At 62.1% G+C, this 57,671-nt stretch carries 49 protein-coding genes (1 of these 49 running past the window's edge); 16 read left to right on the top strand and 33 right to left on the bottom strand.

Annotated elements, in window-relative coordinates:
* Together JO015_05335 and JO015_05330 are read right to left on the bottom strand one after the other, a co-directional pair.
* Positions 1–93: the start of a sugar ABC transporter ATP-binding protein gene (locus JO015_05335; GenBank protein MBV9998522.1), read on the bottom strand. Its footprint begins 654 nt before the window's first position; only the first 93 of its 747 coding nucleotides appear in the window; the start codon lies at positions 91–93; the stop codon falls past the left edge of the window.
* Positions 94–116: 23 nt separating this feature from the next.
* Entirely contained in the window at positions 117–1,166 is a 1,050-nt protein-coding gene (locus JO015_05330) for an ABC transporter permease (GenBank protein MBV9998521.1), read from the bottom strand.
* Between the two features lie 460 nt (positions 1,167–1,626).
* Here JO015_05330 and JO015_05325 point away from each other — a divergent pair, with 460 nt between their 5' ends.
* The gene (locus JO015_05325) at positions 1,627–2,685 is read left to right on the top strand and encodes an ABC transporter substrate-binding protein (GenBank protein MBV9998520.1); all 1,059 of its coding nucleotides are present in this window, start codon (positions 1,627–1,629) and stop codon (positions 2,683–2,685) included.
* Positions 2,686–3,058: 373 nt separating this feature from the next.
* On the opposite strand, the gene JO015_05320 is transcribed toward JO015_05325, so the two are convergent.
* Positions 3,059–3,496, bottom strand: a complete 438-nt coding sequence (locus JO015_05320; GenBank protein MBV9998519.1) for a hypothetical protein — start codon at positions 3,494–3,496, stop codon at positions 3,059–3,061.
* A 619-nt stretch (positions 3,497–4,115) separates the two neighbouring features.
* Between JO015_05320 and JO015_05315 the strand changes: the two genes are divergently transcribed.
* The gene (locus tag JO015_05315; protein MBV9998518.1) at positions 4,116–4,931 is read left to right on the top strand and encodes an alpha/beta hydrolase; all 816 of its coding nucleotides are present in this window, start codon (positions 4,116–4,118) and stop codon (positions 4,929–4,931) included.
* A 359-nt stretch (positions 4,932–5,290) separates the two neighbouring features.
* On the opposite strand, the gene JO015_05310 is transcribed toward JO015_05315, so the two are convergent.
* From JO015_05310 to JO015_05300, 3 genes are all read right to left on the bottom strand, one after another.
* Positions 5,291–6,757, bottom strand: a complete 1,467-nt coding sequence (locus JO015_05310) for a beta-propeller fold lactonase family protein (GenBank protein ID MBV9998517.1) — start codon at positions 6,755–6,757, stop codon at positions 5,291–5,293.
* Positions 6,754–7,128, bottom strand: coding sequence for a DUF305 domain-containing protein (locus JO015_05305; protein MBV9998516.1), 375 nt, complete (start codon positions 7,126–7,128; stop codon positions 6,754–6,756). The genes JO015_05310 and JO015_05305 overlap by 4 nt, the downstream gene beginning before the upstream one ends.
* An 817-nt stretch (positions 7,129–7,945) precedes the next feature.
* Positions 7,946–9,013, bottom strand: coding sequence for an MBL fold metallo-hydrolase (locus JO015_05300; GenBank protein ID MBV9998515.1), 1,068 nt, complete (start codon positions 9,011–9,013; stop codon positions 7,946–7,948).
* 434 nt (positions 9,014–9,447) lie between these two features.
* On the opposite strand from JO015_05300, the gene JO015_05295 reads away from it, so the two are divergent.
* A complete protein-coding gene (locus tag JO015_05295) occupies positions 9,448–10,035 on the top strand; it encodes a PadR family transcriptional regulator (GenBank protein ID MBV9998514.1) in 588 nt (195 codons plus the stop codon).
* A gap of 78 nt (positions 10,036–10,113) precedes the next feature.
* Here the strand turns inward: JO015_05295 and JO015_05290 are convergent, their stop codons facing one another.
* The 12 genes from JO015_05290 to JO015_05235 all read right to left on the bottom strand — a co-directional run bounded on the left by JO015_05290 (position 10,114) and on the right by JO015_05235 (position 22,413).
* Positions 10,114–10,785 (bottom strand): hypothetical protein, encoded by a 672-nt coding sequence (locus JO015_05290; protein MBV9998513.1) that lies wholly within the window; start codon positions 10,783–10,785, stop codon positions 10,114–10,116.
* Positions 10,766–10,987: a DUF2188 domain-containing protein gene (locus tag JO015_05285; protein ID MBV9998512.1), complete on the bottom strand. Its 222-nt coding sequence runs from the start codon at positions 10,985–10,987 to the stop codon at positions 10,766–10,768. Before JO015_05285 ends, JO015_05290 begins: the two co-directional genes overlap by 20 nt.
* 251 nt (positions 10,988–11,238) lie before the next feature.
* The gene (locus tag JO015_05280; GenBank protein ID MBV9998511.1) at positions 11,239–12,075 is read right to left on the bottom strand and encodes an amidohydrolase family protein; all 837 of its coding nucleotides are present in this window, start codon (positions 12,073–12,075) and stop codon (positions 11,239–11,241) included.
* A gap of 145 nt (positions 12,076–12,220) precedes the next feature.
* Positions 12,221–13,249 (bottom strand): zinc-binding alcohol dehydrogenase family protein, encoded by a 1,029-nt coding sequence (locus JO015_05275; protein ID MBV9998510.1) that lies wholly within the window; start codon positions 13,247–13,249, stop codon positions 12,221–12,223.
* A gap of 2 nt (positions 13,250–13,251) precedes the next feature.
* Positions 13,252–13,641 carry a D-ribose pyranase gene (gene rbsD, locus JO015_05270; GenBank protein MBV9998509.1) on the bottom strand — a complete coding sequence of 130 codons (390 nt, stop codon included), beginning with the start codon at positions 13,639–13,641 and terminating at the stop codon, positions 13,252–13,254.
* Between the two features lie 71 nt (positions 13,642–13,712).
* Complete coding sequence (locus JO015_05265; protein ID MBV9998508.1) at positions 13,713–14,675, bottom strand: aldo/keto reductase; 963 nt, start codon at positions 14,673–14,675, stop codon at positions 13,713–13,715.
* Between the two features lie 102 nt (positions 14,676–14,777).
* Positions 14,778–16,817 (bottom strand): beta-galactosidase trimerization domain-containing protein, encoded by a 2,040-nt coding sequence (locus JO015_05260; protein ID MBV9998507.1) that lies wholly within the window; start codon positions 16,815–16,817, stop codon positions 14,778–14,780.
* Between the two features lie 56 nt (positions 16,818–16,873).
* On the bottom strand, positions 16,874–17,716 hold the full coding sequence (locus JO015_05255) for a carbohydrate ABC transporter permease (protein ID MBV9998506.1): 843 nt from the start codon (positions 17,714–17,716) through the stop codon (positions 16,874–16,876).
* Complete coding sequence (locus JO015_05250; GenBank protein MBV9998505.1) at positions 17,706–18,668, bottom strand: sugar ABC transporter permease; 963 nt, start codon at positions 18,666–18,668, stop codon at positions 17,706–17,708. The genes JO015_05255 and JO015_05250 overlap by 11 nt, the downstream gene beginning before the upstream one ends.
* A 14-nt stretch (positions 18,669–18,682) precedes the next feature.
* A complete protein-coding gene (locus tag JO015_05245; protein ID MBV9998504.1) occupies positions 18,683–19,801 on the bottom strand; it encodes a sugar ABC transporter substrate-binding protein in 1,119 nt (372 codons plus the stop codon).
* Between the two features lie 660 nt (positions 19,802–20,461).
* Positions 20,462–21,499, bottom strand: coding sequence for an aldo/keto reductase (locus tag JO015_05240; GenBank protein MBV9998503.1), 1,038 nt, complete (start codon positions 21,497–21,499; stop codon positions 20,462–20,464).
* Between the two features lie 446 nt (positions 21,500–21,945).
* Positions 21,946–22,413 carry a GNAT family N-acetyltransferase gene (locus JO015_05235; protein MBV9998502.1) on the bottom strand — a complete coding sequence of 156 codons (468 nt, stop codon included), beginning with the start codon at positions 22,411–22,413 and terminating at the stop codon, positions 21,946–21,948.
* A gap of 240 nt (positions 22,414–22,653) precedes the next feature.
* Here JO015_05235 and JO015_05230 point away from each other — a divergent pair, with 240 nt between their 5' ends.
* From JO015_05230 to JO015_05210, 5 genes are all read left to right on the top strand, one after another.
* Positions 22,654–24,060 (top strand): sugar ABC transporter substrate-binding protein, encoded by a 1,407-nt coding sequence (locus tag JO015_05230; GenBank protein ID MBV9998501.1) that lies wholly within the window; start codon positions 22,654–22,656, stop codon positions 24,058–24,060.
* Positions 24,061–24,105: 45 nt separating this feature from the next.
* On the top strand, positions 24,106–24,969 hold the full coding sequence (locus tag JO015_05225; GenBank protein MBV9998500.1) for a sugar ABC transporter permease: 864 nt from the start codon (positions 24,106–24,108) through the stop codon (positions 24,967–24,969).
* Between the two features lie 19 nt (positions 24,970–24,988).
* A complete protein-coding gene (locus JO015_05220) occupies positions 24,989–25,951 on the top strand; it encodes a carbohydrate ABC transporter permease (GenBank protein ID MBV9998499.1) in 963 nt (320 codons plus the stop codon).
* Positions 25,952–26,145: 194 nt separating this feature from the next.
* On the top strand, positions 26,146–28,212 hold the full coding sequence (locus JO015_05215; protein ID MBV9998498.1) for a beta-galactosidase: 2,067 nt from the start codon (positions 26,146–26,148) through the stop codon (positions 28,210–28,212).
* Between the two features lie 63 nt (positions 28,213–28,275).
* A complete protein-coding gene (locus tag JO015_05210) occupies positions 28,276–30,246 on the top strand; it encodes a beta-galactosidase (GenBank protein MBV9998497.1) in 1,971 nt (656 codons plus the stop codon).
* 139 nt (positions 30,247–30,385) lie between these two features.
* On the opposite strand, the gene JO015_05205 is transcribed toward JO015_05210, so the two are convergent.
* The 3 genes from JO015_05205 to JO015_05195 all read right to left on the bottom strand — a co-directional run bounded on the left by JO015_05205 (position 30,386) and on the right by JO015_05195 (position 36,534).
* Positions 30,386–30,574, bottom strand: coding sequence for a hypothetical protein (locus tag JO015_05205; GenBank protein MBV9998496.1), 189 nt, complete (start codon positions 30,572–30,574; stop codon positions 30,386–30,388).
* Between the two features lie 934 nt (positions 30,575–31,508).
* Positions 31,509–32,984 (bottom strand): carbohydrate porin, encoded by a 1,476-nt coding sequence (locus tag JO015_05200; protein ID MBV9998495.1) that lies wholly within the window; start codon positions 32,982–32,984, stop codon positions 31,509–31,511.
* Positions 32,911–36,534, bottom strand: a complete 3,624-nt coding sequence (locus JO015_05195) for a protein kinase (GenBank protein ID MBV9998494.1) — start codon at positions 36,532–36,534, stop codon at positions 32,911–32,913. The genes JO015_05200 and JO015_05195 overlap by 74 nt, the downstream gene beginning before the upstream one ends.
* Positions 36,535–37,119: 585 nt before the next feature.
* Here JO015_05195 and JO015_05190 point away from each other — a divergent pair.
* Together JO015_05190 and JO015_05185 are read left to right on the top strand one after the other, a co-directional pair.
* Positions 37,120–37,998, top strand: coding sequence for an EamA family transporter (locus tag JO015_05190; GenBank protein MBV9998493.1), 879 nt, complete (start codon positions 37,120–37,122; stop codon positions 37,996–37,998).
* Between the two features lie 69 nt (positions 37,999–38,067).
* Positions 38,068–39,486, top strand: a complete 1,419-nt coding sequence (locus JO015_05185; protein MBV9998492.1) for a glycosyltransferase — start codon at positions 38,068–38,070, stop codon at positions 39,484–39,486.
* Positions 39,487–39,786: 300 nt separating this feature from the next.
* Here the strand turns inward: JO015_05185 and JO015_05180 are convergent, their stop codons facing one another.
* The 10 genes from JO015_05180 to cbiM form a co-directional block, all read right to left on the bottom strand.
* Entirely contained in the window at positions 39,787–40,005 is a 219-nt protein-coding gene (locus JO015_05180) for a hypothetical protein (protein ID MBV9998491.1), read from the bottom strand.
* Between the two features lie 147 nt (positions 40,006–40,152).
* Complete coding sequence (locus JO015_05175; GenBank protein ID MBV9998490.1) at positions 40,153–40,575, bottom strand: GNAT family N-acetyltransferase; 423 nt, start codon at positions 40,573–40,575, stop codon at positions 40,153–40,155.
* Positions 40,576–40,787: 212 nt separating this feature from the next.
* Positions 40,788–41,090: a hypothetical protein gene (locus tag JO015_05170; protein MBV9998489.1), complete on the bottom strand. Its 303-nt coding sequence runs from the start codon at positions 41,088–41,090 to the stop codon at positions 40,788–40,790.
* Positions 41,091–41,434: 344 nt separating this feature from the next.
* Positions 41,435–41,761: a hypothetical protein gene (locus tag JO015_05165; GenBank protein ID MBV9998488.1), complete on the bottom strand. Its 327-nt coding sequence runs from the start codon at positions 41,759–41,761 to the stop codon at positions 41,435–41,437.
* Positions 41,762–41,939: 178 nt separating this feature from the next.
* Positions 41,940–42,317: a type II toxin-antitoxin system death-on-curing family toxin gene (locus tag JO015_05160; GenBank protein MBV9998487.1), complete on the bottom strand. Its 378-nt coding sequence runs from the start codon at positions 42,315–42,317 to the stop codon at positions 41,940–41,942.
* Complete coding sequence (locus tag JO015_05155) at positions 42,314–42,535, bottom strand: hypothetical protein (protein ID MBV9998486.1); 222 nt, start codon at positions 42,533–42,535, stop codon at positions 42,314–42,316. Before JO015_05155 ends, JO015_05160 begins: the two co-directional genes overlap by 4 nt.
* Positions 42,536–42,932: 397 nt before the next feature.
* Complete coding sequence (locus JO015_05150; protein ID MBV9998485.1) at positions 42,933–43,262, bottom strand: cupin domain-containing protein; 330 nt, start codon at positions 43,260–43,262, stop codon at positions 42,933–42,935.
* Positions 43,263–43,351: 89 nt separating this feature from the next.
* Positions 43,352–44,167, bottom strand: coding sequence for an energy-coupling factor ABC transporter ATP-binding protein (locus JO015_05145; GenBank protein MBV9998484.1), 816 nt, complete (start codon positions 44,165–44,167; stop codon positions 43,352–43,354).
* Positions 44,168–44,172: 5 nt separating this feature from the next.
* Positions 44,173–45,006, bottom strand: coding sequence for a cobalt ECF transporter T component CbiQ (cbiQ, locus tag JO015_05140; protein ID MBV9998483.1), 834 nt, complete (start codon positions 45,004–45,006; stop codon positions 44,173–44,175).
* The gene (cbiM, locus tag JO015_05135) at positions 45,003–46,076 is read right to left on the bottom strand and encodes a cobalt transporter CbiM (GenBank protein MBV9998482.1); all 1,074 of its coding nucleotides are present in this window, start codon (positions 46,074–46,076) and stop codon (positions 45,003–45,005) included. Before cbiM ends, cbiQ begins: the two co-directional genes overlap by 4 nt.
* Positions 46,077–46,384: 308 nt before the next feature.
* Here cbiM and nikR point away from each other — a divergent pair, with 308 nt between their 5' ends.
* Together nikR and JO015_05125 are read left to right on the top strand one after the other, a co-directional pair.
* The gene (gene nikR / locus JO015_05130) at positions 46,385–46,798 is read left to right on the top strand and encodes a nickel-responsive transcriptional regulator NikR (GenBank protein ID MBV9998481.1); all 414 of its coding nucleotides are present in this window, start codon (positions 46,385–46,387) and stop codon (positions 46,796–46,798) included.
* A 317-nt stretch (positions 46,799–47,115) separates the two neighbouring features.
* Positions 47,116–49,071, top strand: a complete 1,956-nt coding sequence (locus JO015_05125) for a PAS domain S-box protein (protein ID MBV9998480.1) — start codon at positions 47,116–47,118, stop codon at positions 49,069–49,071.
* A 188-nt stretch (positions 49,072–49,259) separates the two neighbouring features.
* Here JO015_05125 and JO015_05120 read toward each other — a convergent pair whose 3' ends face one another.
* Entirely contained in the window at positions 49,260–50,999 is a 1,740-nt protein-coding gene (locus JO015_05120) for a hypothetical protein (GenBank protein MBV9998479.1), read from the bottom strand.
* 870 nt (positions 51,000–51,869) lie between these two features.
* The gene (locus tag JO015_05115) at positions 51,870–52,652 is read right to left on the bottom strand and encodes a hypothetical protein (GenBank protein ID MBV9998478.1); all 783 of its coding nucleotides are present in this window, start codon (positions 52,650–52,652) and stop codon (positions 51,870–51,872) included.
* A 312-nt stretch (positions 52,653–52,964) separates the two neighbouring features.
* On the opposite strand from JO015_05115, the gene JO015_05110 reads away from it, so the two are divergent.
* From JO015_05110 to JO015_05095, 4 genes are all read left to right on the top strand, one after another.
* Positions 52,965–53,639, top strand: coding sequence for a response regulator transcription factor (locus tag JO015_05110; GenBank protein ID MBV9998477.1), 675 nt, complete (start codon positions 52,965–52,967; stop codon positions 53,637–53,639).
* On the top strand, positions 53,636–54,775 hold the full coding sequence (locus JO015_05105) for a HAMP domain-containing protein (GenBank protein MBV9998476.1): 1,140 nt from the start codon (positions 53,636–53,638) through the stop codon (positions 54,773–54,775). Before JO015_05110 ends, JO015_05105 begins: the two co-directional genes overlap by 4 nt.
* Before the next feature lie 135 nt (positions 54,776–54,910).
* On the top strand, positions 54,911–56,035 hold the full coding sequence (locus tag JO015_05100; GenBank protein MBV9998475.1) for an FAD-binding oxidoreductase: 1,125 nt from the start codon (positions 54,911–54,913) through the stop codon (positions 56,033–56,035).
* A gap of 367 nt (positions 56,036–56,402) precedes the next feature.
* A complete protein-coding gene (locus tag JO015_05095) occupies positions 56,403–57,671 on the top strand; it encodes an MFS transporter (protein ID MBV9998474.1) in 1,269 nt (422 codons plus the stop codon).

The raw sequence follows: 57,671 nt of genomic DNA, 5'->3' as shown, positions 1-57,671 counted from the left end.
CCCGCGATTCACCTCTAAACTGACATCGTCCAGGGCTACGATGGCTCCGAACCGCTTCGATAGATTCCTGACCACCAGTTCAGGAGAACGCAGTTCGTGCTTTATCGGGGGGCCGGTCACTGATTTACCCTCAACGATTGTATCATACGGAACCGCTCTTCGAGTCTTCCACGCAGGACATCCGCTTCAACCGCCAGGACGATGATTATACCGATGGCGATCAGCTGAAAAAAGATGTCCACGTTTAGAAGGTTGAGAGCGTTTCGGATAACTCCAATCATCAACGCTCCGGTCAGCGCGTTTCCGATATGACCGCGACCCCCGAGGAAACTCGCTCCTCCGATGATAACCGCCGCAATCGAATCGAGTTCAGCCAGGTTGCCAAAAAGAGGAGATCCGGCCGCTGTCCGCCCCGAGGTTAGGACTGCACCGATTCCCGCGGTGATGCCGCAGATCATGTAAACGGACAACAGAACGCCCCTCATCGGTATCCCAACCCGCCGTGCCGCATCCGGGTTCCCGCCAACCGAGTAGATCCATCGACCCCACACGAGCCACCGGGCCATACCGGCCAGGACAAGCGCCACGCCTCCGGCGACCAATGCCGACGTCGGCACGCCGCCGATTGAGCCGCCGCCCAGGAAGAGAATCGTGGCGGGCATCCCCGGAATGGCCGCGCCTCCAGCCAGTTCAAGGGCGAGCCCTCTCGCAATGCTAAGGGTCGCCAGGGTGACGATGAACGGGTGCGGAAGGCGCCCCCATACATAGACGAATCCGTTGATAAAACCCGCGGCCAAGCCGGTTCCTAGCATCGACGCGATGACGACCGCGCTCGAGTGCACCTCCCTGTAGACCAGTGCGCCGGCAACCGATGAAAGGGCCAAGACCGATCCGACGGATAGATCAATCCCGCGGGTCAAAATGACGAGGTGTTGGCCCATCGCCAGAACCGCTATGGTCGCGGTTTGCGCGAGGACGTTTCCAAGATTTCGCGCCGTAAAGAAATACGGTGAGCTGAGGCCCAGGGTTAGCACGAGCGCCGCAAGAATGAAGCCAGGGCCGAATCGCAGGCCTGCAAGAGCCAGGCCGATGAGGTGGTGGCCTGCCGCTTCGTTTCCGCCGGGAACAGAGGCCTTGTCATGAGAACAGGCGAGGTTCGTCTTCATTTCGCAAGCGATATTCCAGGCAGTGCCAAAGCAGGCGGTCCAACCATTACCGAGTTTCTGCCAAACGCAAAAAACCGGCCGGCCCGCGTCCAAAACACTCTGAAAAGGGGGACGGCTTTGTCGCGAGCTCAGCGGTGCAATTAGCCGTTTTTGGGACAAAAGGTCAAGCAAATAATTGGTCAGGCCAACGGACAGCCAGTCCAGTCGTCGTTTGCAGCCAAATTAAAGTTGCTTAACCGGCGTTCCGATGTAAACTAGCCGGTCAGCGCCGCGCTCGAAGCATTCCTGCGGGTCGAGGTAGCTTCCCCCCAAGTGTTCCCGAACTTCCTTTTATCGCATCACAAGCCGAAGCATGCGCCGTTCCCCGTGCCAGGCGGGAAAGCCTCTACCACGCGTCTGCTGCGGCCCGCGGCAGTAGCGAACCACGGTTTAAGCATCTATTCGACAAGGTAAGAAACACATGAAGACACGTACCTGCAGCAGGCTTCTACTGGCGGCTGTAATGGGAGTTGCGTTGGCTGACGCGAGCCACGCAGACACCAGTAAAATGCGCATCGCGTTCTCCAACAACTATGCCGGTAATTCCTGGCGGCAAGCCATGTTGAAGAGTTGGGACATCGTCACCAGAAAAGCGGTGGCAGACGGTATCGTTGCCGCGGCCGACGTGTTCACCACGGCCGACAAGGAGGTACCGACCCAGGCAGCCCAGATTCAGAATCTGATCCTGCAGGGTTACAACGCGATCGTCATTAACGCGTCCTCACCCGATGCCTTGAACGGCGCTATCAAGCAGGCCTGTGACGCCGGCATCGTGGTCGTGTCATTCGATGGGATCGTCACCGAGCCTTGCGCCTGGCGCGTGGTGGTCAACTTCAAGGATTATGGCGAGCAGGAAGTCGAGCACCTGGCCAAATCGCTGCCCAAAGGCGGCAACTTGCTGGAGATCCGCGGCCTTGCCGGCACCTCGATCGACGACGCGATCCATAGCGGGATTGTGGAAGGGGTCCAAAAGCATCCGGACTTCAAGCTCGTCAGCAGCGTTGAGGGCGACTGGGACCAGACCACTGCGCAAAAGGCGGTCGCCACGGTCCTGCCGTCCCTTCCCGAAATCGTGGGCGTCGTGGACCAGGGCGGGGATGGGTACGGCGCCGCGCAAGCCTTCATCGCGGCCAAACGCAAGCTGCCGATTATTACCATGGGCAACCGCCAGGATGAGCTCGCCTGGTGGAAAGAACAAAAGGATAAGAACGGCTATTCCACGTGGTCGGCGTCCATCGCGCCCGGCGTCTGCACCCTTGCGTTCTGGGTGGCGCAACAGATCCTGGACGGGCACAAGGACATTCCTCATGACCTGATCGTGCCGTACCTCCAGTTCACGCAGGACGACTTCGAGGCGGCGTTGCCCAACATCCCCGCCGGGGGCGTCGCCAGCCATGAATACACGCAAGAGGAGGCCAAGAAGGCGATCGAGGCAAACATGAATCAGGGGAAGACGGCTGAGGCAAGCACGAAGCAGTGACGACGCCCGTCCTGCGGCTCCTGCTGCCGGTCCCGATCAGGCCATCGCTTTGCCCTGGTTGCGCCGCTGCCGCGAACATCGCCCGATTGGACGGCGGCGCGGCTCGGCGCTCACCGGGGGATCATAAAATAAAAATGTTGCGGTACGCTCAGGGAGGGACCGGTCCATAGCCCGCGGTCTCCGGTCGGGAGCCGATCGTAAGACCGCCGAATCTCATGGCCGTTAGCCGTGGGAGTGCGCCAGATGCGGCACGCGCGCAGCTTCTTTGCCCTTGAAGCGGCGCAAGCCCTCGGCCAAACACCGTAACGCTTGTGTACCGTATTGGCCTTGGCCACCCGGCGTCTTTTGAAGGACCTTTAACGGGGTTTCTTCTCTACAGGCGGAAACCTTGGGCCGCGTCCAACCAGGTGCTCCGGACCTCCGGCTTGGTGCCCCCGTGCTTTCGGCAGTTCTCAATCGCCTGGCGGTTGGCGCCGTTTTGGGTCGGGGCCCCAAACGCGCACCCGATCGCCCACGCGCTGGTGCCACGGGCGCCGGTTGCGTCCGTGGCAGAAGTCGTCCGGGCGCGGGAGTAGGCGACGGCCGCATAGCCGGGGCTGGCGCTGGACGCGATCACCCGGGGGTTGATGCCCCCGGCAAGCCGGCAGCTTTCGATCGCTCTTTTCTCGACGACCGCCAGGGGCTGGTTGCCGAAGTGGCAGGTGGCCCAGTGGCCGTTGGTGCCGAGTGCGACGGCGGAGGCGGCGCGAGCCGGGGCAAGGAGGAGGCTTGCGACGGCGAGGAGGCCAAGGATGCATAAACGTGCTTTCATAGGGGTCGATCTGACCGCAGGAAATCACGCGGACGCGAGGGAGGACAATACCCCTTTCGGGTGTGCGGGGGTGTTCTCCAGCCGTTCCATTTCCGAGAACCGGGGTCAGGGGTTCCGCCTCCCGGATCAACGGTGGGCCAAATGCGGGTCCACGCATCCTGCAGATAGGCACGTGCCACGGCAGGGGAGGGTCGTTGCCTCCTCCCAGGGCTCGCGCAAGGTCGGGAGCCGGCATAAAACTGCTCGCGCAAGCCTTCGCTGTTTATTCCGTTCCCTCCCTTGACGAAGCTCCAGTCTGGGTGCGGGGGAGTTGCGAGATTTTCCGCGGTTTTCCCTCCGCTCGCGCCCTTCGGGAGAACCGCCAGAAACCAGCACGAACGCTTGCGCGACGGGGCAGGGTCGTCCTCTGCGGCTCTCAACCAATCGAAATCGTCGTGACAATCGCCAGCCCAATCGGTTTGCATTCGGTCAGTCACACCCTGGATCACCCAACGATGGCGGTGCGGTTCCGATGGCCGGATGCGGGACCGGCGGCGTGGGCTGGGAATTACCGGTTTTTGTGTGGTAAGCGTTCAGAAATCATGCGGCACGGGGTTCGTCCCCGGCCGAGGAGCGTTCGATGAAGCACCTTCGCGTCAACGATTATAACTTGGCTTACCTTGAGGTGGGGCAAGGCCCGCCCCTCGTCTGCATCCACGGCTCGCTGTGCGATTTTCGGGTCTGGTCGCCGGTGTTGGGGCCCTTGTCCCGCCGGCACCGGGTTATCGCGCTCAGCCTGCGGCACTTCTTTCCCGAACGCTGGGACGGCCGGGGCCCCGGCTTCACGGTCGGCCAGCACGTAGCCGACGTGGTGGCCTTCATCGAGGGCCTGGGGGTTGGCGCCCTCCACCTGCTGGGCCATTCTCGTGGCGGGCACCTCGCCTTCCGGGTGGCGCAACGCCGGCCGGACCTCGTGCGCAAGCTGATTCTGGCGGAGCCCGGGGGTGATCTGGATCCCTCGCTGGCGGTCTCCGATCCGGCCGCTGCGGCTTTTCCCCCGTTGCGCGCCCACGTGGCGGCCGCGGCGGAAAAGATAGCCTCGGGAGACGTCGATGGCGGCTTGAGCCGCTTTCTCGATGGGGTCGAGGGTGAGGGCGCTTGGCGGCGGCTGCCCGCAGCCGCCCGGCAGGAGCTTCGCGACAACGCCTACACCCTGCTGGGGCAGCTCAACGAGCAGCGTCAGCCCTATTCACGGGCCGATGCGAAATCGATCCGCGTGCCGACGCTGTTCATCGGCGGGCAGGAGACGTCCGGCTCGCTCCCGGTGATCCTGCGCGTTCTGGCGGCGCACGTGCCGGGCGCGCGGGCCACGCTGATCCCGAACGCGACCCATCCGATGTTCGAACAGGATCCGGTGCGCTTCAGCGCGGCCGTTATCGATTTCCTGGACTCGTGATCCGTTTAGAAATGAGCAACAAACCCGGAAAATAGCGGCGCATCGAAACGCCGTTTATCGTCATTGAAAAACCCGGGAACGCGCCCAAGCGCGATTACGCATTTGCTCCAACGAACTGACCCGACGACATGCGGAGTCGATGGTCTGCGCAACCGCAAGCTTGCCCGTTGCAGGCACACACCTCGGAGCGTTTCCGATTCATCCCCGCCAGACTCCACGGTGAGTTGGACCTTAATCCTCATGCCGCTCTCCTCGACCGCTTTAAGGTAGCGGTGGCCTGGGACGAAAAATCAGTTCCACTCTTGCCTCGCTGGTCATGCACCCGGATGCGTTGGGCGAGCAACGCTCGTTGAGTTCATTCACTCCCGCTGGACCTGCACGGGCTCGGGCCGGTTGCCTTCCTCCACCGGCACGATCACCAGGTAACGCCGGTCATCGGAGGCGGCCGAGCCGGCCATCACCCGGCGAAGGGGACCCAGCGTGTTGACGATCGCGGCGCCGGCCGCGTTGGTTTGGAACGTACTCAAAGGCTCAAATTCCCGGTACGGGTCCGCCCGGTCCCGCACGAGCGCCAAGCGGTACGCGGCCTCGGGTTTTAGCCCGGTGACCGCGGCCTGCAGCAGGTCGATCAGGCCCTGGTTATCGAGCGTGACGGTCGTGGGCGCCGCTTGGGACGAGCTGCCGGGCGGCCCCAACAAGAGGTGCTCCGCCAAGCCCGAGGCGGACAGCGGTTCGAGGTGCGCCAAGCCGTCTCCCGTCGGCACCGCCCCCGGCACGTACACGAGGGCTTGCGACGACTGGCCCCCGTTGATCCTGGCCTCCACCTGGTTGGTCAACGCGTTGATCACGTTGATGCCGGTCCCGTTTTCCAGCGCCACGTACACGCGGGTCCCATCGCCGGAGGGCCAGATGCCGTGCGGCAGTTCGCCCGTCGGAATGGTGGCCACCAACTCGGGCGCGTCGGTCGTCGTGTAGACCTTGACCCGGTTTTCGCCTCCGACGGTGACGTACGCGAATTGGCCGTTCCGGTTACGCACAAAATTGACGTGGTTGGTGATGGGGCCGGTGTCCAGAGTGGCCAAGACCTCAAACGGGGGCTCAGCCCGAAACAGCTGGGCTTTGCCCACGTCTTTGAGGGTAAACCAGACCTGCCGGCCGTCCGGCGTGGCCGCAATGTTCGGTGAAAACGGGGACGCCTGGGGCACGGTGGCCACGATTCGGTGCGTCTGAACCTCCACGACCTTGGTTTCCGGGATGAAGCTGGAACAGACGAAGGCGTACTTGCCGTCGGGCCGAAAGACCGTCATGCCGGGCCCGTTGCCGACCACAATCCGGTCTTTCTCCTGATAAGTGGCCGGATCGATCACCGACACGTAGTCTTCGCCCCGGACCGTGACCCAGAGCTCGCTGCCGTCGGGGGTGAAAAACGGTTCGTGCGGCGACCGGCCGACGTACGTGACGTACTTGACGGCGTTAGTCGCGGCGTCGAGGAAGGTCACGGAATTGGACCCGATCGAGACGACGGCTACCGTCTTGTGATCGAAGGAGAACCCGAGCCCATGGACGAGCAACTGGCCACGGTAAAGCGGGCTCAAGTTCTGGGGCGTCACGTCCCCGAGCCGAAGCACACCAAGAAGCTGGTTGCGGGAAGGATCGTAAACCGAGACCGTGTTCGAGGTTTGGTCGGCCGTGTAGACGCGATCGTGCGCGCTGAGGGGGACGTCGGGATCACTGGCAGCATGCGGCGCTTGGGCCGCAAGGCCGGCGCCGGTCCCTGCGCAAAAGAGCAACGCCGATGCGAGGCAGTGACGAAGTCGTTTGATCATGGGGTGCACCAGTTGTTACGCTTCGGGTCGGCGGAAGAAAGGTCGTAAGCTTCGAGCGCGGCCCGCATCACTTGGATCTCGGACTGCTGAGTGACGATGATCTCCTGAGCCAAGCGCCGCAGGCGAAGGTCCTTGCCGAAGTGCAGTTCGACTTTCGCCATGTCGATCGCTCCCTGATGATAGGGAATCATCATCCGGGCGAAATCGGCGTCCGGGTTCCCGGAGCACCGAATCTTAGCCATCGCCGAGTGCATCGCAGCCATGGCCTGGTCTAACGCAATGTCCGGCGTCGGTTCCGGATTCGAAGGCGAGGCCGTCCGGAGTATGGTTATCCCGAGTGCGAGAGTAACGAGCAGGGAAGAGGTACGCATAAACTTTATGGTTCTGACCGTTGCGCAACGCCACCGGTACGCCGCAGTCGCGTCTGCCAGCCTGGCAGGGCGCTGAAAAAGTGACGATCTTCCGGATTAGTTCGGGGATTTTAGGTTAATAACGGCGATATGGGCAGGATTTTGCGGCCGTTTCTGCGCCCGGATTCAGGCATTTTCCTGAATTTGGGCACACCATTCCTCCCGCAGGCTCACGCCCGCGCCACGGCCTGCAGTGGGGACACGTTCAGCTTATACCGTTTCGGCCATGGAGGTAAAATCTTGTCTTCCTTCCCAGGTGCCGTGCCGGAGTTAAACCTATCAGACCGTATAAACGGTCTAGGCCCAACGGGCCGGGAGACCCTAGCCCAGGGGTTGATCCAGGGCGTGCACTCCTCCCTCGATCGAGCCCTGAAAGGGCGGCATAAGGCGTCGCTCCGGGACCAAAGCGCCCCCATCCAGCGGCCCTTAACTAAATGGCAGTCGAGTAAAGCCCTGGGCTAGGTTCTCCTGCCACTTCGGGGCTGAAACCCGGTCGCAATTGAATGGTATAAGGCTGGGTTCTGCCGCCGCTTCGGGGCTCAAATCGGCTCGGTCGGCCGGAGCAAGCAAGGCCACCGGCCCCCCGCTCTGGCCATCTCACCCGCGCGACGAGCAGCTCAACCAACTTGAAAACCTGTGTAACGCCTGCAGCGCCCAGAGCGCGTGGAGCAGCAGCGTCAGCGGGCTGTCTTCGGCATGCTGCCGGAAGGGCCGTTCGGGTGGCCTCAAAGCGGTGAACCGTTAGAACCTGCGGCTCCGCCGTTGGTGAGCTCTCCAGTTATTGCGCGATGTTGCCCGGGTGGATGCCCTGGGCCAAGTCGAAGGATGCACCCACCGCGCCAACCACGCACGCCTTGCGTTCCAACCCCAGGCGCTCACGGAAATAGTAAACCGGCTCGATGCCGGTGCAGTGGGCACCCAGGATCTGCGCCACCCCGAATCCTTTCAACTTGTCAGCGGTCCAGGCGAGCGCGTCCGCCTTTGCCGCAAACAAGTGGAACCCGCCGAGGGCGGCGTACACCGGCGTGTCCGGCCGCACCGTCTGGCGCGCATAAGTCAGGATGTTAATGAGCCCCGCGTGACCGCAGCCGGTCAGCACAACCAAGCCCTTAGCGGTGTCGAGGACCAGCGATTGATCCTCCGGGATGTTGTCCTCCAGCAGTTTCCCGCTGGGATCGCGCAGGTGGATGCCCGCCGGGTAATTCTTTTCCGGGTAGGGCCGCGGGACCGGACCGGTGAGCCACACGCCGGCAAAGAGCTCCTTGGGTTCGGCGTACTCGATGAATTTGCCCCCGAGCGCTTCGTAGCCGCTTTTGACTTCGGCCATGGACATCCTGCCTGAGGCCATCGCGCCCGGCGGGATCAATCGCTCCAGGAAAATGCCGCGGCCGACGTGCGCGCGGCAAAGGGCGTTGGGGTTGGCCTTGGACAGTTCGCGCCGCAAGGTTACCAGGCCCGTGACATGATCCCAGTGATGATGCGAGAGGATGGCGTCTTCAACGCCTGAAAGGTCGATGCCGAGTTCACGCGCGTTGTTGAGCACGGTATCGGGCCGGCCGCCGGCGTCAAAGAGCAGGCGTTTGCCCGCGACCTCCACCAGAGCGGAAAAGCCCCATTCGCCCACGCCCGCCGCGTCGGTCAGCATGGTGGAAAGCACGGTGACCTTCAAGGCGTGGACCGGACCCGGCTGCGGCGTGCCGGAAGCCGCACCGGCACTGGCGCTTTGCTGCGGTTGACCACTCATTTGCCCCAAGCTCGGCAACAGCAGCGCCGCGCCAACGATCAAGGCGAGGGCTGAAGGGAGGGAGAAGCGGTTCGGTGTTGGATTCGAACCGGGTGCATTCATGGGCGCAAAGGGAAAAGCGAAGCTCTGGTCGGAGGTCCCTGACTGTGGCAGGAACCGGAGGCAAGCCCTTTTTCTACCGCAGGCGCGAGAGGGGTGTCGAGGCCAAACGTCCACCAGGTTTCGGCCGTTTATCGCCGCCCGGGCCGCTCGTGGGCGGGCGCTTTGACGGAGTATATGATCGCTCCCGGCGGGGTAAAGTTCATATACGTTTCACAGGGCGCTCATAAGGTGAATGGTGGTGGCTTCACGGCACAGCCGGTCGCTTTAGGCCGGGGCGTCCTGTTGGGCGGGGTCGACCGTCCGCCGACACCAGCGCCTCGAAGTCCAAGCCGGTGATGCGGTCATTCCTGACCGAAAGCCTCTATCAAAATCAGAAACAGGTTGCGCATATCGCGATATATCGTACTATGAAAAAGCATATCTCGATAGAAGCCATGAAATCTTTCCACGGACACCCTTATGAGGACAGGCACTTCGGCCGAGGTCGATTCGAACACGAAGGCCGCGGGCATCGCGGCGGAGGGCCGGGCCGCTTTTTTGAGAGCGGTGACCTGCGTTTCGTCATCCTGCACCTGATCAGCGACGCCCCGCGCCACGGCTACGAAATCATCAAGCTGATCGAGAACCAGATGGGCGGTGCCCATGCGCCCAGCCCGGGCATTATTTATCCCACGCTCACCATGCTGGAGGAGATGGGACTGGCTGCGGTCACCGTCGAAGGCACGCGCAAACTCTATTCGATCACGGATCAAGGGCGGCGCGAACTTGATGCCAACCGCGAGATGACGGATGCCATCCTGCACCGGTTGCAACAGGCCGGCGAGCGGCACGCGCGCGACCGTTCCGGCCCGATCATGCGGGCGATGGAGAATCTCCGGATGGTGCTCCGCATGCGCGGCGACCAGTTGCCCCCTGACCAGCTCGCGGCGGTGACCGACATCATCGACAATGCCGCCAAGCAGATTGAGCGCCTGGGGTGGGACGGTAGCCCCTCCAAAAGTAAACCGCAGGACACGCTATGAACTCATGGCTCAGTCATCCCCACACCGTGGCGCTTCCCTGACGCTTGCCTTGCTCGGGTTTAGTCCACTGCCATTTAGTTAAGGGCCGGTGGATGGGGGCGCAGACCGAGAACCCCGCTCGGCCACTTGCCGGTCAACCACCTGTTGCACGTAATCCCGAAACTCGCGAAAAGTCAGCGACTCGAGGTCCTGCTGACGGCCTTCAAGCAGCACGGGCAGCACGATTTTACGAAAAAAGTCGTGGTCTTGGAGGATCTGGCGGCCGCCGGGCACCGGCGCCTGGGAATGGCCGGCCAGGAATTTTCGAACGGCGTTGACCGCCTCGGCCGGGCTGCCGTGGTGCGCCTCAAAGTCGTTGCCCGCCAAATCTGAAAGGAAGCGCTGGTGCTGGTACGGTTCGGCTTCGAGGACCAAGCCCCCGATAGGCCGCTGGCCTTCCGGCCGGTAGCGTTGCGCGCCGATGAAAAGCCCCAGTTCAAAGGGCATGTTGAAGCGCGGCAGCCGGCCTTCGGTGTCGACCCGGCTCAAGTCGTGGATGCCGAGTTCGCACTCGGCGATCATTTGCACGAGCTTGTCGATCCGCACCTGGTCGCTGTCGCCGTCCTCGCGGGCGCACCGGGCCAGGAAACCGCACCGGTGGACGGCAAAGACGATGGCGTCAAACATCGGCTGATAAGCCGCATCGAAAGGGCAATTGATGAACACGGCCCGCTTCGTCGGCCGCTGGTCCTCACTCGGTCCGGGTGGCACGCTCTGATTCGTGCACCAAAACGCTTACGCGGCGCAAGGCCGCAGAACGTTGGGCCGCTTGCAAGGCCGTTTCTCGATCGGCGAACGCCTGCGGGTCGTGCCCGGCCTGCATCACCGTCCAGCCGTTTCCTTCGGGCAGTACGTGCACGGCTTCCAAGGCTTCTTGGAAACGGGTGCGCGTCGTGGAGGCGTGGTCGGCCATGGCCCTAGCGTATCACAAAAGCTATCATTTGTCTTACGTGGGCAGGCCGTCTCTGTGCGACCCCATTGGGCCGGTCGCGAAAACGCCTGACTGCAGCCGTTCCCGGCACTTGCACGGAAAACAAAAAAGTGTAGGTAACTCCTGTTTTTAACCGTCCGCGGCGTGCAGCGTAGATCTCTCGATTCGCGGAACGCTTTGCGCCGATGCGCCGGCTTGTGCGCGCAACCGCGTAGAGGCCGCACATCCGCATCTTACGACGCCTCATGCAGGCGATAGGCGCACGCCGCCGTGCGACCAAACAGGCTTGCTTGCTCTTCGGGCGAGAGTGAGGCGGCAAAGCGGTGCACCACGTCGTACCAACGCCGGTAGGGGCACGCCACCAAGCAGACCGGCCAGTCGGAGCCGAACATCAGCCGGTGCGGGCCAAACGCCTCCAGCGCCGTCTCCAAATACGGACGAAGTTGCGCTTCGGTCCAAGCGTGGTAATCAGCCTCCGCGACCAGGCCGGAGACCTTGGCGTACACGTTCTCGCGCCGGGCAAGCTCCTTGAGATTTCGGCGCCACGGTTCAAGCAGGTTCTCTTTAACGCGCGGTTTGGCCAGGTGGTCAAGCACGAAAACCTGCTGCGGGTGCCGATCCACAAAGCGGATGGCTTCGGGTAATTGGCGCTCGTAAATGAGCAGGTCGTAGGCAAGCCCTGTCTCCCGCAGGACGGACACCCCGGCGTTGAAATCTTCGCGCAGCAGGTAACCGTCCGATTCGGCCTGGACCACGTGACGAACGGCCCGCAACCGACGGTCACCCCGGAACCGGTCCAACTCGTCGCGGAGGGAAGGTTCGGCCAGGGGCACCCAGCCGACCACGCCTTTGATAAAATCATGCTGGGCGGCCATGGTCAGTAACCAACGCGTTTCTTCGAGCGTCTGCCGTGCCTGCACCGAGACAACGGCGTCGATGCCTGCGTCGCGAATGTCTTTCTCCAAGTCCGACGGGAGGAAATCGCGGCGAATGGCGCTCATCGCGTCATCGATCCACCCGTACTGCGCCGCGGAGTACCTCCAGAAGTGGTGATGGGCGTCGATTTTCACCTTTTTATCGTTAGCGGATGGTTGGAACGGCGTTGGTGTGGGCTTAAGGGCCCGGTGCTTCCGCCAACAGATAGTTAGCAGGACCGCGTTGGGTTGAGAAGGCGTGCGTGCACGTCACCGTGGACCCAGGTCAGGGCGCACCCAATCAGGCTTCAATCATTGCTTTGATCACGCCGGTCTCGGGCCGAGTCCACGCGGGAAATTCCGTGACCGCGTCGGCAAACGAAGCGCGATGGGTGATCCACGGTCCGGTGTCAATCCGGCCCGCTTCGACGAGGTGGATGATGCGGGTGAAGTCCTGCGGCCGCGCGTTGCGGCTGGCCGAAAGGGTGAGCTCACGCCGGTGGAAGTTCGGATCGTTAAACGTGACCTCCCCCTGGAACAACCCGACGAAAACCATCCGGCCGCCATGGGCGGGGTAGTCAAAGGCGCCCATCATCGATTTGGGATTGCCGGTGGCGTCAAACACGGCCGTCGGCAGATCGCCGGAAGTAACCTGTTTAAGCGCTTCGAGCGGGTCCTGGAGCGCGGCATTGATCACGTGAGGGGCGCCCAGCCGTTCGCGGCAGAATTCGAGGCGTTTCGGGTTGATGTCGAGCACAATGGCTTGCGTTCCGGCTTCGATTGCAAATTGCACCACGGCCAGCCCAATGGGGCCGGCGCCGATGACCAGCACAAATTCGCCCGCCTCAACGCACGCACGGTCCACGGCGTGGCACCCGATCCCGAGCGTTTCGACCAGGGCCAACTGATCCAGCGTCAGCCGCTCCGAAGGGTGCAATTTGCGGCTCGGGACAACAAAGGCCTCGCGCATGCCGCCATCGGTGTGGACGCCTAACACCTGCAGTTGTACGCAACAGTTGGGCTTACCGCGGCGACAGGCAATGCAGTTGCCGCAGTTGAGGTAGGGTTCAACCGAACAGCGGTCGCCCGGTTTCACGTTTGTGGTCGAACTACCCACGGCCACCACCTCGACGCCCAGTTCGTGACCGAGGATTCGCGGGTAATTGAAAAAGGGTTGCCTGCCGTTGAAGGCATGGATGTCGGTGCCGCAAACGCCGATGCGGTGAACGCGCACGAGCGCTTCCTCGGGCTGGATCGATGCAGGCGCCGGAGGCCCTTCGGTAGACAGGAGGGCAAGGCGGCCGGGTTCCTCAAGGCGGATCGTCTTCATATTCAAGCAGAAATAAGGATGAGGTTGGCGTAAGGCGTGGCGTCCCCAGTCCGGATCAAACCGATGGCGTCAGGCACCCGTTTTTTTAAAGCCACGTGGGGTTCGCGCGTGATCGGGATGCCCTCGAGGGCATGGGCGAGTGCGGATTGGGTTTCCTCCGGGTTGCTCGAGAAAAACTCTTCCGCCACGAAGGATTGGCCGATGACAAAGTTCGTCCGGATGGCCAGGAGCACTTGCAAAACGGTCGGGATGCCGTCAACAAGGGAAAGGTCCACGATCTCCATCCCAGGCCAAAATGGAAAGCCGCGGTCGGCGATGACGAGCGCGTTGGTGTGGCGCACGCGGCTCAAGAGTGAATTAAGGTGCGGGTTAAGGATTCCGGTCTTCAGCATGGGGATCAGTTCTTAGATGGGTTTGGCCCGCCGAACGTTCAACCCGGGGAAACGCCACCCAAAAGCTTTGTTTAGCTGCCCACGAGCGGGTCGCGGTGCTCAGGACGGCCGCGGGTGAAGTTAAAACGGTGGATCGGCTTAAGGACCTCAAGCACTTCGGCCAAAAGCCCATTGTCCATCGGCTCGTCGACGTAGGCGATGTTGGCCCGAATGGCGTCGGGTTGCGCCGTGCCTACCAGCGTGGTGGCAATGTCCGGGTGCGAGCACGAGTATTGCACCGCCAGCTTGATGATGTCGATGCCTTTTGCCCGACACCACTCGACGGTTTTGCGGCAACCCTCCACGATGGCCTTGCTGGCGGGGTGCCAGGCGGGCGGGCCCTGCGGCGTCAGCAGGCCCATGCCGGTGGGCGATGCGTTGATAATACCCACGCCTTTTTCCTTGAGGTAGGGAATCAGGTCGGTCAGCGAGTCGTCGTTTAACTCGTAATGGCAGAACGACAGGATCGTATCGACCGTGCCGGGCTCGACCCGATCAAGGATGCTCGGGAAAATCTTGAGCGGCAGGCCGGTGATGCCGACAAACCGCGCCAACCCTTGCCCCTTAAGGCGGTGTAACGTGGGAAGCGTTTCGTTCACAATTTGATCGTGATCCGCAAAGTCGATGTCGTGGCATTGGATCAGGTCCACATAATTCAAGTCCAACCGTTTGAGGCTCTCGTGAAGGCTACGTTCGGTGCGCCCCGCCGAGTAATCGTAGTCGCCCTTCGCCTCACTGTAAGACCCGACTTTTGTGGCGAGGTAGTATCGATCGCGGCGGATGCCGCGGAGTGCCTTGCCCAAATTGGTCTCTGCGAGTGTCTCCCCGTAAGCCGGCGAGACATCGATGAAATTAATGCCGCCGTCCAGGGCAACCCTCACCGTCTCGATGCATTGATCGAGATTCACCGGGTGGAAGACGCCGCCGAACGACGATGCGCCGAAACTGAGCACCGATACGTCCATGCCCGTGCTTCCTAGTTCGCGGTATTGCATAGGCCTAAAGTAACTTTCCTTTCGTCAACTAAACTCCGGGCGCGGTGTAACGCCCAGCCGGCAATCGCCTTCACGCCTTCTTCTGCGCCTGCGCCCGAAACGCTAACCAAACGTCAGACTAACCATCGTATGGCCGTCGATTCGATCGATCTCGAAAACCGCATAGGGGCCTTCCGTGCGGAAGGGGACCAATGCGGCTTCAGGTACCACGGCCACCTCGCGAACGGAACGAGGGACCCTCACCCGGACCTTTACTTTGAATAACGGGATCACGTCTTCGATGACGTCCATCGTTTCACTTCGCCGCTCAGGAATAAAATGTAAAAGGTGCAGGATCCATCGACCCTGTCCCGCTTGTTCAGTGAGAGTCACCTGCAGCGTGCCGGGCCCGTCGTGTCGGACCAGAGGCTCCGGGAGCAAAAGCTCGAGCGCGTTCAGAACCAACTGCTTGCACCAGCGCGGGGCGTTGTCGTTGTACTGGCTGAAGATCGGGCTGGAAAAGTAGATGCAGCGGCCTTTACGGACGATGCCGGGCTGGACTTCCCGGCCGGAAGAGGGCGTCTGCCGGTGGGAACAGAAATGGCGGTAGGTCCGGTCGAAAAACGAACCGACGATCGGCGCAAGCACTTCGGTTTCCGCCCCGGCCCCGACGGCCATGCCCCGGCGGTACATGGCGTGTTCGGTCGCCGGCAGGCCGCGGCCGATTTCTCCCTGTGGCCGGAGGTACTCGCAGTAGTCATGGCGTTCGAACGGCTTGCCGCGAACCAGGTTGCCGTTCGAGTCGCGCGGGCCCGGACCGGCGAGCGTTACCCCGAAGAGTTCCGTGGCGAATCGGCTCCGCGTTTCGTCCAGCCCGGAAGCGAAGCTGGCGATGACGCTGCCGCCGCCTGCGACGTAGCCTTCCAGCTTTTGCCCCAGTTCCTCGTTGACCGTGATGTGGTCGGGCAGCAGCAGGACGCGGTACTTGGAAAAATCGCTGGCCGAATCCAGCACGTCAAACTGGTGGCCCCCTTGTTCAAGGAGCCGGGTCGCGCCTTTCAGGGCCTCGGGCAGCACGCCCACCGCGCCGCCGGTGAACTCTTCCGGGGTGAGCACGCCGATTTCGGTCACGGCCTGCGCGCCGGCGCACCAGGGTTCCTTGCGCGCCACTTCCCCGTAGACTTCGCCGACCAAGCGGTAAACGTCCGGGTCGATGCGCCCGCCCGGTGCGAGTTGATCGCCGATCAGGCACTTGGCGCCGTGCGCCAGCATGCGGAGGCACTCGAAGCGGAGGGCGGCCAGGTTCTTGAAAGAGTGAAAGTCGCCCCAGGAGGTGTGAAACTTGCCGGTCTGCCCTAAGCAATCGAGCCCGAGGGTTCGGGCGTAGCGGACCGTCACCGGAAAATGCAGGTAACCCCACTCGCCGCTGGGCAACGTTTCCAGCTCGAAATGGCTGTATGCTCCTTTGACCGGCCGGTGCCGAGGCCCGACGTGCCCCGCGTTGTAAAAGATCGTGCACTCCGGGTTCCGTTTGCGAACGAAGTGCGTCATGTCCTGCTTGAATTCATTGATGGTCTCGAGGCCGAACCGGTTGCGGGCGGCTTCGTCGCTGGGTTCCATGCCGGCTGCAAGCATCTTTTCGCGGCAATAACGGCAGGCGCAGGGGACGGGCCATACGATGTCGAAAAACAGGCCGTCGGTCGGGAACTGATCCAACACTTCCGCCGTGTGCTGTTTGAGGAATTCACGGTAAGGCGAGTTCACGCACAGCGTCTGGTAGAAGCCCGCTTCGAACGGGGGCGTGCCGATCACCCGGCCTTCGCCGTCCTGGGCCAGCCACTCCGGGTGGTGCGTCGCTGTGTAATAATCCCACTGGACCGTGAGGTAGATCGGCACGCGGATGCCGCGGCGGTGGCAGGCCTCGATCTGCTGGGGAAGCAACGCCTGCTGCAGGTGAGGGTGCCTGCGTTCGGGAAAGGCTTTCGAGTCAAAATAAAGCCACCCATGGTGGCAGCGCGCAAAGCAAGTAATCGAGTTGACGTTTGCTCTCGCCAGCGTCTCGGCAAACTCGTCCGGGTCGAACCCCGACCCAACGGACTCGATGCATTCGCTGGTGTGGAAGTCGAGGTGGATTTGACGAAAGCGTAATTCGGCTTCTTTCAATGTAGGTCCTTGGGTTTAGCTTATCAGGGCAGGGTGGACGGTTGGCGCGCCCGGCGTTAGCGGCCGCCAAAGCCGGAAATGGAAATCCCTTCAATGATGTATTTCTGTAACGCCACCGTGAGAATCGCCGTCGGCAGAATCGAAATTGTGGACGCGGCCATCATGTAGTTCCACTCGGTGCCGTGTTGGCCGTTAAAGAGGTTGAGACCCACCGGGACGGTGGCCATTTCGCGGGTATTGCCGACGATTAACGGCCAGAGAAAATTGTTCCAGTAACCGATGAAGGTAAACAGCGCCAGAACCGCGATTGCCGGCCGGGCCATCGGCACGATCACCGTCCAGAGGATCTGCCACCGGGTGGCGCCGTCGATGCGCGCGGCCTCTTCAAAATCCCGCGGGATGGTAAGGAAAAACTGACGGAGCAGAAACGTCCCGAACGCCGTAAAGGCCGAAGGAAGAATTAAGGCCTGATAGGTATTGACCCAGCCAAGCGATTTCATCAGCAGAAATAACGGCACGACCGTGACTTCTTGAGGAATCATCAGGGTTCCCAAATAAATCAGGAAGAGTTGTTCGCGCCGCCAGAACTGCAGCCGGGCGAAGGCGTAAGCCGAAAGGATGGATGTAAACAGCACCAGCAGCGTGCCCACCCCCGACACCACCAACCCGTTGAACATGAACCGCCCAAACGGAACGACGTTCCAGGCAGCCGGGAAATTGGACCATTGAACGGACGAACCGAACAGCCTTGGCGGAAACTGAAAAACCTCGGCATTGGGCTTAAGGGCGGTACTCAGCATCCACAGGAACGGAAAGAGCCAGAGCGCGGCGAGCACAATCATCCCCGTCTGCGAGGCAAACGGCCAAAGCCCTCGGGCGGCGGCAGCGTCAGCTTTCATAGTGCACGAATCGCTTTTGGAGCCCGAACTGCAGCGCCGTGGCCACCATGATGACGGCAAACAGAACCCAACCGATGGCGGAGGCGTAACCCATTTTAAAGTATTGGAACCCGTTGTTGTATAGGTAATAGACCACGGTCGTCGTGCTTACCCCGGGCCCTCCAGCCGTCAGCACGTAGGGTTGAACGAACACTTGAAAGGAGGTGATGAAGGTCATCACCATACCGAAAAAGATGGAGGGCGTCAGCAGGGGGAGCGTGATCCTCCGGAAGCGAGTCCACGGCTTCGCGCCGTCGATGGCGGCTGCCTCGTATAAAGGGCGCGGGATGGAACGCAACCCGGCAGAAAAGACCAGCATGTTGTAGCCAAACCCTTGCCAGACTGACATGAGAACCATGGCGGGCATGGCCAAGCGGTCCGACCCAAGCCAGTTGGGAGAAGGCAGGTGAAACAGGGTTAACGCGTAGTCAACCACCCCGTGCGGGGTCAACAGCAGTCGCCAGACCAACGCGTTGGCGACCATGGGGGTGAAAACGGGCAGAAAAAAAATGAGGCGGAAAAGCTTGCCGCCTCGAATGCCGCTGTTCAACCACACGGCGACGGCCACCGCCAAGACGAGATTTAACGGCACGTACCCGATGACAAAATAGAGCGTGGTGAGGAAAACGCGGAAGAAGACCGGGTCTTTGGTGAAAAGTCTGATGTAGTTTTCCAGTCCAATGAACCTGTGCTGTCCAAGCACCGGCCAGCTAAAAAAACTGATGACCAACGCAGCCAGCAGGGGTAGCAGCGTGAACCCAAGGAATCCGAGCCCGTTCGGCAGCAAAAAGGCGAGCACGGTAGAGGCCTTCGTGTAATCGGTGCTGGATTTCCGGGGTTTAGCGCCCCGGCGGTGGCGTTCCGCAGGGATACTGCTGTGAGGCGACACCGCCTTGGAAGGCGAGGAGGGCATAGGGACGACGCTTCCTACGAAACTTGCGCTTGCACCTGCTGCAGGGCAGTGGCCGCCGGCGTTTGCCCGTTCATCACCGGAATCCCATATTGCACGAAGAGAAGGTTAAATTGTTGCCAGTTTGGCGTGGTCTTAAACGGGACCACGCCGCCGTTGAGGGTGCTGTTGAGTATCTCCTCGCTGCCGGGCGGGGCGTTCTTGTACCAGGAGGGCTGTTGGGCTTTCCGCGCGGGAAAAGCGCGGCCGGCGCTGGCCAGGCGTTCCTCGGCCTCGTCGCTGGTCAATGCCGCGATCGCCTTGAACGCCAGGTTCCGGTCCTTGGCGGAGGACGAAATGCCAAAACCTGAGCCGCCTACGACGGTGATCGAACCCTTGCTGCCTTTAGGGATCCTCGCCAGTCCGAACTCAAACTTCGCAGAGCTTTTTGCGTTGACGACGTCCCAGGGGCCCGAGACCACCATCGCCGCGTTGCCCGCCGTCCATAAGGACCACCCCGTGTTGGCATCTTGCGTGGCGGGCAGCGGCGGCGCAACGTGGAGTTGGTGGACGAGCGCCGCGTAGGCGTCATACGCCTTAACGAAAGCGGCGTTGACGACGTCAATCTCGCCTTGAGCGTTCAGGTAAGTGGCCCCGTCCGACAAGATAAACGGGAAACAGAAGTCCGGGTAAGGAAACGCGGCGAAGCCGTATTGGTTACCGTGGGTTAGCTTCTTAGCCGTCTGCAGAAACTCGTCATAGGTCCAGTCCGCTTTGGGTTCCTGGACGTTGTCGCGTTTGAACAGGTCTTTATTATAGAAGATGATGTGGGGCCCAAAGTCATAGGGTAACGCGCGCAAGGCCCCGTCGAAGGTCAATGCCTGCAGGATCGTCGCATCGAACGCCTTGAGGTCGAAATTCTGTGCCTTGACCAACGGATCGAGCGGCTGGAATGCGGACGCGAATTGGGGAGTTCGCTGGCTCTGAATGGAAACGATGTTCTGCATGCCCCCCGAAGCGGCCTCCATCGTCATTTTGGTCCAGTAATCGCCCCAACCTGCGGTGGTCAGGTCGATCTGGAGGTTCGGGTCTTGCTTATGGGCGATGCCGGCGATTTCCTTCCAGAGGTTGATTTCCGGATCGGTGTTGCCCCACATAAACCAACTAAGCGCGCCCTTCTGGGCCGCTGCGGCCGAAGACGCCGAACGAAGTAAAAGCAAAGCCGCAGAGGACTTGGCGCTGAGGGTAAGGAAACCGCGGCGGGTCAGGCCGTCAGGGTTCAGAGGCAAGGAAGGCGAGGGGTTCATAGAGGGATGTCTGAGGGGGCTTCGACGGGTAGAAACGCAGCTTGCCCTGGATCGTCATTCTTGAAGGGGCAGCATGACCTTTGGATTCGTGAAAAGTTGGGTAACGAGGCATGGCACTTGCCGAAGCCCTTTATCCGCACGGCGAACCTCGGAGGAATCATAAAAGCCAGTCAGCTTGGGGAAACAGCTGTCAAGAAAAGGCCTGATCGGAAAACTGGTCTTGCCTCTTGACCAGGTCAATAAAAGCCAAACGTTTGGTCTGTCAAGCATGCTTCCAAAGCGAATGTGTAGGAAGCAGGCCGTCTTTATCGGGGAGCGGGAGACTCCGCGGGTCAGGGCGCCGAACCTTACGGCAGCGGTCAACGTCCAGGATACCGGCCCCGGAGCAGGTCCTCCCATTCATTGCCTGAGCACCCGGGCGCACTGGAATCTCTTTTTCCTGAATCGCGGGAAAACCACGGCGCCCGCGGACGGCCTGCCGAGGGAGCCGGGCGTATCCTCAATCCCAATTCACCCCACGTAATTGCGGGCGATCAAGGGATTGCGATCGGACGCGTATTTGTGTTGGTGCCAGTAAGGGTAAGGCTCCGGCAAGTCGCCGGCCGCTTCCAGCCGGCGAACCTCCGCTTCCGAGAGGCTCCAGCCGACGGCGCCCAGGTTATCCCGCAACTGCGCCTCGTTACGCGCGCCGATGATGACGCTGGAAACTGCGGGCCGGCGCAGGAGCCAGTTAAGCGCCACTTGCGCCACGCTTTTGCCCCGTTCCCGGCCAATGGCGTCGAGCGTCTCTACAATGCGGAAGAGGCGCTCCCAGTCCACGGTGCCGGGAGCCTCCATGTTAGCCAGGCGCGTGTTATCGGGCTGCGGCGCGCCGCGGCGGTAGCGGCCGCCGAGCAGACCGAAAGAAAGCGGGCTCCAAACCAGGATACCGACACCCTGATCCAGGCTCAGCGGAATCAGCTCGTTCTCCGTGTCACGGTGAAGCAGCGAATAATAAACCTGCTGGCTGACGTAGCGGACCAACCCCTCGCGCTCGGAGATCGCGAGGCTTTTCATCAGGTGCCAGCCCGCGAAGTTCGAGCAGCCCACGTAGCGCACCTTTCCCGCGCGCTGGAGGTCGTCAAGTGCGCGCAGGGTTTCCTCGACGGGCGTGAGCGCATCGAAGGTATGGACCTGATACAAATCAAGGTAGTCGGTGCCGAGCCGGCGCAGCGAGTCTTCGCAGGCTTTGATCAGGTGTTGACGTGACAGGCCGACGTCGTGGACCCCCGGGCCCATACGGCCAAAGCCTTTGGTAGCCAACAGCACTTGGTCACGCCGGCCTTGGATCGCCGCGCCGACAACCTGCTCGCTTGCGCCTTGGGAGTAGACGTCGGCGGTGTCTATGAGGTTCAGCCCTGCCTCCAGGCAGACGTCCAGGAGCCGTCGGGCTTCGTCCGCCTGGACATCGCCCATGTATTTGAAAAAGTCACCGCCGCCGAGGGTCATGGTGCCGAGTGCGAGGACGGGAACGTGCAAGCCGGAGCGGCCGAGGGGTCGGGTTTCCATAAGGTTTGGTGTGGTAGGTTGATAGGCCCTGGCGCGAATTTGGTTAAGGAGCTTTGTCATCGTAGGGGGCCAGCGCCACAAGCCCACACTTCCCGGCCGGTGAGCTATTGTCAAAAGTTGTATACAAAGGGAAAAGCGGCGGGGATGGCTTCCCGGGGTAGGGGCAGAGGGAACCGGGGTTCCCGCGCTCAGCAGGCGTCTTGCGGGCCGCCTGCGCCCAAATGGGCGGTACTTGCCACATTTTCCGTGCAAACTGCACGTGTCTCGAGGGAGAGTCGACTTTTCGCCGGGAGGTCAGGTTAACCGAGTCTGCAAGACCAGGGACACTCACCGGCCACGCTGGCCCGGGCCCACCGGTCCGGGACGGTCCAAAAGCTCAAGCCTCCTCCTGATCCGGGACCTAAGTAGCCTGCCCAGGCCGGTTGCTGATGGCAAAACAACCCTCGCTAACTCGGCGTTGGTGACAGATCTTTCCGCAGGAAAACCAGCGTGAGGTGCGGGCTGAGGGCTTGACGCCTTACCTCACGGTAGCCGAGTCGGTGATAAAGCCGCAGGTTCCTCTCGCTGCGATGTCCAGTGAACAGTTCGGCGTAGGATGCCTCGGCAAAGCACCGTTCCGCACGCGCCAACAGGGCCGTCCCAAGCCCTTTACCTTGCCACTCCGGGAGCACGATCAGCCGCTCAATGTGCACCGTGTTTGCTTCCAACCAACACCGTACCGAACCCACCAGCTGCCCGCGCTCAGCGATTTTGAAAAAGCATCTGCCGGCAAATTCGGCTAACAACTCAGCCGCCGTCTGCCGCAAGGGCGGCAGGTTGGGGTCGCCATAAAGCTCGGCTTCAGTCTGATAGGCGCGTCTCTGCAGGTGGAGGATCGAGGGCAGGTCATCCGCGGCGGCGCGTTGGATTTGCATGCTGTAGGCGAGGCGGAGGGTAACCCAACCAGAAGAAATGACGAGATGATTCGGCGGCAAGTTCCGCGCCGGGTTGGCTTACGTCGCCTTCCAGCACTGGCGGCACCGCCGAACTCTGAACCCTGAACCCGAACCTTACCCGCCCACCGGCACCCGGCGTACCCGAGGGTCGGGCTTGCGTACTACCCCATTTTGGGCTTGGATAGTTCGGCTCCACTCATCAGTGGGCCTAGTTCCCCTATGCGTCACTCCATCCTTTACCGCTGGTTTTCGCTGGTTTCTCCTTCGCGTTCCCGATGCACCGGTGCTGCCCTTCTGGTGTCGGCATGGGCAGGCCTCGCCGGCTTGCTGCCTGCCCCGGCCGGTGCCCAAGAGTCTTACCGGGAGCCCGATTACAGCAAGTTCCCGGCCGAGAGCGGCCCGATCACGTTGGAAGTCTGGTCATGGGTGAGCGGCTTGGACAAAGCTGCCAGCCTTTTCGAGCAGGCTTACCCCAATATCAAAGTGCACGTCAACAACGTCGGCGGCGGGCCGGCGGAGTACCAGAAGCTGCAAACCGTGATCAAGGCGGGTTCCGGCGGGCCGGACGTCGCGCAGATCGAGTACGACTTTCTGCCGTCTTTCATCGTGACTGACGGACTCGCCGACCTGGCCAAATACGGAGCCGGCAACGTAAAGGCTTATTTTGTGCCCTGGACGTGGGGGCAGGTGTCACCCGACGGGAAAATCGTGTATGCCATCCCGCAAGACACAGGTCCGCTGGCCTTGCTCTATAATAAGAAGATCTTTGATCAGTACGGGCTCACCGTTCCGGCGACCTGGGATGAATTCGCGCAACAAGCCGAGAAACTTGCCCAGGCAAGCGGCGGCAAGGTGAAAATGGCTAATTTTTACATCACGACCGGGCCTTGGTTTATGGGCTTGGTCTGGGCCGCCAACGGCGAATTTTTCAAGACTTCGGGTGACAGCTGGATTCAAACCCTGAACAGCCCGCAGTCGGAGAAAGTGCTCGCCTACTGGGACGGGCTGATAAAGAAGAAACTGGTGTCGACCATCCCCGGTTTCTCCGGCGAATTTTTTAACGCGATCGCCGGGGGCCAGATTGCCTCAAGCATCGAAGCGGCCTGGGGTCCCGGCGTTTTGGCCGCCTCAGTCAACGAGCGGACCTCCGGCGACTGGCGCGTCGCGCCGCTGCCCCAGTGGGACAAGAATCAGCCCTTTCGCAGCGGCAATTTTGGCGGTAGCTGCAACGTGGTGCTCAAACAATCGAAGCACCCGAAAGCCGCAACCCTTTTCGCCATCTGGTTGAACACGGCCAAAGGGCCGGTGCTGAATAACTGGAACAGTTACGGCATCTTCCCCGCCTCGCTTTCCGGGCTTAACGCGCCTGACCTTAACCAGCCCGACAAAAACCCGGGCAAGTTTTGCGGCGGCCAGAACGTGGCCGAGGTCTATGTCCAGGCTTCGAAGGCGGTTAACGTGGACTTCGCCTGGGCGCCTTGGTTTGCTTTCGTGAACGACAACTTCAATAAGCAGGCCGACGCATTATTTGGCGGCAGGATGACTCCCAAGCAGGCCGTGGACGCCTGGCAGAACGAATCTCTTAAGAACGCCAAAGGCGACGGCTACGAGGTCAAGGCGAAGTGAGCTGAAGCGAAGCCGGGTTCACCAGAAATCCAAAACCCCCAAACCATGCGTCAGCACCGTAAGACCGCCCTGTTGTTTCTCGCGCCTTTCCTGACCGTGTTCGTGGCTTTCTACCTGGCGCCGGTGGTCTACGCGATCTACCTCAGCCTGTTCATCCGCAAAAGGGTCGGCATCGGCCCGGCCAGGGATGTGTTTGGGGGCTTGGCGAACTACCTTCGGGCCGTTCAGGACACCGACTTCCTGAACGGCTTGAAAAACATGCTTATATTCGGGGTCGTGCAGGTCCCCATTATGCTGGGGGTGGCCGTGGCGTTGGCGCTCTTGCTGGACCGGTCCCGGGGCGCCTTCACCAAGGTGTGCCGAACCGTCTTCTTCATGCCGTACGGGATCCCCACAGCCATCGGCGCGCTGATCTGGGGATACCTGTACTCGCCGAATCTCTCGCCGTTCAACCAGTTCCTGGCCGCCCTGCACCGGGGCGCGATTGATTTCCTGTCTCCGGCATTGGTTCTGTTTTCTATCGCTAACATCGTGACCTGGACCTGGACGGGCTACAACATGATCACGCTGTTTGCGGCCCTGCAGAACATCCCTAAGGAACTCTATGAGGCTGCCCGCGTCGATGGAGCCACGCAGTGGGACATCGTGCGTGCGATCAAGGTCCCGTTGCTGATGCCCACCCTGAAGCTGTTGTTCATCTTCTCGGTCATCGGCACCTCACAGCTTTTTACCGAAGCCTTCGTGCTGCGCCCGCTCGGTTACGTGGCGGACAACATCACGCCCAACCTTTACCTTTATCTGACCGCGGCGCGCGACGCCAACTACTCGTATGCGGGAGCTTTGGCGGTTCTGCTGGCGTTGTTGATCTTCGTGATCAGCGGCCCGTTCCTGCGGCGCGTCGGTTCCTAGTTAACGAACCTGCAGACTTATGGCCTTGAAACAATCACCCTCCCAAACCGGCCCCGGCGATGCGACGGTTCCTGCAGGGCCTCCCGGAAATGTAATCGCGCCGACGCCGCCGCCCGCCACTCGGGAGGATGCCGGCGTTTCCCCCGTTCCAGGAATCTTACGGAACTTCGTGCTTGCGGCATTTCTCCTCTACTGCCTGTTACCTGCCACCTGGATCATCGTGGCCATGACCAAGGACAACGGCCAGATCTTCTCGACGTTCGGGCTGTGGTTTGCCAGTCCCACGCATTTCCTGGAGAACCTCGTCGGCCTCGTGACCTATCAAAATGGGATCTTCGTGCGCTGGTTCGGCAATTCGCTGCTTTATGCCCTCTCGATCGCGGCCGGCAGCACCGTGATTTGCGCGATGGGCGGCTACGCCTTTTCCAAATATGACTTTCCGGCGAAGGGATTTCTGTTCAACTTCATCCTGGGCACGATCATGGTGCCGTCGACGGCGCTGGTTTTGCCGTTGTTTTTGATGTTGAACAAGGTCGGCCTCGTCAACTCGATGTTAGGCGTCATTCTGCCGAGCCTTGTTAACCCATTCGGTCTCTACCTGATGAAGGTATTCTGGGATTCGTCCTTCCCCAATGAGTTGATCGAAGCTGCGCGACTGGAAGGGGCGGGTGAGGGACAGATTTTCTGGCGCATCGGCATGCCGCTGTTGCAAACGGGCCTGGTAACTGTTGCCCTGCTCTGTTTCGTGGGGGCATGGAACAACTTTTTCCTGCCGTTGATCGTCCTGAGCCAGGACAGCCTCTACCCGTTGACGCTCGGGTTGAACGTCTGGAACAGCCTGAGCTCCGCCGCGGGCGGCAAACCGGTCTATAACCTTATCGCGCTGGGTTCGCTGGTCAGCGTGCTCCCGCTGCTGATCGCCTTCATCGTGCTGGGTAAATACTGGCGCGGCGGGCTGACGGCGGGCGCCACCAAAGGTTAGGTCAAGAGTCGTTCGTTTCCGACCGGAACCAACAGGTTTACGTAAGAGACAGCCTCCGTGACTGCACCAAGTCTTGAGAGGGTCGATCCGGCCTTTGCCCTGGGGGACGCTGGGAACGGGCGGGTGGTGGTACCCCGGGGCGGCAGGCGCACCGCCAGCTCCGGACGCCTTCCGATGGCCTTTAAACCTCAACCATGGACAAGACCTATTCCTACGATTCATTTCTCTACGGTGTAGTTTACTACCCGGAACAATGGCCGGAGAACCGGTGGGACGCAGACCTTGCGCGCATCGCTCGGACCGGCATGAACGTGGTCCGGATGGGGGAGGGTGCCTGGAGCGTTTGGGAACCCGAGGAAGGCCGTTACGATTTTTCTTTGTTCGACCGCGCACTTGAACTTTGCGGGAAGCACGGGCTCAAGGCGATTATGGGTACGCCCACCTATACCCCGCCCGCCTGGCTCACCGAACGTTACCCGGAGGTGTCGCGGGTAGGTTATGAAGGCACCCGTCTGACGCACGGTTCGCGGCGAGCGTACAACTACACGGCACCGGTTTATCGGCAGAAGTGTCAGGGCATCACCGAGGTACTGGCCGAACACTATAAAACGCATCCGGCGGTAATCGGGTGGCAGATCGACAATGAGCTGAACTGCCACCTGGACGTCAGTTTCGCTCCGAGCGATCACGAGGCCTTTCGTTCCTGGTGCCGGGAACGTTACGGCTCCCTGCAAGCCTTGAACCAGGCCTGGGGAACGGCTTTTTGGTCCCAGACCTACACCGACTGGAACCAGGTGTGGCTGCCGCGGCCTACCGTCACTTACCAGAACCCTAGCCTGTTGCTGGACTTTTACCGGTTTACGTCCGACATGACGGTCGGCTTCGGGGCGATGCAGTACCGGATCATCAAACGGATCGCGCCGCACCAATTCGTCACCCATAACGCGTTCCAGACGATGACGAATGTGGATCACTGGAAGTTCGTGCAGGAAGCCGTCGATTTTGTGTCGTACGATTCCTACCCGGAATTCAGGGTGTGCGAGGTTGCGTTGCCGCCGCATTTTCGCGACCGCGCCGAGTCTCGGCTCCTGTCCCGGATGCGCGGGCTCTCACCCAAGTTCATGGTCTTGGAACAACAGTCGGGCCCCAGCGGCCAGATCGGCGGCATCCTGAACGGGAATCCCGACTACCTTCACCCCACGCCCAAGCCCGGGCAGATGCGGCTCTGGTGCTGGAATTCCATCGCCCAGGGAGCTGACGGTTTGCTCTTTTTCCGCTGGCGTTCGTTGCCCTACGGGGCCGAAGCCCATTGGAACGGGTTGCTTTATCATGACGAGCGCAACACTTGGCGGCTGGAGGAAGCACAACGGCTCGGCGAAGAAATCAAGCGCTTATCCGCAACCTTGACCGGTACGCGTTGCGTTTCGACCGCGGCGATCCTGTACGACTTCGATAACGAATCGCATGCCCGAATTGAACACTTTACCGGCCGGCATCGGGAGGCCGATCAGCGCAGCGTTTACCAGGCTTTGTCGGAGCGGCACCTTGGGCCGGACGTACGTCCCCTCTCGGGCGTTCAGGACGCGGGCGATCTGGCAGGTTATCAAATCATATTTTTCCCGCACGCCCACGTGCTGGCGGCCGCCGATATTCCCGCCTTACAGGCCTACGTGGAAGGCGGCGGGACCCTGGTGCTCGGTTGCTGGGGCGGTTACCGGGACCACAACCATTGGTGTTACGATGCGGGCGGAAAAGCTTTTTACGAAAACCTCACGGGCGTGCGGGTCGCAGACTTCACGGCCACAACCCCGGGCGAGACGTCTGTGCTGCGCTTCGAAGGTTCCGCTGCCTCGCTGGAGGCGCCGGTCTTCAATGAAGCGTTGGCTCCGGTGGCGCAGGAAGTGCGCGTGCTGGCCTCTTACGCCTCCGACTATTACGCCGGCCAACCCGCCGTGACCCTCTTCCAGAAGGGACAGGGGCGCGTCGTCCAGTTCGGCAGTTTTTTCACCCCTCAAAATGCGGCCGCGTTGCTGGACACTCTTGCCATTCAAGACCCGTTGGCCTCCTGGGCAGACATCCCGGCCGAGGTCCAGGCCGTGACGCGGTCGAATGAGGCCGAACGGTTCTGTTTCCTTTTAAACTTCACCTCCCAACCCCAGGCCGTAACCTTCCACTCGCCTGCCTTCGACCTCTTGGGAACGCAAAAACTCCAGGGCCGAACGGAACTGCCGCCGTACGGCGTGCTCCTTGTCCGCCGCTGACCCCACCCAACCGGGATGCCCTGATAGCTGTATTAACCAGCCGACACCACTACTTCCTGCCGTATGACACAACAAAAACCTTCGACGCCGTCACTCGGCGTTTGTTACTACCCGGAACATTGGGACGAGGGCCGCTGGCCTTCAGATCTGCAACGGATGCGCAGTTTGGGCATCCGTTACGTCCGGGTCGCCGAATTCGCCTGGAGCCGGTTCGAACCGGAGCCGGAACAGTTCGATTTCTCCTGGCTCCAACGTTTTCTGGATCTCGCGCAAAATGAGGAGCTTTCGGTCGTGGCCGGAACGCCGACGGCGTGCCCACCCAAGTGGTTGGTCGACTCGATGCCCGACATGATTCCGCTGGATGAAGACGGCCTGCCCCTCGGGTTCGGTTCGCGCCGTCATTACTGCTTTTCCCACGAAGGCTACCGGCTCAAATGCCGCCAGATGGTGACGCGCATGGCTGAAGCGGTGGGTAATCACCCGGCGGTTCACGCCTGGCAGATCGATAATGAGCTCGGCTGCCACGACACGGCGCTTTCCTATTCCCCCGCAGCCCGGGCGCGCTTCCGCGAATGGCTGCGCCAGCGATACCGGAATATCGGAGCCTTGAACTACGCCTGGGGCAACGTGTTCTGGAGTATGGAATACCGGGACTTCGACGAGATTGAACTGCCGAATCGTACGCCGGCCGAACCCAATCCAGCGCATTGCCTCGATTTCCGCCGGTTCAGTTCCGACATGATCCGCGAGTTCCAGAAGGCGCAAATCGAGGTGTTGCGCCGGCTCTCCCCGGGGCGCCCGATCACTCACAATTTTATGGGCGGGTTCACCGATTTCGATCACTTCGACGTGGGACGGGACCTGGATATTGCGAGCTGGGACGTCTACCCGCTCGGGTATCTCGCGAGGGTTCCCTTTTTTTCTGAAACGCACCGCAAAGAGTTCCTGCGTTCCGGCGACCCGGATTACGGTCCGCTGCATCACGACCTCTACCGCGCCTGCGGCCGTGGCCGGTGGTGGATCATGGAGCAACAACCGGGGCCGGTTAACTGGGCGCCTTACAACCCAGCCCCGCTGCCCGGGATGGTGCGGCTCTGGACGCTGGAGGCCTTTGCGCACGGAGCCGAAGTCGTGAGCTACTTCCGCTGGCGCCAGGCGCCGTTTGCGCAAGAGCAGTATCACGCCGGGCTCCAACTGCCCGACGGCGAGCCGGATGTCGCCTGCGCAGAAATCACCCAGCTCAGGGAGGAACTCTCCGTGTTTGATGGACAGACGCCGCAGCGGGGCGACGTCGCCCTCGTCTTCGATTATGAAGCGTCCTGGGCGATCACCATCCAGCCGCAAACGAAAGCGTTTTGCTACCTCGCCGAGGTTTTTCGATTCTACCGTGCGCTGCGCCAGCACGGGTTAAACGTGGATATCGTGCCGCAAGGGGGAGACCTGAATGGCTATCAGCTCGTCGTGGTTCCCCCCTTGCCGATCGTGCGTCCGGAATTTTTAGAGACGTTACGGCGTTCCACCGGAGTGGTCTTGTTCGGGCCGCGCCTCGGCTCAAAAACCGCCCACTTCGCCATCCCGCCAAATCTGCCGCCCGGGCCGGTTCAGGAACTGCTACCCCTGCGGGTGACCCGCGTCGACGCCTTGCCGGACTTCGCGCCGGAGGCCGTGCACTGGAACGGAAAACGCTATGATGCTGAGATCTGGGTCGAACATGTGGCCACCGACCTGGAGCCGCTCGCCCGGCTCGAGGATAGCCGGGGGGTGCTTTTCCGGCACGGCCGGTTTTTCTACCTGGCCACGTTGCCTGATTCGCGGTGGCTGGGGGATCTGGTGAAAATGGTGGCCACCGAGCAGCAGCTTCCACTCATGGACCTTCCGGAAGGGGTGCGAACCCGCCGGTTCGGCACCCTGCGCTTCTTCTTCAACTACAATTCGCACCCGGTTAAGCTCGCATCCTTCGAAGGTCTTGAAATCCTCACCGGCGGCACGGACCTGCCGCCGGCTGGGGTTCTCATCGGCCGCCGGAAGGGGTAGGGGGGAGAGAAAGATCCTACCTTTTTGCGATGGGGCTCCGATACGGATCGCGGAAGATGGGTTAGGTGCTCGGTGCACTCTGGATTGCGGGGTTATTGGCGCGGCGGTCAATACCCCCATTCCGGGGGACGGTTTGGCTTCAGCCGCGCCCGCCGTTAAGACGGCGCGCCCGCTCACGGGCCTCGGGCCACTTTTCGCCCCAAACTAACCGTCCGATCTCTTCACACATCCGGTCAAGTTGGACCTCTTCTTCAGGCGTCAGGTCGCGTATTTCGGGCGCCTTCCACTCGCGGGAATCGGCCTTGGCCGCCTTCTTGCGGGAATTCATGGCACCACCCTAACACGTCCCACGGGCCGGGCGCTACCCCGGAAAATACCCTTGCGCCCACCCCCGGCCGCGGTGGATGATGCCCCGGCTCAGGTCAATCAGCGCGTCCAGGTCCCGTTCTCGCTTGAGCCCGCGCAGGTAACCAGGCGCGCCTCCCGCGAGGTTAACCCCTCTGATACGATTCAGATAGTTATTTTGGTAGAATGCCGGTTCTGGGGGGTGCCGGTGCCGGAGGATGCTCCGTACCTGATTGAACCGGTCTTAGACCGGTTTCCAAGTTGGCTGAGCGGTCTTTGCCCCAGAGGGGCTCCTTTCCGGCCGCCCCTCCAGGGCAAAGACCGCTCAACCGTCCCGACAATAGGCGTAGGCGGAACGGGCCGGTAGACCATAGCCCAGGGTTTACCCTGGGTAACCGTCAAATCACGATCGAGCCCTGAAGGGGCGGCAGAAGGCGTCGCTCGCGGGTTCTGCCGCCCCTTTAGGGTTGGGTCAAGGCGAAAGCGCCTCCTGAGGATAAACCCCACTGCCCTTTAGTTAAGGGCGAGGTGGCATGCTTTCGTCCCTCCGGGACGAAGACCACGCCCGGCCTTGTATCCTTAACTAAACGGCAGTGGGGTGAAACCCTGGGCTAAAATCTCCCCGCCCGTTGGGCCCGGACCGCTTATACGGTCTTATAGGTGTAACACCGGCACGGCACCCAGGAGGGAAGACAAGCTTTTACCTCTATGGCCGTCGAAATGATATAAGATCCGCAGCACTGAGGCCGATACGGTATCCCAAATTCCTCAGTGTCCAATCGTTCCAGGAGGTTACTCCCTTCCGGATGATCTTAAGGTGTTCTTCGTCGGCGCTGACCCGGCCAAGCTCGAAAGACGCTGCCGGTCCAGACGTCCGGAGCACGCCCGATCACTCGTTCCACCAATTTCGGAAAAAATCACAAAGCAAGGCTGAAATCGAAGCTCACCGTCAGCGCGTCATGCAGGCGGGGCGTAAACGCAGGGTGGATGAGGTAAGCAATCACCGGCCCGACGTACATGCCGGGACGTAAGCGCGCGGTGTACCCCACGTTGACGGACGTCGAATCGCCGTAGCTTTTGATGCCTGCGCGGTTAACGGCGCGGCCCGCGTATGAACTCCACTTATTGTAGTCCACCGACACTTCCCACTGGTCCAACTCTCGCGTGGGAAATAGGCCGAATCCGTAAATCCGGCCCTCGTAATATTGAGAAAAGACGTTCTGCTCAGGGGAAGCGTACGCACAAGTGCCCCCAAGGTAAATGCCTTTGAGCGGTATGGTAGGATCGGGCTGAGTAAGCTGTTGATCCGCAAACAGGTACGCGCACCAATTGCCTCGGCCGGTACGTCCGGTGTCAAAATGCAGGTAGCTGCTCCAGTTGTATTGTCCGCCACCTCGTATCCAGCAGCGACGTTCACCCGCGACGAGGCCGGTGTCGTAACCTGCTTCCCCAAGGACCATCCATCCGTCGCCCGGCGCCCGGAAGCGAAAACCGGTCGGGTTCTGGTTGTGCTCCACCTCTGGCCCTTGGGGATTTAGGGAACGTTGAATGCCACCTTTGAGATAAATTCGCTTGTCGGGTTTAACCTCCACGTTCATGCCGGGCGAAGAAAACGGCCTTCGGCTCATTCCCACTTCATAAGGAATGATGGAGAGTGGGCCAAGCGGCGGGGTAATGATCGTTGGGCCGACGAGCGGGTTGGCATAGTTGACGTCATTTTCCAGGTAGCCGATCTGAAGGCCAAGCTTGCCATTGAAGAAGGTTTGGTAGTAAAGGAGATCGTTCATGTTCACGGCCCGCGGTCCAACGGGGTTGAACGTCGTCCCGATCCACTCTGCGCTTATCAGGAATTGCGCGTTGGGGATATGGAAGATTCGGTCCAAGTTGAGGGTGAGCGTTCCAGCCACGGCGGCGGTGACGGAGAAAGACTGCTTGTCGTAACGCTGGGGCGTCCTTTGGCCGTTGAGGACGTTAACGCCGGCGTAACCTGAGGAGAATAGGCTAAACCCGATTCCGTATTTTCCGATTCCGGACCGCCAGCCCCCGGTGTCGCCGAGAAGGGTGTCTTCGACAGGCGGGAACAGGGTGAGAAATCCTTTAGGTAGGAGGGCATTGAGTTCTTCGGGCGCAAGTCGCCGGGTTTCCGGAGGGCTGGGGAACCCGTTAATGGAAGCGTCGTCACCCCTCTCGTCGGCAGAAGCCGCATGGATTACTCCGATGGCGAAAAGGAGGTTCAGAAACGCATAGCAGCACGCTCGGCGCCGGGCAGCAAGCGGCTGCATCAAGTCGCCAAGCAAATCCATGATGAAATTGGCTTCACTAAACAAAAGGTGGCTGGCCAGGCGGTTCCGGTAGGTGCGGGCGCCTCGTCTTCCCACCGCGGTATTCCGCATAACTTTCTTCCGCACGGGCGGCAAGTGTGAACGATCGCTGCTGCCTGGCCGTGAGAATGGCGTGGCGGAAGGATGCCTCGATTCGAGCCTCGTCCGCCCCGAGGGCCGCCAGAAACACCGCGCGAAACCGGTGCAGTTCGGCGCACCACCACCGTTCTGCGGACCATTCGACCAGCGTTTCTGATTGCTTTAACGCCTCAAGGGCTTCGACGATGCGATTTTCCAAATACAAAACCTCTGCCTTTAGCACGAGCCAAAACGGCAGGCCGAATGTTGATGGATAGGCGCGGAGTCCGTCCTCGATGCACCGTAGGCCTTCCGCCGGGCTGCCGGACATACCCCGGGCCCAACCGCGAAGCATGCCTGACCCAGCCAACCAGTGTCCAATCTGCTCGCGCGTGGACACCTCAATCACCTCCGAGGCAAAACGTTCCACTTCCATAGGCTTACGCCTACAGTGGTTGAGGAGCCCGGCGTACCAGAGTGCCATGACCAGGTTATGAGCATCATTCAGTTGCCTCGCGACGCTGATCGCTTCAGTCATCGTTTCCTGGGATAAAGCTGTTCCTCCGAAATGCCACGCGGTTAGGGCCTCCTCACACAGGCAAACGATGACGGGCGCAATGGCCTCTTCTGCATGAGGTGGTATGCCCCCTGAGCGCCAGATCCGGATGCCTTCGGTTGCGTGTCGTTGCCCGGACTCAAATTCACCCATGGAGTAATGCGTCATCGCCATGGCGCTGTGGGCCCCCACCAGGAGCGCAGGGTTGTTTTGACTCTGCGCCCGTGAATAAAGTCGCTGAGCAACCTGCATCGTTGCCGGCAGTTTGTCCGTGGTCAGGGAACAGCGCCACTGCCCCAAGAGCGTAAAATAGAGCCGCAGAGGCTCCTTCAGCGAACAACACAACGCCTCGGCGCACTGGTAACAAAGCTGCACCTCGGGTGTTCCCATCCACTGGGTGGCGGCCAAGTACAACGCACTCTGCATGAGCACGAAGAGCCGATCTTCTACCGTGAGGCTTTGCCCCTCAACGTCTGTTTCAACGAAGGTCCCCCAGCGTCCGTCTTGAAAGAAACGAACGAGAACGGAGAGGAGCGGGCCCCTGGCCCCGAGGACGTTGCCGGCAAATAGAGCGTCCCCCCGTTGAACGCGCGGAATGTAAACCTCATGCAGCGCATCACGAAGCCGTCCGGCTTGGCAGCCGCAGGCGGCAGCAAGAAAGAGCGGCTCCATGTCTCGGAAATTATCCGGCATCGGCGGAGCCAGTGCCCGGTAGTGCTCGTAAAGGCGGCGGTTTCCTTCCTGCCAGGCTGCAGGCTGTTGGGTTCGTAGCTGTTCACCGAAAAACTCGCGCACCAGCGGATGCGCGTCCAATTGACCCGGTTGGTGCGGGTCCTCGCCCGCCAATAGCTTCGCCCTTTTTAGCTTGGCCACCAACGCTCGCCATCGGGTGGGGGTAATGTCCGTCAGGGAATCCGTCAGGCCCGGGATGGCCGGCAGCCTGAGCACGGCTTCGAGCGCCCTAGGGTCTGCGGGCCGGTCAAAGAGCCCCAGCAGCCGCAGCACCGACAATTCCGGGCCCTCACCGAACCAGTTTTGGTAAGAAGCCATCACCCTGCGGGCGTGGGTGCCTTGACGCACGTCGTCGGAGAGGCGGTTGGACACTTCTCCGCGGCGACGGATGTCGCCCTCATACGCATCCGCCAGGTAGCTGCCCAGTAACGTGAGCGCCAGGCAATGACCCTGGAAGTCATCGCTCGCGGCTTCTAACTCCTCGTCCACCCCTTTAACCCCGAGGGCCCCCAGCAACTGCGCCCCGGTTTTACGGGAGAGGTGGTCCAGTTCGCAGCGCAAGGCGGAGGTGCCCTCACCGTCAGCCAGGTCGGCAACCGGTAGCCGCGTGGTGATCAGGCAAAGGCCTTTGTTGAACGCGGCCAGCTCGCGCAGGAGGGCCTGGAGGGCCGGCTCGCGCAAGCGGCCTTCTTGAGGGCCGGGCGGGTGTTGCAGCGGTTCCAGGCCATCCAATACCAGCAAGGTTCGGTGATGCGCAACCAACCTGGCCAAACGTTCGCCTTTCTCCCAGGCCGTGCCAAGCCAAGGGTCCGGGTCGTCGAACCAGCGCAAGGTAGCGTCCAGAAATTCATCCGCGGACGATGCTGCACCCCCGCTGGTACCTTGCCGGTAAAAGGACCAGCCGAACACCCGCGCGGCTGACCGGTAACGCTCGGTGGCAAGGCGCCCGAGCCAATGGTTAATCAAGGTGGATTTGCCTACGCCCGCCCAGGCCACCACCGAAACGACGTTGACCTGCGGATTGGCCCAGGCCTGGTCCAGGAAGGCAAGGTCTTTTTCTCGACCCAGCAGGACGTTGCCGGTCACGGGCAACCTGGCCAACGAAACTTTCTCCGGTCCTCGTGGTTGTGCAGACGGGCGGCGGCTAACGCCGGGAGAGCCGGCCGGGGACGGCTTCTGCAAGCGTCGAGGCGTAAGGCGGCGGCCCGTCCGGAGGGCGGTGGTGACGGCCGAGGCCGCTCGGAGCAGTTGGGCCGCATTTTGGAAGCGGTGCACCGGGTTTTTCTCAAGAAGCCCCTCAAGCAAAACGGCCACAGGCTGCGGCACGCCCTTAAGCTGCTCCAGCGGCAAGGGCGCCTCCAGGTGCTGAGCCATCACCTCGGTTGGGGAGCCACGGAAAGGGGGACGTCCGGTGAGCATCTCCCAAAGGGTGGCGCCCAAGGCGTAGAGGTCGGAGCGGACGTCGACTGCGCCCCCCGCGCATTGCTCCGGGCTGGCGAAGGCGGGCGTGCCCACAAAGCCTCCGCAGGTCAGGTGGGTCTCCTCGGCGTGGGCCGCTGCCTTGGCCAACCCAAAGTCGATGAGCTTGACGCGCAGCTCCGCACCTTCAACCAGCATCACATTGGAAGGCTTCAAATCCCGGTGCACCAGGCGTTGGGCCTCGGCGGCCCCCAGCGCGCGGGCCACTTGCGCAACGATGGCCAGCGCGTCGGCCGCCGGCAAGGGCCCTTCCCGGCGCAGGCGCGCCTCCAAAGTTTCGCCCTCGACCAGTTCCATGGCGTAGAAGCATTGGCCGTCTGCCGGGCGCACCCCGTAATAAAACACCGAGGCGACGTTGGGGTGGGAGAGCCGCGCGGCGGCCCGGGCCTCGCGCAAGAAGCGTTCCCGGGCTTCGGGGTGGGCGGCCACCCGCGCCTCAATGACCTTAAGAGCCACCGAGCGGCCCAGCGCCGTATCAACGGCACGGTAAGTGACGCCCATGGCTCCGCGGCCCAGTTCCTCAAAGGTGCCGTCAGCGCGCCGCGCCAGCGCGTAATGGGCGAAGCGGCCCGCGTCGGGCGGCAACGGCGCGTGGTGGGGCGAATTCCCTCCAGCTTCCGATCCGGCCTCGAGCGCGCCTTGCAGCAGGCACACCGGGCAGCCCAGCCCGTCGTCCCCTGGCGGGCAAGGCGCGCCGCAGACCGGGCAGCGGCACGGCCCGTTGCCGGGAGCTGCTTTGATGGAAGGCTCGGCGCTCATGCAAGTTGGAGGGGCCACGCGCCCCCTCTAGATTCGCACGTGCCCCGGCTCATCCGGCCGGTCCAGCCGAATGAACTCCGCCCGCCCGCCGCGCTTTTCGGCGTGCGCCCGGCGGCTTTCGCTGGCCACGAAGCGCTGAAAGGAAGCAAGCAAAAAGGAGCGGAATGGCCCTTGACCGGATCGATCCGTCGCGGGACGCGTCCTTCGAGCAGGTGGGCAAAGATGCCATAGACCAGGTGTTGGGCGTCCTCCGGGCCATGCCCCGATGCGCGTCCAACGCCGTGGAGGGGCCGCTGCGTCGGAGCTCTCATCCGGTTCCATCTGGCAAGTATGAAAATCTCCCTCCAACAGACCTCTTATAAGGCGGCGGCAGGAAAGAAAAGCCAAATTTGCTGCCACGGTGAAACCTTTCGTGCCGGACCGGTTTGTAAGTCGCCATGCACACGAACGCTTATCCCTGGTTACCTTCGCGCAGGGCCCCGATGCGGTTCCTCAACGCCCCCTGGCTTCCAACGCGCATCGGTGTCTCCGGAGCCCGCCGGCGCCTTAGCCGTCAAACCGCGAGCGCTCTAGGAAACTAACTGCAACCTCCTGGCTAAAGTGATGAAAAAAGGCGCGCTCTTGCTGCTCATGACTGCGGTCCTTTGGTCGCTGGGCGGCCTCTGGGTCAAGTTCATCGACTGGAACCCCGTGGCCATTGCCGGGGCCCGAAGCCTGATTGCCTTTGCGGTCATCGCCGCCGTGATGCCCAAGGCCTTGGGCCAACTTACCTGGGGCGCCGTGCCCGGCGCCATCGCATATGCCGCCGTGATGTTCCTGTTCGTGCTGGCCACCAAACTGACTACGGCGGCCAACGCCGTCTTTCTGCATTACACGGCCCCGATCCACATCGCCCTGATCGGGCCCTGGCTGCTGGGCGAGCGGACCCGCTGGCGCGATTGGGCCCTCATCGCCGTGGCCCTAAGCGGGGTGGCCCTGTTTTTCTGCGACGAACTGGACTTGAACAGCCGCTGGGGATTGCTCGCCGGATTAGGCAGCGGGTTTTGCTCGGCGTGGTTAATCATGCTGATGCGCCGGGCGCGCACGGCCTCGCCCGAAGCGGTGACCCAGCTGGGCAACCTGCTGGCCGTGGCGGCCGCCAGTCCCTGGATGTTCCCGGTGCATAAGCCTGAGCAAAACGGCCTGTGGCTGCTCATGCTCGGGGCCGTGTCGCTGGGCATTCCCTACCTGCTTTACTCGCGGGCCATTCGGGAAGTGAAAGCGCTCGACGCCACGTTGATCACGATGATCGAGCCCGTCTTGAACCCCGTTTGGGTGATGGTGGCAGCGCACGAATACCCGTCGGGGTGGTCGTTGGTGGGCGGCTGCTTGGTCCTGAGCACGTCCTTGGCCCGCAGCGTGCTGGCTTCAAGAGAGGCGAGCCACCTTCGCAGGGGGGCAGCGCAGCAACCCGGCGTCAGCCGTGCGCTGGCTCGGCCTTAACCTGGGGAGAACCGGAGCGAGAGACCCGCCGCGTGCAAAGTCATCTGTCTCCTCAACCCCGCTGACGCTATGAGCCACTTTGGCATTTTGAGTTTTCCGGGTACCGGCCACTTGCACCCATTGACGGCGCTCGGCCGCGCGTTGGTGCGCCGTGGCCACCAAGTCACCGTCTTCCAGGTGCCCGACGCCGAACGGTTGGTGCGTGCGGCCGGCCTGGGCTTCTGGCCGATCGGCAAGGCCGACTTTCCCCTGGGAACCCTTCGCGTGCAAGACCAGCGGCTCGGGCGCCTTCAAGGCATGCAGGCCCTGGGGTTCATCTTCGAGCGTTTCTGCCGGCACTCGGCTGTGGTGCTGCGGGAAGCGCCTGGGGCGCTGCGGTCGGCCGGGGTCGACGGCCTGGTCGTGGACCAGGCGGAGTTTGCCGGCGGTACCGTCGCCGAACGGCTTGGACTGCCGTTCGCAACGGCCATCTTGACTTTGCCGCTTAACCTGGACCCGCGGGTCCCGTTTTGTGCGTTTCATGCGGGCCCGCAGCCCGGCCCGTGGGCACGGTTGCGTACGCAGGCCGGCAACGCCAGGGTTGGCTTGCTAGCCTCGGGCCTTCGCGCCCTCATTAACCGGCAACGCCAAGCCTGGGGCCTGGGGCCCAAGGCGAACCTGGATGGCTTTTACTCGGGCCTGGCGCAAGTCGCGCAGGTGGCGGCCGCCTTTGATTTTCCGCAACGCCATTTGGCGCCACACTTCCATTACGCCGGGCCGTTTCTGGAGACGGGGGCGAGGCGCCCGGTGGATTTTCCTTGGGAGCGCCTGGAGCCGGGACGACCGCTGGTCTTCGTCTCGATGGGCACGCTGCAAAATGGGATGAAACGCGTCTTTCGGGCTGTGGCCGAGGCGTGCGCGGCTTTTCCGGTGCAAACGGTCCTTTCCTTGGGCGGTAACCTCGCGCCGGAGGCGCTTGGGCCTTTGCCGGGTGAGCCGATTGTGGTGCGGTACGCGCCGCAATTGGAGTTGCTGCGCAAATCGGCCCTCACCGTCTTTCACGGGGGTTTAAATACCGCGCTGGAATCGCTCAGCTGCGGCGTTCCGATGGTCGCCGTGCCCGTCACGATGGACCAACCCGGGGTGGGCGCCCGGGTTGCTTGGACGGGTACGGGCAAGGCAATCCCCGTCGCTCGGCTGAGCGTTGAACGGCTGCGCGCGGCCATTGCGGAGGTGTTAGGCAACCCCCATTACCGCATCCAAGCGCAACGCCTGCAGCGCCAAATGGCTCTGACCCCCGGTGCGCAACGGGCGGCCGGGCTCATCGAAGGGGCCCTTCTGAATGGTTTATCTGAAGGCCCCAAAGGGGGGCTCAAGGTAGCGAAGCCCGAACCTTTGGCAACGTGGCGGCCGGAGAACAGGCCGGCTGTTCCAGCGGCAGGCACTCATGCCTGTTCAGGGTTGACGTGCTGCAACCTCAGCGGGGGATGCCCGCCGGACGAAAGGTGACTCGCAGCGGCGATGCGACCACAAAGCAGCTTCGCCCGAAAACCTCCGGCGTCTCAAGCCTTAGCTGACAAAACACCGGTAGGAACGCTTGTACCACTCGACGGGGACCAGGTCACGATTCGGGATCGTCCTCCGGAGATCCCTGGTACCCATGGTTCGGCGTGACAATCGCTTCGCCGGGGGAAAACCCGCAGGAACGCTTTACCGCCCTCGGCCGTAAAGAGGGGATGCGCCCACGCTGGCACCGTACGTCAGGGGCGCCGCCGTTCCAGCCTTGGCCCGGGTCGGAGGAACCCCTTGTCAGGGCATTTTCCAGGGCAAGGGCAGCTTGACCACGAGCACCCAGCAACTCCAAAGGCAAAGGCACGCCATCAGCCCGCACGCCACGTAAAGCGGTAGGTACCACGGATCACGGTACCGGCCTTTTTGGGCCAGAAAAATGATCCCGGCGATACACAACAGGCCCGGGAAAACGACCATGATAAACGCAATGCCGAGGGGAATCAGGATTTGAGCCATCTTACAAGGATGCACCAGCCGTTCGCCGAGTCATCGCCGATCGTGCTTTCGACGGCTTGACCGTTGGCCAAGACGCGCTCGATGACCTCAGTCAGTTCTCAAGAAACGTACTGAAACGCTCACCGACAGGTGGTTTCCGATGCCCCTTCAAAATCGTTTCGTCATGAAGTAATGCCGGTAGCCGGCCGGACGATTCTCCAGCACCCCAAAGACGTGGTACCCAAGTTTCTCGTAGAACGACCGCGCTTCAAAACTGAACGTATCCAGGAAGGCATCGGCGCAGCCACGCCAGAACGCGTAACGCTCTGCGTGCTTCATCAGTTCCCGGCCAAAGCCCTGCCGGCGCGCCGGTGCGGCCACCGCAAGCGTGCTGATGTGTAGCCACCCCGCCCAGATGTCCCCGAGCAGACCGCCCAAGACCTCCCCATTTTCGTCCCGGAGAAAGAAAGCGACGGGGTACCATTCGGCCTGTCCGGTGCTCGCTACGTTATGAAGGTCGACCATCCGCTGCACGACATTGCGCAGGTCGGCGGCCGCGTAAGGCTCGAAGGTGACGGTGAGATTTGCCATACGAATGAACGGAAAAATCGAAACGGGTCGTTCACGACCTTAGCCGAGCCCGAATCGTGCTTCACGGCCCGTTTTGTGGGTGGAGCCCCGTTTAGGCGCCCGCAGCCCGATCCCGAAGGAGCGTCGGTTGCCCCCCTGGCTGGAGCTTGCCCAAGGCGAGTCTTCGCCTCAGGAGCCGCCAAGCATTATCCGGCTGATCGTCGCGATAGACTTTAGCGGCCGGCGACTCGCCGTTTTCGTTCCAGGCGGCCGTACCAGGCGAGAAACTCCGGGCTGGCTTCGGCCATGGCGATCCGCTCGAAGGAATACAACTTCATCGGTGCACCGTCGCGTGGGAAGTAAGGGTTGGGCTCGGACGCATCCGGTTTTCCCAGCAAGCGGGAAACCATCGCCTCCGTCCAACCCCGACGTTTGAGGTCCGAAACCGGCAAGCGCCGCGGTTGGGTTGCCGCTTGGCGTGCCTTTGCGGCCTGAACGGGATCGGCGGCAGACGGACGTTCGAGAGTTTGAGCCATGCGAGAGAATACTACAATGTAGTATAAAATTCAAGGGGGAAGGTTTAGTTTCTTAAACCTCTTTTCCAGATCGCGCCGGATAAAATGCGACGGGGTCCTCAGCCCCTGCTCCCATGCTTCCACCGTACGGCTTGAGGCCGCATAAAGGGCCCCAAACTCTTCGCGAGAAAGGCCCATCACCTGACGAAGCGTCCGGATTCGCTGGGGGAGAGTCATTCGCCTTATATACTACAAAGTAGTACAATATCAACGACTCCATGGACGTAAGCTCACCGCACCGTGAAGGAGAGGGAGGCGATCGGCGGCAACCGGCATTGAAGGTCACTTGGCGCGCCGGCCGGGCGTCAGGCTGTTATGACGTCGCTGCGTTCGGGAAAGAGGCCCGGCATCCGCCGCGCGGCGAGGGCGGCGGGAAAGGCCAGGCGAAGGGGAGCGCGCGTGCTGTCTGAGACAAGCACGCCGGCATCCGTGAGGGCGGAGATAACGCGGCGGGCTTGGCGGTCGCCGGTGCCGAGGATTTTGGCGGTGCCGGCGCGGGGAAGCTGACCGCGATAGAGGAGCGCTTCCAGGATAGCGCCGGATTTCGGAGGCGGCTTGCCGAGGCGAATCTCCTCGTCCGTCCACAGAAGGATGCGTGTCCGGAGTTGGTCCGGTTGCATGAGGTTTTCCATGAAGGCGACCTGGTCGAGACAGGTGGTCAGGAAAAAGTGCGTGAAGACCGCTAGGTTTCCCCAATGAGTAGCGGCTCCATCACGGAGATGGGTTCGCCAAGATCCCGCGCCGCTTTTATGGCCGGTTTCGAAAAGGGTTGTAACCGGTTCCGCGCGCGCTTGTGAGGGGAGCCGATCGCTAAGGGTTGAAGGCGACGTTCCGGCGCAGCCAGGCGACCAGGTTATTGAAGGTGAAATCGTGGGCCTGGAACAGGCCGTTGATGAAATCGTACGCCGCAAGCGGATCAGCGGCAATGCGCGCGCCGTTGATGGCGAGAAAGGTATACGCGCAGGCAAAGGCGACTCTCTTGTTGCCGTCGATGAACGGATGGTTTTGGGCGAGGCTTTCCCAGAGCGCGGCCGCTTCCTCAATCAAGTCGGCGTAGTAGCCGGTCTGCGGCCGGAAGAGAGCGGCCTCGAGAAGGCCTAAATCCCGGACGCCGGGTGCGCCGCCATAGCGCTCGATCTGGTCGTCATGGATGGCGAGCGCTTCGGCAAGCGTCAGGTAATCGGTCATTCAGCGAGCTTCTTATAGAGGCTGCCGAATTTCTCATGGCTGCCGAGATAGGCCGCCATGACATGGGGGCGCGGTCGCGCCTTACGGTGCTTTTCGATCAGGTCAGCCAGCGCCTCGTCGACGAGGGCCTGGATCTGCCGGCCTTCGTCGTGCGCCAGGGCGCGGACGGCCGTCAGGATGGCGGTATCGACCTGGGTGGCGAACTTTTCCCGGGACATGGCTCTTCCTTTCTGTATTTCATCTTATCATGACAAATCATGAAACGTCAAGGAAGGGCCGCGGGCTCTCAAAAATGGTGCTGATGTGACATTGCCAGTATTTTTTGTGAGACTCACGCCCGTAGAGCAACAGGTCCGGCTCGGGTTCGTCGTGGTCAGGGACCGGCAACGGCGAATCCTGGCCGGTCCTGAAGCGCTCGCGTTCCTGGCGAATAAAGTCGTGGAGTGGGGACCGGCAGAGCCCGACCGCTCATCGGGGGCGGTGGTCACCAACCCCTTTTCGCGCGCTTTGGTGTCGGGATCGCGGTCGGTAACCCCTGGCCACCGCTTCCCCGACCGGCCCGCTTCCCTCCGCATGGGACGCCGGCAGCGCGTTCCCCATGAATCAATCATCCCCTCAGGTTACTCGGGTCGCGTAGTCTTCCCGGACTGGGTAGAAGACATCACAGATTCGGCAGTCCGAAAGGGCTCGCCCGGAGTGCAGCGCATGGGAGGGGATGATGGCCACGGTACCGGGCGTTAATACGGAAGTTTCACCGGCGATGGTCAGCTCAAAGCGCCCCTCCAGGAGTATGGCCACTTGCTCATGGGGGTGATGGTGTTCTGGAAAAACGCCGCCCGCTGCAACCTCCCAAAACGTGAAGGTCATATTGGCGGAATGAAGTATCTTGGCCCTGAAGGACGTGATGACCTCCCGCGTGGGGATGGTTTCGAGTTGGTAAAACATAGTCGATCACCAAATACCACCTGCTACTGCCGGGCAACCGACCCCGTGTTTAGAACGCGGCACACCGGGCTGGCATCGATCAGGCAGGGTTAACTCGGGTGCGTGTGATCGTGCCCGCGGTGTGAATGAGGATGGGAGTGGATGATCCCGGGAGAATGACGATGGCGGTGAGAGTGGAGCAAATGGGTCTCCTGCAGCAAATTTTCGTCTGCCAGAATGCGCGCGGGCGTCCCGTCGGCGACGATGCGGCCCTCTTTAAGTACGAGGCAGCGGTCCGCGACGTCTTCAATGATGTGCAGTTCGTGGGTGCAGGTAATCGCGGTTTTGACGCCGCCGCAGCCGATCAGGAAATCGATCATCCGGCTTTGGCTCTGCGGATCGAGCCCCGCGGTGGGCTCGTCCAGCAGCAGCACTTCGGGATCGAGGATGAGGACAGAAGCCAGCGCCACCCGTTTCTTTTCGCCGCCGGAGAGCCGGTGCGGCGCGCGGTGTTTCAAATGCTCGATCTGCAGCGACGCGAGCGCCGCGTCGACGCGCTCGAGGATTTGCGCCTTCGGCCAGCGCAGTTGCAGCGGGCCGAAGGCCACTTCATCGAAAACGCTGGGGCTGAAAAGCTGCGCGTCGGGGTTTTGAAAGATCAGGGCGACGCGACGGCGGAACTCGAACGTAAAAGCCTCGTCGTTGAAGGTCCCTTCCGTCAAGGGCTTCCCGTAGAAGGAGAGGGTGCCGCAGGACGGAAAGGCCAGGGCGGCCAGCAAGCGCAGCAGCGTGGATTTGCCCGAGCCATTGGCCCCCAGCACGGCGATGCGCTCGCCCTTTTCGATCGCGAGCGTCACGTTTTCCAAGGCCGTGACCTCGGGGTAACGATAACTCACGGCACGCAGATCGAAGACCGTCGTGCTCATAGGCTTTACGGCCTTGTACCCAGCCAAAACGCAAGCGCGGCCAGCGCCGCGAAGGCCATCAGCGCACCCCAGTCTCGCGGGTGCATTTGGAAATCATCGAGCGTGTAGACTTCGCCGCGAAAACCGCGCGCCTGCATCGCGGAGAACACCTCACCGCTCAGTTGTACGCTCTTATCCAGGAGCACGCCGGCGCTCGAGGCGGCCACTTGACGGCGCTGCCGGGCGCTGAGCGCGCCGACCGACCGGCTGCGGCGCGCTTCGAAGTGCTCGTGCGCAAGCTGCAGGAGCAGAAAAAGGTAGCGGTGCGTCATGCCCAGAATGACCACCGCCGTAACGGGGACCCGCAAGGCACGCAACGCTTTCAGCAGGTGGGTCCACGAGGTGCTCAGCACGACCAACAGCACCCAAGTGGCGCTGGTTTCCGCGCGCAGAAGCAACTGCGTCGCGCCACGCAGCCCCTGCGCGGTAACGGGCCACCCCGCAAAGGGCAGACGCCACAAGCTCAGGCCCGGGGTGGTGAAAACTGCCGGCAACGCGATGGCGCCTGTGAAAAGGAACACCCCGAGCCAAACGCGAGTCGCCAGCAGGCGGAGGGGGATTTGCGAGAGGCGTGCGAACGCCAGCGCAACGACGAAAACGGCCAGCGTCACCCCAAGCGCTCGCGAGCTCAGGGCGGCCAGAATGAGCAGGAGCGCGCCGGTGAGTTTGACGCGCGGATCGAGGCTTTGCAAAAGGCCGCGCTGGCCGGCCAGTCGCGCCGCCTCCCCGGCGTGCGCATCAACGGCGGCCAAGCCTGCGAGGGTCCGCTCAATAAATGGGTGCGCGGCGGATTTTTTCATAACGCCAATGAACCTTGCGAGCGGCGGCTTCCGGGCCGTAGCAGTGCGTCAATCAGTAAGCACGCCAGGATGATCAATCCGGTGCCCGCCATCGCCGAGAGGACGTAGCCAAGCCCTTTGCTCTTTAAAAAGGGCGGCGCATAATCCGGCATCGGCGCGGTCCAAATCGACGAAAGCCGCTCCAGGCCTTTCGGGGCTTCTGCCGGGGGCGCGAGGTTGTGGGAGGCGACGGCCATTTGCTCGCGCGCCTTCGGGTCTTTGAAGTCTTCGACGCCCCATTCACCCCAGGCGGTGCCCGCGGCCAGCAGGCCCAGGGGGGTGAGGATCATCAGCGCCGCAAGCCCGAGCCATAAAGGCCGGGTCATACGCCAGCCGGTCGCAGTTTCGCTGGAGCCCGCAGTGGCTTGGAGCAGCGACGGATTGGCCCGTTGCAAATAGGCCACGACGCCGGCCGAGATGACGCACTCGGCCAGGCCGGCAAAGGTGAGGTGCCCGATGAGCATCGCCGGGACGGCAATGCTCAAGGGGTAAGGCGCATAGAGCGGGGCGCCGGAAGCGTCATGAAACAGCGCGGGCTGGATCCCGAATTCAACCGCCGCGCAGAGCGCCGCGACATTGATCGCCAGATAGCCGGCGACTCCCGCCGCAAAGACTCTGCGCGGCGAATCAACCGGGGTCCTTCCGGAGATCAGGCGGTAGAGCAGGTGCGCCACCAGCGACCCGATGATGGCCATGTTCAAGCAGTTGGCCCCGTAAGCGGTGATCCCGCCGTCGCCGAAGAAGATGGCCTGGATGAGCAGCGCCACCGAAATCGCAATGATCGACGCCCATGGACCGAGCACGATCGCGGCGATGCCCATGCCCACGGCGTGTCCGGTGGTGCCGCCGGGCAACGGAAGATTGAACATCATAACCACGAATGAAAATGCTGCCACGAGCGAGAGCAGCGGCACGAGTCGCGCACTGAGGGCGCGCCGGACCCGCTTAAGCGCGATCACCCAGAACGGCGTTGCCCCGGCGTAGAGCACGGCGCAGGTAGAGGGACTCAGGTAACCGTCAGGAATATGCATGGCGAGGAGAGATGCAGGTCAGTCACAGCCAAAAAGTCAGATGCCAAAACCGCGGCGGTGCCGGCCCGTCGGCGGTGCCGGTGCTTGCGTTGCTTTGAGCGGGGTCGAGCGCTCACGGCCGTCTCGGTCTTCTGAACCTCCGGATTCAGGCCAGTAAGTAATACGGTTTCTAAAAATGTGTCACTAGAAACGCCGTGATCTCGTCTTTTTTTTCCGGGTCCGCCTTCACCCTGAAGTGCGACGCTAAACGGGGACATTGATTGTCGGGTTAGCCGCCGTATAGTGGTGGCCCGGTGGCCCAGGACCAGATCGCGCGTTTTGGCGTTTCTTTAAGCAGGGCGCTGCTCAGCCGGTTTGACCGGATGGTGCGCCAAAAAGGGTATCGCAACCGCTCGCTGGCCATCAGCGACATGATCCGCGATCAACTGGTGAGCCATCAGCAGGAGATGGGGGAAGGCGAAGCGGTCGGAACGATCACGCTGGTTTACGATCACCACCGGTCGCAGGTTCAACAAAAGTTGACTGACCTGCAGCACGAGCACTTGGAAACGATCGTCTCAACGCTCCACGTCCACCTTGATCACCACGACTGCCTGGAGGTGCTTGTGGTTCGTGGAAGCGTGCCGGCCTTAAGGAGGGTCGCGGACCATCTGATTGCGGCCCGAGGCGTCAAACACGGCAAACTGACGCTGACTTCCAGCGGCAGGAACCTGCCGGGATAGCGTCCTGGGACGACGGGCTCAGGAAGAAATTGCCCTCAGGCCGTGGGGTTCCGTGCCGTTTCTGAGGGTTAACCTAAGTTGCGAGCAGCGAAGCAAACGAAAGATTCCGAATTTTTGGGTTACAAAGTGGCTTCTCTTATGCGAAATCCCAGGAAGTTTACGGAACGCGTTCGCCGCGGTCCGATGTTGGCGGACGGCCGAAGCGCACCCGCCTGCGCCGACGCACGCCGACTGAACGCTCCCTTTGACCTAATGCGTGCCCCGAACTCTTGTTGCCTCCTTTCGCAATCTGGAGGAAGCTGAAGGCCTAAGGCTGTATGTCGAACCCGTCCGGACCTGAAGACGCCTCGCCTTTACCGCCAGCCGCCGAGGAGCATTTCGGCGAGATCGTGGCCGGCATCGAGGATTATGCCATCTTTCTGCTCGATGCGCGGGGCTACGTGGCCAGTTGGAATGCAGGCGCCGAACGGCTTAAGGGCTATAAGGCCGAGGATATCCTCGGCAAACACTTTTCCCTTTTTTATCCGCCGGAGCCCCTCGAACGCGGCTGGCCGGAATACGAGCTCAAGACGGCGGCCCAAACCGGCCACTTCAACGACGAAGGCTGGCGGTTGCGCAAAGACGGCTCGCGCTTCTGGGCGAACGTGACCATCACAGCCCTGAAATCACCCACCGGCGCCCTGCGCGGCTTTCTAAAAATTACCCGGGATCTGACCGAGCGCAAACAAGCCGAAGAGGCGTTGCGCCAAAGCGAGGAGCGCTTTCGGATGTTGGTCGAGGGTGTCCAAGACTACGCGATCTTCATGCTCGACCCGGAGGGTTACGTCATCAGTTGGAACCGCGGTGCCGAACGGCTCAAAGGTTACCAGCGGCACGAAATCCTTGGAAAGCATTTCTCCATTTTCTACCCGCCGGAAACCCTGGAGGCCGGTAAGCCGGCCTGGGAACTGCGCCAGGCACTGGAACATGGCTGCGTGGAGGACGAAGGCTGGCGCGTTCGCAAGGACGGCGGCCGATTTTGGGCCAACGTGGTCATCACGGCCATCCACGATAAGGAGCACGTCCTGCAAGGCTTCACCAAAGTCACCCGGGACCTGACCGAACGGCGCAAAATCGAAATGCTCGAGGAAATGGACCGCCAGAAAAACGAGTTCCTGGCAGTGCTGGCCCATGAGCTGCGCAATCCGCTGGCCCCGATTCGCAACGCCATGCACATCCTGGAGGCGCCCGGCGCCGACGCCGCCACGCTGGGGCGGGCGCGGGTGATGACCCGGCGGCAGATCGAACACATGGCCCGGCTCTTGGATGACCTGGTCGACTTGGCGCGCCTCAACCGCGGCCGGTTCGGGCTGCGCAAAGAACAGCTCGACCTGGAGACCGTGGTGGACCACGCCGTGGAAGCTGCCCGGCTGGACTGCGAGGAACGCCAGCAGCAGCTCAGCGTGAGCCTCCCGGCCCAGCCTGTCCGGGTCTTTGGGGATCGCACGCGGCTGGAGCAGGCCTTGGGCAACCTGCTGAACAACGCCGCCAAGTACACCAACCCGGGGGGCCGGATCTGGGTGAGGCTCACGTCGACGGAGGCCGAAGCCACCGTGCGGGTGCAGGATTCGGGCATCGGCATCGAGCCCATGATGCTGCCGCGGATCTTTAACCTGTTTGTGCAGGCGGACCGGCGCCTGGACCGCTCCGTCGGGGGCTTAGGGATCGGCTTAAGCTTGGTGAAGCAATTGATCGAACTGCATGGCGGCAAGGTGGATGCCTTCAGCCCCGGGCGAGGCAAAGGCAGCGAGTTTGTGGTGCGGCTGCCGGTGGCCCCAAACCCCCAGACGCCCCAGACGCCCGAGGCGCCCGACGCCGCTGCGGAGCAAACGGCCCGTGCGAGCGGTCCGGCCCAGCTTCGCGTGTTGGTCGTGGACGACAACGTGGACGCGGCCGACGCCCTCGCCGCGGTGGTGCACCTGGCTGGCCATGCCGCCCAGGTGGCCTATGAGGGGTCCACCGCCCTGGCGCTGGCCCCGCAGTTTAAACCGCACCTGGTGCTCCTCGACATCGGGCTGCCCGGTATGGACGGCCACGCAGTGGGCCGCGCCCTGCGACAACGGCCGGAAACGAAGGACACGGTCCTGGTTGCGGTGACCGGCTGGGGCCAGGCGGAAGACCGGCGCAAATCCCAGGAGGCGGGGTTCGCTCGGCACCTGGTCAAGCCCGTGGATCCGGCCGTCTTGAAAACGGTCTTGGCGGAACTCACGCCGAGCGCAGCGGGGGAAGGTTAGGGGTAAACCCTGGGCTATGTTCTGCCACCCCTTCGGGGCTGAAACCCAGTCGAAATTCCACCAGGGTAACTATCTGAATTGGTGTAAGACCCGTTCAACAAGGTGCGGAGCATCCTCCGGCGCCGATACCCCTGTTAGCCGACATTCTACCGAGATAACTGTCTGAATGGTATAAGTACAGTGCGCCATCAGTCCTCAACGCCACGCCGGTCAGGCGCAAGCGTCACGAACGGGGTGTACCCGGCTTCCTGAGCGTGGGCCCAAAAGAGCGCCAGCGGGCCCGAGGCGCGCCTCCCGCAGCGGAACCGGTGGCGCCCGGCGCTGAGAAACGCCGTCCCGGTCAGGGGCGCGTCGTCCAGTTCACCCGTCACCACGCCTTCTTGGCCGATGAAGACGTACGTTTCGGGAATCTTCACCTCGAACGCGTACGCGGTTTGGCCCCCTTGCGTCGATGAGGGCGGCAGCCACTTGCCCAGGACCCGCAGCCGCCAGGCGACGGGAAGGTATTCGACGTTGACCAGTGCGGCCGCGCCGGCGGTCAGCTTGCAGTCGCTCACCACCGCCACGCGCCGGTCAACCAACCGTTCGGCAATGTCATCGGTTAAAAGGCGGTGCTTGATGCGCAGGATGGTGAGGTGCTCCAAGACGAGCCGCGTGGGACGGCGCCGAAAGATCGTTTCGCCCTTGGCGTCCATGACGTAAGCCCCCGGCGGTGCGAGCCGCAGCGCGTTAGCCACCAGGTTAAGCTTGCAGCGGGTGCGATTTTCCCAGAGTCGACCTTGGACCGCGCTCAGCAAAAGGCAGATCGCGAAGGTGAGCCAGGGAACGCACCGCGCCGGTCGCGCGCCGCCGATTTTCTGCCCGGCGTGCGCTACGGCGGGTAGCGCCAACGGGACCAGGAGCGCGTGCAACGGCAGATAATCTTCGGCCGTGACGCACCGCCAATGGCAGCGCAAAGTGACGAGGAACAGCAGCGCAATCAACGTTAAGAAAGTGCGGTACCGGCCCGCATTACTACTCTCCAGGCGTCTCCAAGCGAGGACGCTCGCGCTAACGGGCAGAACCAGGGCCAGGAGCCATTGAACAGTACGGGTCACCTTCGTCGCAACAGGCGTGGATTCTGGAAGCAGGTTGTGGCTGACCATGGCCTCCCAGGCGTAAGGCAAGGCGTGCTGCATTGCCAGGTAGAGCGCCAGCATGGCCGGAAAGAGGGCCAACCCGAGCAGGGCCGCCACCGCCGATTGGCAAACCACCGGCAGGGCCGGCCGTGCGCTGCGAACGCTCGCAAAGTAAAGAATCGCAAACGCCTGCAACAACACGACCAGCATCAGCACGGTCTTCAACGAAACGCAGAACCCAAACCCAAGGACCAGAAATGCGCAGAAAATCCTTACCGGCCGCCAATGGCCGCGGATTAACAGATTCAGGCATCCGAGAAACGCCAAAGCCCAAAGCCCATCGGGTCGCCACTCCGTGCTGGTGAGAAAGAAGGGAGGGAAAACCCCGAGCGCCGGGCCTGCCCACCGGGCCAGATGCGGCGTCGTGAACATCCGGGCCAAAGCGCTTGCCGCAACCAAATTTGCCGCGTAGACGAGCAGCAAGACCGACCTCATCGCGAGCAAGGTGCTCGCGTGTTCGCCAAAGCCGGCCAGAATTGGCGCGCTCACCAGGTGGAACAACGGGGCGTGATTGTCAAAAAAATCTCGATAGCCCACGCCCGCATGCAGCCAGTTCCAAACCACGTGCAAGTGTTGCGGTTCGTCTGAATCAATGCGGTAATGGAGCACGGCGAGCAGCTTCGCCCCCAGGAGCAGAACGCAGGCAGCCGCGAAAAGGAACGCGTCTAACCTCGCGATTTTATTCCTGTGCGCGCCCCCCAAGCCATGCGTCAATTCCACCAAGCCTGGGGCCGAAGACCCGGTCGGCATGCCAGCACGTTTAAGCGCGGCTTCTTACAAAGCGTTAACAGCAAGATGACAATATTGTTAACTCCAGGCGGCGGCAGGGAGACCGGTCCCGGGCCGCTACGGATTTCGGCCGCCGGCGAGTTTTGCGCTTGTACCATTCAGACGGTTAGCCCGATAGAATGTCGACTCAGGGGGGGTGTCGGCGCCGGAGGGTACTCCGTAGCCGGTTAAATTGGTCATAGGCCCAACGGGCCGGGAAAACATAGCCCATGGGAATTTCGGCTCAGGGAGTGCCGGTGCCGGAGGATGCTCCGTACTTGGTTGAAATGCCTTAGGCCCAATGGGCCGGCAGAACATAGCCCAGGGTTTACCCTGGGTAACCGTCAAATCACGATCGAGCCCTGAAGGGGCGGCAGAGGGTGTTGCTCACGGTTTCTGCCGCCCCTTCAGGGCTGAGCCGTAGGAAAAACGCCGTCCCAGGGTAAACTCCAATGCCATTTAGTTAGGGGCGAGTGGGGCTGCTTTCGTCCCTGCGGGACGAAGGCCACGCCCGGCCTGCCGCCCTTAACTAAATGGCAATGGGGTAAACCCTGGGCTAAGTTCCTTTGGCCCTTCAGGCCATCAAACCGTCTGCCGGCCCGTTGGGCCTGGACCGTTTATACGGTCTGAAAGGTGTAACACTGGCAGGGGACTAACACTCGCAGGGCACCTGGGAAGCAAGACAAAAATTTACCTCCGTGGCCGTCGAAATGGTATTACCTATCAGCGCAGCCTTTTAGATAACGCCCGCCGCACCTGACGCTCCGGCGGCCATCTCCGCGGGTGCCGGGTTAGCTGAATGCTTGTCCATGGGAATTCAGGCTGGTGGGGTGCCGTCCTAAGCGCCCGCCGCTATCCATCCGAAGCGGGACGGGACGCGCCGGGATGGCGCCCGGCCCGCTGCGGCAGCAAGACCAGACCCGCGAGAATAAAAGCGGCGATGACGGCCGAGGCCAATGGTCGGCTGAAGGCCAGGCCACCCTGACTTCTCGGCTTATCCAGAAAGTCGCCCACGCTGGCCCCGAGCGGCCGGGTGAGGATAAATGCCGCCCAGAAGAGCAGCACGCGCGAGACGCCCGTCCAGAAATAAAGCCCTGCAATCACCGCCAGACCGGCCGCGAACGCCAACGCACCCCCTTCGTAACCCAACCCACCGGTGTCCGCCATCCAATCGCCCAGCGCGGTGCCCAGTGTCTGCGAGGCGGTGATGGCGGTCCAGTAGAATGCTTCCACTCTGGGCGTGGACACCGTGTTTACCGCGATGGTGCCTTGCGCCCGATGCCAAAGGGCAAGCACCGCAAGGAGGCAACCTAACAGCAGGGCGGAACCGCCGGTGTAGCCGATCCCGAGCGAACGGTCGGCGAAATCGGCCATCGTGGTGCCGAAGGTCGTCGAGGCGACGATGGTGGCCCAATAGAGAAAAGGATGAAACCTTCTTGCAACGATTTGGGCCATCACCAGCACGATAAGCACGCCCAGAAAGAGGGCCGTGCCGGCGGAATAACCCCAGTTCAGTGTCATCGTGACCGTATCGCCGCCTGTTTCGCCCAGCGTCGTCGCGGCCATCTTCAAAATCCAAAAGACCAAGGTGACCTCAGGCACCTTGCTCAAACCGCCGTCAGGGGTCCGATTCATACTGCCGTCCCTTTGTTGCGACGCTCTAACCGAAGAATTAAACATAATACCTCCACGGTTCGGGTTAAACAGGGCCAAAAAAACTGCGTTCGATTAAGCGGCGATGAAACCGGCATGAATATTCTGCCATTTATCCGGCTCGCAAGCTCGAGGGCTTCACACCCGCGGCTAGGTCTCGTGCGAATTTGCCCGGTGAGACTTGGGCACCCCCGTCCGGCTAACGCATAAAGGGTGAGCTGATCGGGAAAATCGGAAAGGCCGCATGAACGAATTGTCATTTTGGCCGGGCCGCCAAAGGCAGTAATGTTGCGCGTGCGCGTGCTGGTGGTCGAGGACGAGAAACGCGTGGCCGGCTTCATCCGGAAGGCCCTCACCGACGAGGGTCTCGGGGTGAGCCTCTGCGGCGACGGGCACGAGGCGCTCGAGCGGATGCGGGTTGAATCCTTCGAGGCCGTCGTCCTGGACGTAATGCTACCCGGCCGGGACGGCCTGAGCGTGCTGCGCGTTCTGAGGGAACGCCTGGATGCCACGCCGGTTTTGATCCTGACCGCCCGCGGGTCGGTCACCGAGCGCGTCGAAGGCCTGAACGCCGGGGCGGACGATTACCTGCCCAAGCCGTTCTCGATGGATGAGTTGGTCGCACGCCTTCGCGCCCTCATCCGGAGGTCGGGCGGAGAGACGTTCAGTTTTTTCCGCGTGGGCAACCTCATCGTCCGGCCCGCGGAACGCGTCGTGGAGCGCGGCGGCCGAGCGATCGCCCTCACCGCACGCGAATTTGCCTTGCTTGAGCTGCTGGTGCGGCACCCCGGCCGGGTGTTCACGCGCACCCAGATTTGCGAACGCGTGTGGGACTACCACTTCGACCCCGGCACCAACGTGGTGGACGTCTACGTCCAACGGTTGCGCCGCAAGGTGGACGACCCCTTTTCGGCCAAGCTCATCCACACGGTCCGGGGCATCGGTTACAAAGTGGCCCAAGACCCATGAAATTTCGCTCGCTGCGCTCCCGCTTTGCCCTGCTGTGCGCCGTTTTGGTAGCCCTGACCCTGGTGCTGTTTGCGGCCTTGTCCGCCGGGCTCTATTACCATGAACAGCTCGAGGCCTTTTCGCAAGACCACACCCGGGTGCCGTCCAAGGCCGAACGGCGCGAAGCGTTTGAAGGGCTCATGACCCTGCTGTCCTGCGACGCCGTGCTCTTGCCGGCCGCTGCAGCCGTCGCGGCCGCCATCGCCTGGGCGTCCGGCCGCAGGCTCCTTGCAGGGCTCAGCGGCTTGGCCGACGCGGCCGACGGCATCACCATCGGTAACCTGGACCGGCGTATCCCCGAAGCGGGCACGGCGGACGAGGTCGCCCGCCTTACCCAGGCGTTCAACGCCCTGCTGGAACGACTCGAACGCAGCGTCCTCAACATTAAACGGTTCACCGCCGACGCCTCCCACGAGTTCCGCATGCCGCTCACCCTCATGAAATGCGAGGTCGAATCGTTGCTTCGGCACGCCGAGAAGGGGGTCGCCCTGGAAGAATCCTTTGAACGCCTGCTCTTGGAAATTCACCACCTGGACCGCCTCTGCGATTCACTGCTTTTCCTCACTCGGGCGGACGCCGGCGCAGTCCGAATCACGCCCGAACCGGTGGACCTCGCCGCGCTCTGCCATGAACTGCTCGAAGACGTTGAGGCGCTCGCCGAGCCGGCCGGCATCCGCGTCGAAAATGGCGTCCCGTCCGGCATCCACGTCCGGGGCGACCCTCTGTTAACCCGCCGGCTGCTGCTCAACCTGCTGGATAATGCCCTTAAGTACAATTACCCCGGCGGTTGGATTCGCGCGTCGGCCAGTAACCGGCGGACCGGCGTGACGTTACGCATCGAGAATTCGGCGCCCCAGATCCCAGCCCCTGAGCGCGGCCGGCTCTTCCAGCGATTCCACCGCACCGATGCCGCGCGTCACCGGGAGACCGGCGGCGTCGGGCTCGGCTTGAGCATCTGCCGGGAGATCGTCCATTTGCATGGGGGCAGAATCCGATTGGCGCAATCAACGGCGGAGGGCACCTGCTTTGAAGTGACGCTCCCGGCCGCTCCCGATACCAACGTTGGGGGGCAGCCTCCCGTTGCGAACCCTTTCTGACGCGCAAAAGTTTGCCGATACTATTTCGACGGCCATGGAGGTTCAAATTTGGAAGCGCCGCCGCACCTCGTAACGCCTGAGGGCTGGTAAATTCCGGCTCGCGCCGTGAACACGAGCGCTTAGAATCACCGCCTCATGAGAGTGGTCGTGGTGGGCGCGGGCATCGTGGGCGCAAGTGCCGCCTTTCATCTGGCCCGGCGCGGCGTAGAGGTCGATTTGATCGACGGCGATATCCCGGGACGAGCCACGTTGGCCGGTGCCGGTATCATTTGTCCCTGGCTTTCGCAAAGCCGCGATCCGCGTTACGAAGCGCTCGCGTTCGCTGCCGTCCGCGATTATCCCGGGCTCGTCGCCAGCCTCGTTGCCTTCGGCGAAACCGGAGTTGACTACGCCCCGGTCGGGGGCTTGGTCGTCGCACCTGCCCGCGACCAATTGGAGCCGGTGGCCCGCCGATTGCAAAGCTACCTCGATCGCGGGGTGACCGAGGTCGGCGAGGTCCGCTTGCTCGATGCCGGTGGCCCGAAAGCGCTGTTTCCCCACCTGGATCCGGCGCTGGCGGGTCTCTACCTGAGCGGGGCCATCCGCGTCTCCGGAGAAAGCGTCCGAGCGGCGCTGCACAGGGCGGCCGTTGAAGCCGGTGCGCGGCCATGGTCCGGAACGGCCACGTTGGAGCGCACCGGCCGTACGAGAGTCGGCGCCTGGGTGCAGGGCAAACTTCTCCAGGCGGACGTCGTCGTCGTGGCCGCGGGGGCATGGTCAGCCGCTCTCTGCCGGCCGCTCGCGGTTCACCTCGAGGTTGAACCGCAACGGGGTCAGATCCTGCATCTCAAGGTAGAAGACGCTTCAACGGCGACCTGGCCTCTCATCGTGCCCGTGCTGAGCGAATACTACCTGCTCGGCTTCGGCGAAGGCCGGGTCGTGATGGGTGCAACGCGGGAGAGCGGTTCGGGATTCGATTTTCGTGTCACCGCCGGTGGTGTCGCCGAGGTGCTCGAAGAAGGTTTGCGCATCGCCCCTGGCCTGAAAACGGCCGCGTTGGAGGAAATTCGGGTTGGCTTCCGTCCGATGACCCGCGACGGCCTGCCGTTGCTCGGACGGCCGCGGTTAAGTCCTGGTCTGGTCATTGCCACAGGCCTGGGCCGCTATGGGTTAACGGTGGGTCCCTATGCGGGACGGCTCGCCGCCCAGTTGGCCCTCGAAGAAACCCCTGACCTCGACGTTGCCTGTTTCGAACCCGAGCGGCGCACAGCCATCCGTTAGTCGGAGGCCTCCGTTTTACCCGCGTTTCTTTTTAGCCGGCCATCCCGAAAATGCGCCTAACTGGCCGGCTGCAAAAAGCTCGGGTGAGCCTCGCGCGGGCGGGCGCGCGCCTCCCAAGATCGTCTGCAACTTGCAATTGTACTGCCCCATAGCCGCTGGAATCCATCACTCGCCCGAAAAAATTTAGGTTGCCGCAACCGTTGCCCTGCGACAAAGTTCAGCGGCCTGCCGATCGCCTGGCCGCTCGTGTTTTTCGCGCGTCGCGTTCCGTTTGCCGCCCCCCGGACATTTGTAGCACCCCGCGCGGGCAGCGCTTCGCGCCGAAAGCCGCGGCGCGTGATCCATAGGGCTGTTCCCAAACAGGACGATGAAAAAGATCAAAGGATTCCGCTGGTGGATTGTCGGGCTGATCTGTCTCGGGACCATCATCAACTACCTGGCACGCAACTCCCTTGCGGTCCTTGCCCCGGTGCTGCAAAAAAGCCTGAGTTTCTCGACCCAGGAATATTCCTACATCGTGGCGGCCTTCCAGGTTGGCTATACCGTCATGCAAGCGGTGTGCGGCTATGTGCTCGACTTTTTGGGGCTCAAACTCGGGTTCGCCTTATTCGCGGTTGCTTGGTCCGGAGCAAACTTGCTCCATGCGCTCGCCAACAGCTGGGGTTCGCTGGCCTTCTTCCGCGGATTGCTTGGACTCAGCGAAGCCGCAGCCATTCCGGCCGGCATCAAGGCGATCTCGGAATGGTTCCCGGCTAAAGAACGGTCGGTCGCAGTCGGGTATTTCAACGCGGGCACCTCACTCGGGGCCCTGCTGGCACCGCCGCTGGTGATCGGGGTCATGATGCAATCGAGCTGGCAGATGGCCTTCGTCGTGACCGGCGGCCTGGGGTTCATTTTTGCCCTGCTCTGGTGGCTGTTCTACCGTCCGCCGGCGCAACACTGGTTAGTAAGTGATCGGGAGCGTGAGTACATTCTCGCGGGTCAGGAAAGGAAAGCGACCTCCGAGGAAGTACGGAAACCGCCCCCGGTCCGGGAGATTATCTCGTCGGCCCGGTTTTGGGGAATTGCCATCCCTCGCTGTCTGGCCGAGCCGGCCTGGCAAACCTTTAATTTCTGGATCCCGCTTTACCTGGCGAACGAACGCCACATGAACCTGAAGCAAATCGCGGTCTTCGGGTGGTTGCCCTTTCTCGCGGCGGATCTGGGCGGAATCTTTGGCGGTTATCTGTCACCGCTTGTGATGAAGTATTTCAAGCTGAAACTCATTCCTTCCCGAATTGCGGGGATTGTTTTGGGCGCGATCCTTATGATCGGGCCGGGCTGCATCGGGTTGGCGGCCAGCCCTTACGTCGCGATTGCGTTGTTCTGCATCGGGGGCTTCGCGCACCAGATGATTTCCGCGTTGCTCAACACGCTGAGCGCTGACGTGTTCGATCCGCACGAAGTGGCGACTGCCAACGGGCTTACGGGCACCGCTTCCTGGACGGGGGGTTTGAGCTTTTCGCTGGTGGTCGGCGCCCTGGCGACAACGATCGGGTATGGTCCCTTGTTTGCCTGTCTGACGTTGTTCGACATGATCGGCGCGACGATTGTTATCGTGCTGCTTCGCGACGCCGGCAGGCGCAGCACCATCTAG

The organism is Verrucomicrobiota bacterium, from assembly GCA_019247695.1.
Classification (GTDB): domain Bacteria; phylum Verrucomicrobiota; class Verrucomicrobiia; order Chthoniobacterales; family JAFAMB01; genus JAFBAP01.
Note: the sequence above shows the minus strand (reverse complement) of the source record. Positions and strands in the feature narration are given on the sequence as shown.

Excerpts from the sequence above, each read along its gene's own strand:
- JO015_05330 (MBV9998521.1), bottom strand. The coding sequence starts at position 1,166 with ATGAAGACGAACCTCGCCTGTTCTCATGACAAGGCCTCTGTTCCCGGC.
- JO015_05325 (MBV9998520.1), top strand. The coding sequence starts at position 1,627 with ATGAAGACACGTACCTGCAGCAGGCTTCTACTGGCGGCTGTAATGGGA.
- JO015_05320 (MBV9998519.1), bottom strand. The coding sequence starts at position 3,496 with ATGAAAGCACGTTTATGCATCCTTGGCCTCCTCGCCGTCGCAAGCCTC.
- JO015_05315 (MBV9998518.1), top strand. The coding sequence starts at position 4,116 with ATGAAGCACCTTCGCGTCAACGATTATAACTTGGCTTACCTTGAGGTG.
- JO015_05310 (MBV9998517.1), bottom strand. The coding sequence starts at position 6,757 with ATGATCAAACGACTTCGTCACTGCCTCGCATCGGCGTTGCTCTTTTGC.
- JO015_05305 (MBV9998516.1), bottom strand. The coding sequence starts at position 7,128 with ATGCGTACCTCTTCCCTGCTCGTTACTCTCGCACTCGGGATAACCATA.
- JO015_05300 (MBV9998515.1), bottom strand. The coding sequence starts at position 9,013 with ATGAATGCACCCGGTTCGAATCCAACACCGAACCGCTTCTCCCTCCCT.
- JO015_05295 (MBV9998514.1), top strand. The coding sequence starts at position 9,448 with ATGAAATCTTTCCACGGACACCCTTATGAGGACAGGCACTTCGGCCGA.
- JO015_05285 (MBV9998512.1), bottom strand. The coding sequence starts at position 10,987 with ATGGCCGACCACGCCTCCACGACGCGCACCCGTTTCCAAGAAGCCTTG.
- JO015_05275 (MBV9998510.1), bottom strand. The coding sequence starts at position 13,249 with ATGAAGACGATCCGCCTTGAGGAACCCGGCCGCCTTGCCCTCCTGTCT.
- rbsD (MBV9998509.1), bottom strand. The coding sequence starts at position 13,641 with ATGCTGAAGACCGGAATCCTTAACCCGCACCTTAATTCACTCTTGAGC.
- JO015_05265 (MBV9998508.1), bottom strand. The coding sequence starts at position 14,675 with ATGCAATACCGCGAACTAGGAAGCACGGGCATGGACGTATCGGTGCTC.
- JO015_05255 (MBV9998506.1), bottom strand. The coding sequence starts at position 17,716 with ATGAAAGCTGACGCTGCCGCCGCCCGAGGGCTTTGGCCGTTTGCCTCG.
- JO015_05250 (MBV9998505.1), bottom strand. The coding sequence starts at position 18,668 with ATGCCCTCCTCGCCTTCCAAGGCGGTGTCGCCTCACAGCAGTATCCCT.
- JO015_05245 (MBV9998504.1), bottom strand. The coding sequence starts at position 19,801 with ATGTGGGGCAACACCGATCCGGAAATCAACCTCTGGAAGGAAATCGCC.
- JO015_05240 (MBV9998503.1), bottom strand. The coding sequence starts at position 21,499 with ATGGAAACCCGACCCCTCGGCCGCTCCGGCTTGCACGTTCCCGTCCTC.
- JO015_05235 (MBV9998502.1), bottom strand. The coding sequence starts at position 22,413 with ATGCAAATCCAACGCGCCGCCGCGGATGACCTGCCCTCGATCCTCCAC.
- JO015_05230 (MBV9998501.1), top strand. The coding sequence starts at position 22,654 with ATGCGTCACTCCATCCTTTACCGCTGGTTTTCGCTGGTTTCTCCTTCG.
- JO015_05225 (MBV9998500.1), top strand. The coding sequence starts at position 24,106 with ATGCGTCAGCACCGTAAGACCGCCCTGTTGTTTCTCGCGCCTTTCCTG.
- JO015_05220 (MBV9998499.1), top strand. The coding sequence starts at position 24,989 with ATGGCCTTGAAACAATCACCCTCCCAAACCGGCCCCGGCGATGCGACG.
- JO015_05215 (MBV9998498.1), top strand. The coding sequence starts at position 26,146 with ATGGACAAGACCTATTCCTACGATTCATTTCTCTACGGTGTAGTTTAC.
- JO015_05210 (MBV9998497.1), top strand. The coding sequence starts at position 28,276 with ATGACACAACAAAAACCTTCGACGCCGTCACTCGGCGTTTGTTACTAC.
- JO015_05205 (MBV9998496.1), bottom strand. The coding sequence starts at position 30,574 with ATGAATTCCCGCAAGAAGGCGGCCAAGGCCGATTCCCGCGAGTGGAAG.
- JO015_05200 (MBV9998495.1), bottom strand. The coding sequence starts at position 32,984 with ATGCGGAATACCGCGGTGGGAAGACGAGGCGCCCGCACCTACCGGAAC.
- JO015_05190 (MBV9998493.1), top strand. The coding sequence starts at position 37,120 with ATGAAAAAAGGCGCGCTCTTGCTGCTCATGACTGCGGTCCTTTGGTCG.
- JO015_05185 (MBV9998492.1), top strand. The coding sequence starts at position 38,068 with ATGAGCCACTTTGGCATTTTGAGTTTTCCGGGTACCGGCCACTTGCAC.
- JO015_05180 (MBV9998491.1), bottom strand. The coding sequence starts at position 40,005 with ATGGCTCAAATCCTGATTCCCCTCGGCATTGCGTTTATCATGGTCGTT.
- JO015_05175 (MBV9998490.1), bottom strand. The coding sequence starts at position 40,575 with ATGGCAAATCTCACCGTCACCTTCGAGCCTTACGCGGCCGCCGACCTG.
- JO015_05170 (MBV9998489.1), bottom strand. The coding sequence starts at position 41,090 with ATGGCTCAAACTCTCGAACGTCCGTCTGCCGCCGATCCCGTTCAGGCC.
- JO015_05165 (MBV9998488.1), bottom strand. The coding sequence starts at position 41,761 with ATGGAAAACCTCATGCAACCGGACCAACTCCGGACACGCATCCTTCTG.
- JO015_05160 (MBV9998487.1), bottom strand. The coding sequence starts at position 42,317 with ATGACCGATTACCTGACGCTTGCCGAAGCGCTCGCCATCCATGACGAC.
- JO015_05155 (MBV9998486.1), bottom strand. The coding sequence starts at position 42,535 with ATGTCCCGGGAAAAGTTCGCCACCCAGGTCGATACCGCCATCCTGACG.
- JO015_05150 (MBV9998485.1), bottom strand. The coding sequence starts at position 43,262 with ATGTTTTACCAACTCGAAACCATCCCCACGCGGGAGGTCATCACGTCC.
- JO015_05145 (MBV9998484.1), bottom strand. The coding sequence starts at position 44,167 with ATGAGCACGACGGTCTTCGATCTGCGTGCCGTGAGTTATCGTTACCCC.
- cbiQ (MBV9998483.1), bottom strand. The coding sequence starts at position 45,006 with ATGAAAAAATCCGCCGCGCACCCATTTATTGAGCGGACCCTCGCAGGC.
- cbiM (MBV9998482.1), bottom strand. The coding sequence starts at position 46,076 with ATGCATATTCCTGACGGTTACCTGAGTCCCTCTACCTGCGCCGTGCTC.
- JO015_05125 (MBV9998480.1), top strand. The coding sequence starts at position 47,116 with ATGTCGAACCCGTCCGGACCTGAAGACGCCTCGCCTTTACCGCCAGCC.
- JO015_05120 (MBV9998479.1), bottom strand. The coding sequence starts at position 50,999 with ATGCCGACCGGGTCTTCGGCCCCAGGCTTGGTGGAATTGACGCATGGC.
- JO015_05115 (MBV9998478.1), bottom strand. The coding sequence starts at position 52,652 with ATGAATCGGACCCCTGACGGCGGTTTGAGCAAGGTGCCTGAGGTCACC.
- JO015_05105 (MBV9998476.1), top strand. The coding sequence starts at position 53,636 with ATGAAATTTCGCTCGCTGCGCTCCCGCTTTGCCCTGCTGTGCGCCGTT.
- JO015_05100 (MBV9998475.1), top strand. The coding sequence starts at position 54,911 with ATGAGAGTGGTCGTGGTGGGCGCGGGCATCGTGGGCGCAAGTGCCGCC.
- JO015_05095 (MBV9998474.1), top strand. The coding sequence starts at position 56,403 with ATGAAAAAGATCAAAGGATTCCGCTGGTGGATTGTCGGGCTGATCTGT.